General features: G+C 72.3%; 51 protein-coding genes and 2 pseudogenes (2 of these 53 cut by a window edge). 36 read left to right on the top strand and 17 right to left on the bottom strand.

Features of this window, described 5'->3' with window-relative positions:
• The 4 genes from AB0F82_RS03370 to AB0F82_RS03355 all read right to left on the bottom strand — a co-directional run.
• Positions 1–259, bottom strand: partial view of an acyl-ACP desaturase gene (locus AB0F82_RS03370; RefSeq protein WP_362623323.1) — the 5' portion only. The gene continues 713 nt to the left of window position 1, outside the view; the window shows 259 of its 972 coding nt (coding positions 1–259); it begins with the start codon at positions 257–259; the stop codon falls past the left edge of the window.
• A gap of 366 nt (positions 260–625) precedes the next feature.
• Positions 626–1,069 (bottom strand): hypothetical protein, encoded by a 444-nt coding sequence (locus tag AB0F82_RS03365; protein WP_362623443.1) that lies wholly within the window; start codon positions 1,067–1,069, stop codon positions 626–628.
• A gap of 231 nt (positions 1,070–1,300) precedes the next feature.
• The gene (locus tag AB0F82_RS03360) at positions 1,301–2,941 is read right to left on the bottom strand and encodes an ABC-F family ATP-binding cassette domain-containing protein (protein WP_356811904.1); all 1,641 of its coding nucleotides are present in this window, start codon (positions 2,939–2,941) and stop codon (positions 1,301–1,303) included.
• 240 nt (positions 2,942–3,181) lie between these two features.
• Positions 3,182–3,598, bottom strand: coding sequence for an SsgA family sporulation/cell division regulator (locus AB0F82_RS03355; protein WP_356811905.1), 417 nt, complete (start codon positions 3,596–3,598; stop codon positions 3,182–3,184).
• Positions 3,599–3,928: 330 nt separating this feature from the next.
• On the opposite strand from AB0F82_RS03355, the gene AB0F82_RS03350 reads away from it, so the two are divergent.
• Positions 3,929–5,011 carry a WD40/YVTN/BNR-like repeat-containing protein gene (locus AB0F82_RS03350; protein ID WP_390073871.1) on the top strand — a complete coding sequence of 361 codons (1,083 nt, stop codon included), beginning with the start codon at positions 3,929–3,931 and terminating at the stop codon, positions 5,009–5,011.
• Between the two features lie 110 nt (positions 5,012–5,121).
• Here the strand turns inward: AB0F82_RS03350 and AB0F82_RS03345 are convergent, their stop codons facing one another.
• A complete protein-coding gene (locus AB0F82_RS03345) occupies positions 5,122–5,421 on the bottom strand; it encodes a YciI family protein (protein ID WP_356811947.1) in 300 nt (99 codons plus the stop codon).
• Between the two features lie 25 nt (positions 5,422–5,446).
• Between AB0F82_RS03345 and AB0F82_RS03340 the strand changes: the two genes are divergently transcribed.
• Positions 5,447–6,124, top strand: a complete 678-nt coding sequence (locus AB0F82_RS03340) for an endonuclease V (RefSeq protein WP_356811907.1) — start codon at positions 5,447–5,449, stop codon at positions 6,122–6,124.
• 13 nt (positions 6,125–6,137) lie between these two features.
• On the opposite strand, the gene AB0F82_RS03335 is transcribed toward AB0F82_RS03340, so the two are convergent.
• Together AB0F82_RS03335 and AB0F82_RS03330 are read right to left on the bottom strand one after the other, a co-directional pair.
• The gene (locus AB0F82_RS03335) at positions 6,138–7,337 is read right to left on the bottom strand and encodes a saccharopine dehydrogenase family protein (RefSeq protein ID WP_362623315.1); all 1,200 of its coding nucleotides are present in this window, start codon (positions 7,335–7,337) and stop codon (positions 6,138–6,140) included.
• A 168-nt stretch (positions 7,338–7,505) separates the two neighbouring features.
• Positions 7,506–9,113 (bottom strand): PKD domain-containing protein, encoded by a 1,608-nt coding sequence (locus tag AB0F82_RS03330; RefSeq protein ID WP_356811909.1) that lies wholly within the window; start codon positions 9,111–9,113, stop codon positions 7,506–7,508.
• Positions 9,114–9,457: 344 nt separating this feature from the next.
• Between AB0F82_RS03330 and AB0F82_RS03325 the strand changes: the two genes are divergently transcribed.
• From AB0F82_RS03325 to AB0F82_RS03305, 5 genes are all read left to right on the top strand, one after another.
• Positions 9,458–10,639, top strand: coding sequence for a CaiB/BaiF CoA transferase family protein (locus tag AB0F82_RS03325; protein ID WP_362623311.1), 1,182 nt, complete (start codon positions 9,458–9,460; stop codon positions 10,637–10,639).
• 3 nt (positions 10,640–10,642) lie between these two features.
• A complete protein-coding gene (locus AB0F82_RS03320; RefSeq protein ID WP_356811911.1) occupies positions 10,643–11,668 on the top strand; it encodes an LLM class F420-dependent oxidoreductase in 1,026 nt (341 codons plus the stop codon).
• A gap of 38 nt (positions 11,669–11,706) precedes the next feature.
• Positions 11,707–12,849, top strand: a complete 1,143-nt coding sequence (locus tag AB0F82_RS03315; protein ID WP_362623308.1) for an acyl-CoA dehydrogenase family protein — start codon at positions 11,707–11,709, stop codon at positions 12,847–12,849.
• Positions 12,850–12,965: 116 nt separating this feature from the next.
• Positions 12,966–14,180 (top strand): acetyl-CoA C-acetyltransferase, encoded by a 1,215-nt coding sequence (locus tag AB0F82_RS03310; RefSeq protein ID WP_362623305.1) that lies wholly within the window; start codon positions 12,966–12,968, stop codon positions 14,178–14,180.
• Between the two features lie 44 nt (positions 14,181–14,224).
• A complete protein-coding gene (locus AB0F82_RS03305; protein ID WP_362623303.1) occupies positions 14,225–16,396 on the top strand; it encodes a 3-hydroxyacyl-CoA dehydrogenase NAD-binding domain-containing protein in 2,172 nt (723 codons plus the stop codon).
• Positions 16,397–16,449: 53 nt separating this feature from the next.
• On the opposite strand, the gene AB0F82_RS03300 is transcribed toward AB0F82_RS03305, so the two are convergent.
• Complete coding sequence (locus AB0F82_RS03300; protein WP_362623300.1) at positions 16,450–17,121, bottom strand: maltokinase N-terminal cap-like domain-containing protein; 672 nt, start codon at positions 17,119–17,121, stop codon at positions 16,450–16,452.
• Positions 17,122–17,149: 28 nt separating this feature from the next.
• Complete coding sequence (locus AB0F82_RS03295; RefSeq protein ID WP_356811916.1) at positions 17,150–17,878, bottom strand: MerR family transcriptional regulator; 729 nt, start codon at positions 17,876–17,878, stop codon at positions 17,150–17,152.
• An 85-nt stretch (positions 17,879–17,963) separates the two neighbouring features.
• Here AB0F82_RS03295 and AB0F82_RS03290 point away from each other — a divergent pair, with 85 nt between their 5' ends.
• The 3 genes and pseudogenes from AB0F82_RS03290 to AB0F82_RS03280 all read left to right on the top strand — a co-directional run bounded on the left by AB0F82_RS03290 (position 17,964) and on the right by AB0F82_RS03280 (position 20,533).
• Positions 17,964–19,805 (top strand): AMP-dependent synthetase/ligase, encoded by a 1,842-nt coding sequence (locus AB0F82_RS03290; RefSeq protein WP_362623298.1) that lies wholly within the window; start codon positions 17,964–17,966, stop codon positions 19,803–19,805.
• Positions 19,806–19,946: 141 nt separating this feature from the next.
• A pseudogene (locus AB0F82_RS03285) lies at positions 19,947–20,081 on the top strand (IS5/IS1182 family transposase); the annotation flags it as partial.
• Between the two features lie 212 nt (positions 20,082–20,293).
• Positions 20,294–20,533 (top strand): hypothetical protein, encoded by a 240-nt coding sequence (locus AB0F82_RS03280; protein ID WP_362623295.1) that lies wholly within the window; start codon positions 20,294–20,296, stop codon positions 20,531–20,533.
• 12 nt (positions 20,534–20,545) lie between these two features.
• Here the strand turns inward: AB0F82_RS03280 and AB0F82_RS03275 are convergent, their stop codons facing one another.
• Positions 20,546–20,818: a hypothetical protein gene (locus AB0F82_RS03275; protein ID WP_362623292.1), complete on the bottom strand. Its 273-nt coding sequence runs from the start codon at positions 20,816–20,818 to the stop codon at positions 20,546–20,548.
• A gap of 259 nt (positions 20,819–21,077) precedes the next feature.
• On the opposite strand from AB0F82_RS03275, the gene AB0F82_RS03270 reads away from it, so the two are divergent.
• Positions 21,078–21,905 (top strand): recombinase family protein, encoded by an 828-nt coding sequence (locus AB0F82_RS03270; RefSeq protein ID WP_362623289.1) that lies wholly within the window; start codon positions 21,078–21,080, stop codon positions 21,903–21,905.
• Between the two features lie 361 nt (positions 21,906–22,266).
• Here the strand turns inward: AB0F82_RS03270 and sph are convergent, their stop codons facing one another.
• On the bottom strand, positions 22,267–23,265 hold the full coding sequence (sph, locus tag AB0F82_RS03265; RefSeq protein WP_362623286.1) for a sphingomyelin phosphodiesterase: 999 nt from the start codon (positions 23,263–23,265) through the stop codon (positions 22,267–22,269).
• A 130-nt stretch (positions 23,266–23,395) separates the two neighbouring features.
• Between sph and AB0F82_RS03260 the strand changes: the two genes are divergently transcribed.
• Positions 23,396–24,292, top strand: a complete 897-nt coding sequence (locus AB0F82_RS03260; RefSeq protein WP_362623283.1) for an oxygenase MpaB family protein — start codon at positions 23,396–23,398, stop codon at positions 24,290–24,292.
• A gap of 113 nt (positions 24,293–24,405) precedes the next feature.
• Here the strand turns inward: AB0F82_RS03260 and AB0F82_RS03255 are convergent, their stop codons facing one another.
• A complete protein-coding gene (locus AB0F82_RS03255) occupies positions 24,406–25,923 on the bottom strand; it encodes a M1 family metallopeptidase (protein ID WP_362623280.1) in 1,518 nt (505 codons plus the stop codon).
• A gap of 554 nt (positions 25,924–26,477) precedes the next feature.
• Here AB0F82_RS03255 and AB0F82_RS03250 point away from each other — a divergent pair.
• The 5 genes from AB0F82_RS03250 (at position 26,478) to AB0F82_RS03230 (ending at position 32,615) form a co-directional block, all read left to right on the top strand.
• Positions 26,478–27,341, top strand: a complete 864-nt coding sequence (locus AB0F82_RS03250) for an SCO6745 family protein (protein WP_362623278.1) — start codon at positions 26,478–26,480, stop codon at positions 27,339–27,341.
• Between the two features lie 84 nt (positions 27,342–27,425).
• Complete coding sequence (locus tag AB0F82_RS03245) at positions 27,426–29,858, top strand: Tex family protein (RefSeq protein WP_362623275.1); 2,433 nt, start codon at positions 27,426–27,428, stop codon at positions 29,856–29,858.
• 303 nt (positions 29,859–30,161) lie between these two features.
• On the top strand, positions 30,162–30,662 hold the full coding sequence (locus AB0F82_RS03240) for a hypothetical protein (RefSeq protein WP_356811927.1): 501 nt from the start codon (positions 30,162–30,164) through the stop codon (positions 30,660–30,662).
• Positions 30,652–31,839 (top strand): MAB_1171c family putative transporter, encoded by a 1,188-nt coding sequence (locus AB0F82_RS03235; protein WP_362623272.1) that lies wholly within the window; start codon positions 30,652–30,654, stop codon positions 31,837–31,839. The genes AB0F82_RS03240 and AB0F82_RS03235 overlap by 11 nt, the downstream gene beginning before the upstream one ends.
• Positions 31,836–32,615 carry an SDR family NAD(P)-dependent oxidoreductase gene (locus AB0F82_RS03230; protein WP_356811929.1) on the top strand — a complete coding sequence of 260 codons (780 nt, stop codon included), beginning with the start codon at positions 31,836–31,838 and terminating at the stop codon, positions 32,613–32,615. Before AB0F82_RS03235 ends, AB0F82_RS03230 begins: the two co-directional genes overlap by 4 nt.
• A gap of 83 nt (positions 32,616–32,698) precedes the next feature.
• Here AB0F82_RS03230 and AB0F82_RS03225 read toward each other — a convergent pair whose 3' ends face one another.
• Positions 32,699–34,336, bottom strand: a complete 1,638-nt coding sequence (locus AB0F82_RS03225; RefSeq protein ID WP_356811930.1) for an ABC-F family ATP-binding cassette domain-containing protein — start codon at positions 34,334–34,336, stop codon at positions 32,699–32,701.
• Between the two features lie 150 nt (positions 34,337–34,486).
• On the opposite strand from AB0F82_RS03225, the gene AB0F82_RS03220 reads away from it, so the two are divergent.
• Complete coding sequence (locus AB0F82_RS03220) at positions 34,487–35,116, top strand: DJ-1/PfpI family protein (protein WP_362623269.1); 630 nt, start codon at positions 34,487–34,489, stop codon at positions 35,114–35,116.
• Positions 35,117–35,204: 88 nt separating this feature from the next.
• Here AB0F82_RS03220 and AB0F82_RS03215 read toward each other — a convergent pair whose 3' ends face one another.
• The gene (locus AB0F82_RS03215) at positions 35,205–35,945 is read right to left on the bottom strand and encodes an enoyl-CoA hydratase/isomerase family protein (protein ID WP_362623441.1); all 741 of its coding nucleotides are present in this window, start codon (positions 35,943–35,945) and stop codon (positions 35,205–35,207) included.
• A 187-nt stretch (positions 35,946–36,132) separates the two neighbouring features.
• Between AB0F82_RS03215 and AB0F82_RS03210 the strand changes: the two are divergent.
• A pseudogene (locus tag AB0F82_RS03210) lies at positions 36,133–36,486 on the top strand (HdeD family acid-resistance protein); the annotation flags it as partial.
• A gap of 94 nt (positions 36,487–36,580) precedes the next feature.
• On the top strand, positions 36,581–37,111 hold the full coding sequence (locus AB0F82_RS03205; RefSeq protein WP_356811932.1) for an ATP-binding protein: 531 nt from the start codon (positions 36,581–36,583) through the stop codon (positions 37,109–37,111).
• Positions 37,112–37,162: 51 nt separating this feature from the next.
• On the opposite strand, the gene idi is transcribed toward AB0F82_RS03205, so the two are convergent.
• The 3 genes from idi to AB0F82_RS03190 all read right to left on the bottom strand — a co-directional run bounded on the left by idi (position 37,163) and on the right by AB0F82_RS03190 (position 39,787).
• The gene (gene idi, locus AB0F82_RS03200; RefSeq protein WP_030649398.1) at positions 37,163–37,762 is read right to left on the bottom strand and encodes an isopentenyl-diphosphate Delta-isomerase; all 600 of its coding nucleotides are present in this window, start codon (positions 37,760–37,762) and stop codon (positions 37,163–37,165) included.
• Positions 37,763–37,910: 148 nt separating this feature from the next.
• Positions 37,911–39,221: a bifunctional class I SAM-dependent methyltransferase/N-acetyltransferase gene (locus tag AB0F82_RS03195; RefSeq protein ID WP_362623265.1), complete on the bottom strand. Its 1,311-nt coding sequence runs from the start codon at positions 39,219–39,221 to the stop codon at positions 37,911–37,913.
• A 428-nt stretch (positions 39,222–39,649) separates the two neighbouring features.
• Positions 39,650–39,787 (bottom strand): hypothetical protein, encoded by a 138-nt coding sequence (locus tag AB0F82_RS03190; protein WP_356811934.1) that lies wholly within the window; start codon positions 39,785–39,787, stop codon positions 39,650–39,652.
• On the opposite strand from AB0F82_RS03190, the gene AB0F82_RS03185 reads away from it, so the two are divergent.
• The 16 genes from AB0F82_RS03185 to AB0F82_RS03110 form a co-directional block, all read left to right on the top strand.
• Positions 39,764–41,398 (top strand): DUF5941 domain-containing protein, encoded by a 1,635-nt coding sequence (locus AB0F82_RS03185; RefSeq protein ID WP_362623262.1) that lies wholly within the window; start codon positions 39,764–39,766, stop codon positions 41,396–41,398. The genes AB0F82_RS03190 and AB0F82_RS03185 overlap by 24 nt on opposite strands.
• Complete coding sequence (locus AB0F82_RS03180) at positions 41,395–42,147, top strand: phosphocholine cytidylyltransferase family protein (RefSeq protein ID WP_356811936.1); 753 nt, start codon at positions 41,395–41,397, stop codon at positions 42,145–42,147. The genes AB0F82_RS03185 and AB0F82_RS03180 overlap by 4 nt, the downstream gene beginning before the upstream one ends.
• Positions 42,135–43,196, top strand: a complete 1,062-nt coding sequence (locus AB0F82_RS03175; RefSeq protein ID WP_030649386.1) for an iron-containing alcohol dehydrogenase family protein — start codon at positions 42,135–42,137, stop codon at positions 43,194–43,196. The genes AB0F82_RS03180 and AB0F82_RS03175 overlap by 13 nt, the downstream gene beginning before the upstream one ends.
• Positions 43,174–43,953, top strand: a complete 780-nt coding sequence (locus tag AB0F82_RS03170; RefSeq protein ID WP_362623259.1) for a CDP-alcohol phosphatidyltransferase family protein — start codon at positions 43,174–43,176, stop codon at positions 43,951–43,953. Before AB0F82_RS03175 ends, AB0F82_RS03170 begins: the two co-directional genes overlap by 23 nt.
• Positions 43,954–43,961: 8 nt before the next feature.
• Entirely contained in the window at positions 43,962–44,843 is an 882-nt protein-coding gene (locus tag AB0F82_RS03165) for a glycosyltransferase family 2 protein (RefSeq protein ID WP_390074655.1), read from the top strand.
• A 94-nt stretch (positions 44,844–44,937) separates the two neighbouring features.
• Positions 44,938–45,867 carry an ABC transporter permease gene (locus AB0F82_RS03160; protein WP_356811939.1) on the top strand — a complete coding sequence of 310 codons (930 nt, stop codon included), beginning with the start codon at positions 44,938–44,940 and terminating at the stop codon, positions 45,865–45,867.
• Complete coding sequence (locus tag AB0F82_RS03155; protein ID WP_356811940.1) at positions 45,860–46,642, top strand: ABC transporter ATP-binding protein; 783 nt, start codon at positions 45,860–45,862, stop codon at positions 46,640–46,642. The genes AB0F82_RS03160 and AB0F82_RS03155 overlap by 8 nt, the downstream gene beginning before the upstream one ends.
• 431 nt (positions 46,643–47,073) lie before the next feature.
• Complete coding sequence (gene hpnC, locus AB0F82_RS03150) at positions 47,074–47,958, top strand: squalene synthase HpnC (protein WP_362623254.1); 885 nt, start codon at positions 47,074–47,076, stop codon at positions 47,956–47,958.
• On the top strand, positions 47,955–48,935 hold the full coding sequence (gene hpnD / locus AB0F82_RS03145) for a presqualene diphosphate synthase HpnD (RefSeq protein WP_436842016.1): 981 nt from the start codon (positions 47,955–47,957) through the stop codon (positions 48,933–48,935). The genes hpnC and hpnD overlap by 4 nt, the downstream gene beginning before the upstream one ends.
• Positions 48,932–49,399, top strand: a complete 468-nt coding sequence (locus AB0F82_RS03140) for a hypothetical protein (protein WP_362623248.1) — start codon at positions 48,932–48,934, stop codon at positions 49,397–49,399. Before hpnD ends, AB0F82_RS03140 begins: the two co-directional genes overlap by 4 nt.
• Positions 49,396–50,775, top strand: a complete 1,380-nt coding sequence (gene hpnE, locus AB0F82_RS03135) for a hydroxysqualene dehydroxylase HpnE (protein WP_362623246.1) — start codon at positions 49,396–49,398, stop codon at positions 50,773–50,775. Before AB0F82_RS03140 ends, hpnE begins: the two co-directional genes overlap by 4 nt.
• The gene (locus AB0F82_RS03130) at positions 50,772–51,959 is read left to right on the top strand and encodes a polyprenyl synthetase family protein (RefSeq protein WP_436840753.1); all 1,188 of its coding nucleotides are present in this window, start codon (positions 50,772–50,774) and stop codon (positions 51,957–51,959) included. Before hpnE ends, AB0F82_RS03130 begins: the two co-directional genes overlap by 4 nt.
• 119 nt (positions 51,960–52,078) lie before the next feature.
• Positions 52,079–54,304 carry a squalene--hopene cyclase gene (gene shc, locus AB0F82_RS03125; RefSeq protein WP_362623244.1) on the top strand — a complete coding sequence of 742 codons (2,226 nt, stop codon included), beginning with the start codon at positions 52,079–52,081 and terminating at the stop codon, positions 54,302–54,304.
• A complete protein-coding gene (locus tag AB0F82_RS03120) occupies positions 54,304–54,981 on the top strand; it encodes a phosphorylase family protein (protein ID WP_356815719.1) in 678 nt (225 codons plus the stop codon). The genes shc and AB0F82_RS03120 overlap by 1 nt, the downstream gene beginning before the upstream one ends.
• A gap of 5 nt (positions 54,982–54,986) precedes the next feature.
• Entirely contained in the window at positions 54,987–56,018 is a 1,032-nt protein-coding gene (hpnH, locus tag AB0F82_RS03115; RefSeq protein WP_362623240.1) for an adenosyl-hopene transferase HpnH, read from the top strand.
• Positions 56,015–57,023 carry the 5' portion of an aspartate aminotransferase family protein gene (locus AB0F82_RS03110; protein ID WP_362623237.1) on the top strand. It continues 398 nt past the right edge of the window, so the window shows 1,009 of its 1,407 coding nt (coding positions 1–1,009); its start codon is at positions 56,015–56,017; its stop codon lies beyond the right edge, outside the window. Before hpnH ends, AB0F82_RS03110 begins: the two co-directional genes overlap by 4 nt.

The raw sequence follows: 57,023 nt of genomic DNA, 5'->3' as shown, positions 1-57,023 counted from the left end.
CGGTCAGCAGGTTCACGACGAGCGCGATCTTGCCGATCTCGGTGACCTTGGACTGCTCGGGGTCCCAGGCTTCGCCGTCCTCGAAGAAGCCGGGGAAGTTCCGCCCGTCGCTCCACGGCACGTACTCGTGGGGCATCCAGTCCTTGGTGACCGCCAGGTGGCGGTTCAGTTCCTTTTCGACCACCTCTTCCAGCGCGAACAGCAACTTGGCGTCGGTCCACGCCTCCGAGCTGCCGAGGTGGGGAGAGGTGATCGTCACGGGTACTCCTGGGTGCAAAGCGAATTACCTACGGTTCCGTAGCCTACGGAGTCGTAGGTTAAGCGCGACATCAAGCCCAGCCAAGCCCCCGGTGGGCGTATGTCTGGTTACATCCCGTTATCTATACAGTTTGGGAGGGCTCAGGAGGGGCAGCGAAAGGGCAAATTCACGCCAGCAGGTGGTCCGCCGCTCCCGCCTTGACGGCCGCGACCGGCCGCGGAGGGCGTCGGCTGAGTCGCATGCGCACGCGGCGGACCCCGTCGTTCCGATGTGCGCCCGCCCGCCGGCGTCCCGGTCGAAGCGGAAGCAGTCCGCGCCCTCGCTGCCGAACGGCACCGCCCGGGCGATGTCCGACCGGCAGTGGCGTCAGGGCGGCCTCGGGGCGGCCTCGGGGATGCTCACGGCGTTCTCCGGTCTGCGCGAGAGGTCGCAGGTCCCGCACGGCGGTGCGGATGCATCGCGCGAGGCGGCCTCCGGCAGCGCCAGGGCGCGCAGCCGCTTCAGCAGCCCCCGGACCCCGGGAAGCCCCCGGCGCTGAACGGGATGGCCAGGATCGTCCGGTGCCCCCGCTCCGACTGCGCGAGCACGTGCTCCAGCTGCTCCCGGACACCCCCGGCCCGCCGAACCGCATCCGCAGCGCCGCCTCGTGCACCACTGCCTCGTGCGCCTCGTGCAGCGGCGGCCGCTCCCGCGCGCGAACACCTGCCGGCGTGCCGTCCGCAGCGCGAGGCGGGCCCGGAGCTCGGGCGGTGCCGGCGGCGGGTCGGCGACACCGAAGTCGGCCCGCGCGTGCGCCCCGGTCCGGAGCAGCCCCGGTATGTGCGCGGCGCGGGCGGCAGTCCCCCCGGTGCTGCGCCCACCACCCCGTGCCCCGCTCCCGCGCCATCGCCGCGAGCAGGTCCACGAGCTCGGCGTCCGGACAGCCGTAGTGGCCGACGAGGGCCCGGACGCGCTCCGCGCTGATGCCGATCAGGCCCGATTCGATGTCCGGGATCCGGGTGCGGTCCCCCCGGCGGGCCGGTGGCGTGCCCCGTCAGGCGGTTATCCGTGCCACAGCGCCTCCCGGACCTCCTCGGCCGTGGTGGGCCGGAGCTCGCCGTCCAGCAGCAGCCAGCGCGTGACGCCGATCGACTCCAGGAACGGCACGTCGTGGCTGGCCACCAGCAGCGCGCCCTGGTAGGACTCCAGGGCGTCCGTCAACTGCCGCACGCTCGACAGGTCGAGATTGTTCGTCGGCTCGTCCAGCATGAGGAGCTGCGGGGCGGGCTCCGCCAGCAGCAGCGCCGCCAGCGCCGCCCGGAACCGCTCGCCGCCCGACAGGGTGCCGGCCGGCCGGTCCGCCCGCCCGCCCCGGAAGAGGAAGTGCGCGAGGCGGGCCCGGATCACGTTGTTCGTGGCCTGCGGGGCGAACCGCGCCACGTTCTCCACGACCGAGCTGTCCTCGTCCAGCACGTCCAGCCGCTGCGGCAGGAACCGCGTGGTCACATGGGTCACCGCGGTCCCCGACTCGGGTGCGAGCTGCCCCGCGATCGTGCGCAGCAGGGTGGTCTTCCCCGAGCCGTTGCGGCCCACGAGGGCGATCCGCTCCGGGCCCCGCAGCTCCCACTCGCCCGGTACGGCGGCCCCGTGGGGCAGGCGCAGATCGCTGAGGGTCAGGACGCGCCGCCCGGGCGGTACCAGGGTGGCGGGCAGTTGGATGCGGATCTCGGCGTCGTCGCGGACCGCCTCCACCGCCTGGTCCAGCCGCTCCTTCGCCTGGGCCAACTTCTCGGTGTGCATGATCCGGTGCTTGCCGGCCGATTCCTGCGCCGCACGCTTGCGCGCGCCCATCACGATCTTCGGCTCGCGCTTGTTCTCGAACATCTTCTGGCCGTACCGCTTGCGCCGCGCCAATTTGACCTGCGCGTCGGCCAGTTCGCGCTTCTGTCGCTGTACGTCGGCCTCCGCGACCCGGACCATCCGCTCGGCCGCCTCCTGTTCGGCGGCGAGCATGTCCTCGTAGTCGCTGAAGTTCCCCCCGTACCAGCGGACTTCGCCGTCGCGCAGATCGGCGATCTGGTCGACCCGTTCCAGCAGCTCTCGGTCGTGGCTCACCAGGAGCATCACCCCGGACCAGGACTCGACGGCCGCGTAGAGGCGGCGCCGGGCGCGCAGGTCGAGGTTGTTGGTGGGCTCGTCCAGCAGCAGGACGTCGGGCCGCGCGAGCAGCAGTGCGGCCAGGCGCAGCAGGACGGACTCGCCGCCCGAGAGCTCACCGACGGTGCGGTCCAGGCCGATCCGGGCGAGACCCAGCTGGTCGAGCGTGGCCAGGGCCCGCTCCTCCACGTCCCAGTCGTCGCCCACGGCGGCGAAGTTCGCCTCGGTGGCCTCGCCCGCCTCGATGGCGTGGAGTGCGGCGCGGGTGGTGCGGATGCCCAGTGCCTCGTCCACGCGCAGTGCAGTGTCGAGGGTGACGGTCTGGGGGAGGTGGCCGACCGTGCCGGCGACGGACGACTGGCCCTCGGAAGGCTTCAGTTCACCGGCGATCAGTTTCAACAGGGTGGACTTGCCACTCCCGTTGAGTCCGATCAGACCGGTGCGGCCGGGGCCGACGGCCAGCTGGAACCCGTCGAACACGGGAGTGCCGTCGGGCCAGTCGAAGGAGAGGGCGGAGCAGGTGATGAAAGCAGGGGCGTGACTCATGGAGGCCTCCAGGTTGCGTGAGTGGTGCGTGCAACGCGGGGAGACAGCCGACGCTCGGATCAGCGACCGTGACGGTGATACGGGATCACGGTGGTGTTGACGGTCGCGGGTTTCGCGATGGTCGCGGTGGTCGGTGTCTCGGACCTCAGAAGAGCAACGTCCTGCTCCGTTCGACGGGGATGGGGCGTCTTCGAAGCTACGGGCGGCGCCGACCGCCCGCAAACGATTTACGGCGGGCGATCAGCAGGTGTCGCGCATCAGCTCGGCGAGGCTGTGGTCCATGTCGAGGTAGAGGTGCTCCAGACCGGGCGGGACGACGGCCGCCGCCCGCTCCAGGAACCGGTGCAGCTCGGCCGTCAGCATCAGCACGATCGCGACCCCCTCCACCGCGTGGAACTCGATCGTGGTCCGGTCCCCGTCGTAGGGCCGTACGCGTACGTCACCGCAGCCCGACGGGCGGTCAAGGCCGGACTCCAGCAGCTCGCGGGAGAAGGTCCACGAGACCTCGACGCCCTCCAGCGTGGCCGGGGCGGGGAAGGCCATGCGCACAGCGAAGGGATCCGCCCGGTCGTAACAGAGTGTGACGGGAACGCTCTCGACCTTCGGCGCGGTGGCGACCAGACGGGCCTGCGCGGCCTGCTCGATGACAGTGATCAAGGCTCACTCCCTTGCGGCGGATCTGCTGCCGGACTGTGGGCTGGGGCCCGGCAACCCGATAGACGCCGGAATCGGCAAATCCGTGCATGGGCATGTGAGTGAGCTGTGTCACCGACTGGCCGGAAGCCGCCTGTGTGATCGCACAGAGTGACCGGGTGGGCGGAAGTGGCCGAAGGTAGGCCGGTGCGCCGCGCAGGGGCGGGAGGTGCCGCAGAAGGGCCGGTTGTCGCTCACTCCACCGGCGCAACGCCCGGTCGGACGCCCTCTGGACGGCGGATCCGGTGTGCGTTAGCTTCCGGCGCCATGAGACTTCTGGATGCTGGAATTGGCATGTCCGCGGCAATCCTGGCCGTGGGGGTTCTCACCGGACCCGCCCACGCCGCCGCGGACCCCGACGCGGAGCCGGCGGCCGGCCGGGGGCAGGACCTGCGGGCCGCCGGCTGGGCCCTCAAGGAGACCGGGAAGACCGCCCGCTTCCGGGGACTCTCCGCCGTCAGCCGGAGCACGGCCTGGGTGGCCGGCTCCAAAGGCACCGTGCTGCGCACGCTCGACGGCGGCCGCAGCTGGCAGGACGTCTCGCCGCCCGGCGCCGTCGCGGAGGGACTGGAACTGCGCGACATCGAGGCGTTCGACGCGCGACGCGCGGTGGCCCTGTCCATCGGCGAGGGCGAGGCCTCCAGGGTGCTGCGCACCGAAGACGGCGGCGCCACCTGGACCGAGACCTTCCGCAACCCCGACCCGCGTGCCTTCTACGACTGCCTCACGTTCTTCGACGCCCGGCACGGGCTGGCCATGAGCGACCCGGTGGACGGGAAGTTCCGCATCCTGTCCACGGACGACGGCGGGCGGCACTGGCGGGTGCTGCCCGGCGACGGCATGCCCGAGGCGCTCCCGGGCGAGGCGGGCTTCGCGGCGAGCGGCCAGTGCCTGGTCAGCGCCGGCCCGCGCGACGTCTGGCTGGCCACCGGGGGCGGGGCGAGCGCGCGGGTCCTGCACTCCGCGGACCGTGGCCGGACCTGGCGGGTGGCCGAATCCACCGTTCCGGCGGGCGACCCGGCGCGAGGGGTCTTCGCCCTCGCCTTCCGGGACCGTACGAGGGGCCTCGCCGTGGGCGGCGACTACCGCACCGGGCAGGCCTCCCCGCAGGCCGCCGCCGTGTCCTCGGACGGAGGACGCAGCTGGCGCCAGGCGACGACACCGCCGCCGGCCTACCGGTCCGGCGCCGCCTGGTACCCGTACAGCGGCGGGACGGCCCTCGCGGTCGGGCCCACGGGTACGGACGTGACGACGGACGGGGGCCGCACCTGGCGGCCGCTGGACGAGGGATCCTTCGACACGGTCGACTGCGCGGCCGACACGGGATGCTGGGCGGCGGGGGAGAAGGGCAGGGTGGCGCGGCTCGAACGCCGCTGACCGGCGGCCCTGACGGTCCGGTGACGCCCCGCGGACTTCCTGGGTCGTGTCGTCAAAGTCCCGCCTGGCCGGCGCCCTTCGGGCGGCCGACGCCACTTCGACGACACTCCCTAGACGACCGGGTTCTCCCGCACCGCCGCCAGGTCCGCCGACGTCTTCGTGGCGATGAACTCGGTGATGCGGTATTCGCACACGCCCGCGACCGTGAAGGGGTCCTCGGCCGCGATCCTCTCGATCTCTGCCCGGGACACCCCTCCCGCGAGGATGAGGCCCCCGTCGCGCGGGACCTTGCGCCCCGACGCCAGGAAGACGCCGGAGGCGTAGTAGCCGTCCAGCCAGGCGAGGTGGGCGTCCAGCTCGTCCTCGACGGCTTCGATGGGCGCGGTGTAGTTGAGCTCCATGACGAACATGATCGCCAGGCTACTCTCGCTCCTCATGACGAGTGTGAAGACCCCCGCCGACGAGGCCGAGGCCCGGGCGATACAGGACGAACTGCGCCATCGCGTCGTGCTCACCGAGCCCGGACCCCCACCCGGGCACGGGCTCGTGACCGGAGTGGACGTCGCCTACGACGACACCCGCGACCTGGTCGCCGCCGCGGCCGTGGTGCTCGACGCCGCCACCCTGGAAGTCGTCCAGGAGGCCACCGCCGTCGGGCACGTCAGCTTCCCCTACGTGCCCGGGCTGCTCGCCTTCCGCGAGCTGCCGACCGTACTGGCCGCCCTCGACGCCCTGACCGTCGAGCCGGGCCTCGTGGTCTGCGACGGCTACGGCCTCGCCCACCCCCGCGGCTTCGGCCTCGCCTGCCACCTCGGAGTGGTCACCGGGCTCCCGTCCATCGGCGTCGCGAAGAACCCGTTCACCTTCACCTACGAGGAACCGGGTACCCGGCGGGGCGACGCCGCCGCGCTGCGCGCCGCCGACGGGGCCGAGGTCGGACGGGCCCTGCGGACGCAGGACGGGACCAAGCCGGTGTACGTATCCGTCGGACACAAGGTGTCGCTCGACAACGCCTGCGCGCACGCCCTGGCCCTGAGCCCCCGCTTCCGCATCCCGGAGACCACCCGCCACGCCGACTCCCTGTGCCGCAGGGCGCTGCGCGAGGCCTCCTGAGCCGGCCGGTCCGTCAGCGGGCGTCAGCCACCCGGAAGGTGATCCCCGCCTTCTGGAGGCGGTGGATCAGGGCGTCGCCCATCGCCACGGCCGTCGTCACCTGGCCGGCGGACTCCGGCAGGGCGTCGTGGGCCAGGCACAGGGCCGACTCCGCCAGCATCTTCGCGGTCTCCCCGTAGCCCGGGTCGCCGCCCGACACCTCGGTGAGCACGCGCCGGCCGCCGCCCTCGCCCACGAACCGCACGGTGAACCAGCTGCGCGCGCGCCGCTCCGCGTCCGGCCCCCGGCCCGGCTCCCAGCGGTTCATCAGCCAGCGCCGGACCGGCGGCACCTGGGCCAGGGCCGCCGTCGCGCCCACCGCCGCCGTACCGCCCACCGCGACGGGCAGGTGCTTGACGGAGGCGTAGTGCCGGTAGCGGAAGTCCGGGCCGTAGCGCTCCAGCGCGGCCGCCGACCGCGTCACGATCCGCGGGTCCAGCGACGGCAGCGGCAGTGCCCACGTGCCGGTCTCTCGGCTGAACCGGGGCGCGCCCAGCGGCCCGCGGGCCCGCCGCCCCAGCAGCCGCGGCTCGTGCAGGCGGCGGACGTGCCCGGCCGCCAGGGTCTGGGCGCCGCGGCCCAGCGCGGTCAGCGCGGAGGCCAGGGTCCCGCCGGAGAAGAACGCGTTGGACCGCATGAACCCGTCGACCGTCAGCGGGACCCCCTCCGGCAGCTGCCGGACCGTGAAGTACGCGCCGAGGTCGGCCGGGATCGAGTCGAAGCCGCAGGCGTGCACCAGCCGGGCCCCGCTCTCGCGGGCCCGCGCGTCGTGCTCCACGTACATCCGGTCCACGAACTCCGGCTCGCCGGTGAGGTCCACGTAGTCGGTGCCGGCCTCGGCGCAGGCGGCCACGAGCTCGGCCCCGTACCAGATGTACGGGCCCACGGTCGTGGCCAGTACCCGGGTGGACGCGGCCAGTTCGCGTACGGCCGCGGCGTCCCGGGCGTCGGCCCGCAGCAGCGGCAGCGTCGCGCACCCGGGGTCGATCGCGGCCAGCCGCTCGCGCAGCCGCTCCAGCTTCGCGAGGTCACGGCCGGCGAGGGCCCACCGGCAGCCGGCGGGCGCGTGCTCGGCGAGGTATTCGGCGGTCAGTGCGCCGACGAACCCGGTGGCGCCGAAGAGGACGACGTCGTAGGCACGTTGCGGTCGGTCCTGCGGGACCCCTGCGTTCATGAGCGCTCCTGGCGAGTGGGTGTCGGTGGCCGAGGCTAGTGCGGTACCCGGCCGTTCGCGCGGGCAGGTGGTCGGCACGTGCCGAGAACCGGCCCCGCCACGACGGCGGCGCCCCGGGAGCGGCCGTGCGGCCGCGCCCGGGGCGCCGTGGGGTCCACCTGCGGTGGATCAGCCCTGCTGGTAGAGGCCGAAGAGGTCGACGATCAGGTCGACGTCGTCCCAGCCCCGGTTCCAGAGGTCGATGATGCCGTTGCTGCCGGTGCTCGCCTGGACCAGGTTCGGGACGGTGTCGCCCTTCTTCCAGTTCAGGTTGGAGGAGTTCGGCGGCGTCGGCCAGGCGGCCGTCTCGTTGATGTAGTCGTCGATCGAGTTCGGGTCCGGGGTGACCGTGAGGTACCCGTCGCCCTCCGGGTTGGTGACCGTGGAGTTCAGCACGAAGCCCGTGATGCTCGGGTCGTCGTAGGACATCGGCATGTAGATGTAGCTCTGGCCCCACAGCTTCCCGTAGACCGGGTCCTGGGGGTCACGGGTGTCGACCAGGCGCTCCGGCGAGAGCGGCAGGAAGGCGCTCGTGCTGTCGGTGCTGTAGTAGCCGACGACGTCCACGACGACGTCGGCGCCCGCCCAGGCGCCGTTGAAGACGCTGATCTTGCCGTCCTGGCCGACGGGGACGATCACCGAGTTGGCGATGGTCTGGCCCGCGGTGAAGTTCAGGTTCGACGCGGTCGGGGTGGCGCCGCCGCCCGGGAAGACCGACAGGTGGCCGGCTTCCTTCGGGTTGGTGACCGTCACGTTCAGCGCGACGGCGCTGATGCCCTGGGGCACGCCGCGCAGGCCGCTGATCTGGGTGGAGAAGGTCTTGCGGCCGCCGAGCTGGCCCTTCACCGTGCCGAGGCCGTCGCGGGTGTCGACGAAACGGGCCGGGGTGACCGGGGTGTAACCGCTGGAGGCGGTCTTGGAGAAGAAGCCCGTGACGTCGGCGATCAGGTCGACCGGCATGCCGCCGCGGTTGGCGATCTCGACGTAGCCGTTCTTGCCGACCGGCACGATGACCAGGTTCGGGACGGTCTGACGGGCCTTGTAGTTGACGTTCGACGTGGTCGGACGCTCGGTGCCCTCGGGGAAGGCCGTGATGTGGCCGTCGGCGGAGGTGTTGGTGACCGTGACGTTGAGGACCACGGCCGTGACGCCGGCCGGGATCCCGCCGTTGCCGCCGACCTTCACGCGGGTCGAGCTGTACGGCTGGACCATGCCCATCGGCGCGCCGGTGCCGTTGCGGGTGTCCAGCAGACGGGTCGGGGCGTACGGGGTGAAGTCCGAGCCGTCGGTGACGAACGTGACCTGGTTGACGGCCGAGACGTTGTTCGCGGCGTCGGTCACGGTGACCTTGACCGTGTAGGAGCCGACCTCGGCGTAGGTGTGGGTCGTGGACCGGATGTCGGAGCCGAAGGCGTCGAAGACGTCCGACTTCCCGTCGCCCCAGGCGATGGTGACCTTGAGCGCGGTGTCCGCGCTCGTGACGGTGGTTTCCACCTCGGTCCCGTGCGCCGACGTGCCGTAGGCCGTCACGCCGACCGCGAGGTCCGCGTTGGCGGCGACAGACTGGGCCTGCGGGGCGGCGGCCGCACCCGTCTTGGCAGTCGGCAGGGCCGTGCGGACCGAGCGGTCCGCGGGGCTGCTGAAGGCGTGGCCCTTGGCCTTGGCGTCCTTGCCCAGCTCCAGGTCCGGCTTCGTGGTGCCGCGCGCGTCCGGCTTGACCGGGTCCGCCTGGGCCACGCCCGGGATGAGGCCAACGCCCGCCGCGATGGCGGCAGCGGAGATTACAAGACGGCGACGACGCACCGGTCCCCCATTTATCTGATTGAACGCTTGATCAGCTCGAAAGCGTGTTCAGAGTACAGAGTCCCGGGACGATCCATCAGGGGGGCCGCCCCTGGATCTCACCGCCGTTCCGAGGGGCCGGATCCGCCAAAGCCGGCCGATCCCGGCGGAGCCCGGCCAGGGGGCTTGTGCTCGGTGGAACACGTTCCTAGCATCACCGGTGTTACATCAGTTGTGTCACACAGTCGCACACCAGGCACACGAGGCAGACCAAGCACACCGCAGACGCTGGGGGCTCGATGGCAGTGACAGGGAACGGGACCGGGAGCGCGGCCGGAGCGGGAGCCGGCACCGGGACGGCCCGCGGCCGCGGCCCGCTCGCCGGAGTGCGCGTCGTCGAGCTGGCCGGCATCGGCCCCGGACCCTTCGCCGCCATGCTCCTCGCCGACCTGGGAGCGGACGTCGTACGGGTGGACCGGCCCGGCGGGGGCGCACTCGCGGTCGATCCCGCCTACGACATCACCAACCGCGGCAAGCGCTCCGTCCTGGTCGACCTCAAGTCCGCCGACGGGCCCGCCCGCGTCCTGGACCTGGTCGAGCGCGCCGACGTCCTCGTCGAGGGCTTCCGCCCCGGGGTCGCCGAGCGGCTCGGCGTGGGCCCGGCCGAGTGCCACGCCCGCAACCCCCGCCTCGTCTACGGGCGGATGACCGGTTGGGGACAGGAGGGCCCGCTCGCGCACACCGCCGGCCACGACATCGCCTACATCGCCGTCACCGGGGCCCTCGGCATGATCGGCAACCCGGGAGAGCCCCCGGCGGTCCCGGCCAACCTGGTGGGGGACTACGCGGGAGGTTCGCTCTACCTGGTGATCGGCGTCCTCGCCGCCCTCCAGCACGCCCGGACCACCGGCACCGGCCAGGTCGTCGACGCGGCCATCGTCGACGGCACCGCCCACCTCACCGCCATGATCCACGGCATGATGGCGGCGGGCGGCTGGCAGGACCGCCGCGGCGCCAACCTCCTCGACGGCGGTTGCCCCTTCTACGGCACCTACGAGACCTCCGACGGCGGGTACATGGCGGTCGGCGCGCTGGAGCAGCAGTTCTACGACACCTTCACGCAGCTCCTGGGCATCGGGGACGGGGCGCCGGCCCGCAAGGACCCCGCCCGCTGGGGCGAGCTGCGCGAGGCCGTCGCCGCACGCTTCCGGACCCGTACGCGCGCGCAGTGGACGGCGGTGTTCGAGGGCACCGACGCCTGCGTGGCGCCCGTGCTCTCCCTGCGCGAGGCCCCCGGCCACCCCCACCTCGCCGCCCGGGGGACCTTCACCGACTTCGGCGGGATCGTGCAGCCCGCCCCCGCCCCGCGGTTCTCCGCGACCCCGGTGTCCGTCACGGGCGGCCCCGCCCGACCCGGAGCGCACACCGAGTCGGTGGCCGCCGACTGGGACGTACCGGCCCTGCTCGGAAAGGACGGCTGACCGATGGAACTGTCGATGATGCTCGACTACGCGGGGGACCCGCGCCGGGCCGCCGACGAGGCCGCCGCGCTGGAGTCCGCCGGACTCGACGCCGTGTGGGTGGCCGAGGCCTGGGGCTTCGACTCCCCGACGATCATGGGCTACCTCGCCGCCCGCACCGAGCGGCTGAAGATCGGCTCGGCGATCATGAACGTCTACTCGCGCACCCCCGGCCTCATCGCGCAGACGGCCGCCGGACTGGACGCCCTCTCGGGCGGCCGGGCGCTCCTCGGCCTCGGCGCCTCCGGCCCGCAGGTCGTCGAGGGCTGGCACGGGAAGCCGTACGACAAGCCGCTCGGCCGCACCCGCGAGACCGTCGAGCTGTGCCGGCGCATCTGGCGCCGGGAGACGATCGACCACCACGGCATCACGGACATGCCGCTGCCGCCCGACAAGGGCGGCCGGCACGGCAAGCCGTTGAAGATCCTCACCCGGCCGGTGCGCGACGCCATCCCCGTCTACATCGCCTCCCTCGGCCCGGCGAACGTCACGCTGACCGCCGAGATCGCGGACGGCTGGCTGCCCACGCTCTTCCTCCCCGAGAAGGCCGCCGCCGTGTGGGGCGGCCCGCTCGCCGAGGGCGCGGCGAAGCGCGCGCCGGAACTCGGCCCGCTCCAGACCGTCGCGGGCGGCCTGCTCGCCATCGGCGAGGACGCGGCCGCCGTACGCGAACGCGCCCGCCCGCAGATCGCGCTGTACGTCGGCGGCATGGGCGCGGTCGGCAAGAACTTCTACAACGACCTCGCCGTCGCCTACGGCTACGGGGACGCTGCCCGCCGGATCCAGGAGCTCTACCTCGCCGGACGCACGCGCGACGCCGCGGCGGCCGTGCCGGAGGAGTTCTGCGAGCTGATGACCCTGTGCGGGCCCGAGGGCTACGTACGCGAGCGTGTCGAGGCCTTCCGCGAGGCGGGCGTCACCATGCTCAACGTCACACCTGTCGGCCCCGAGCCCGCCCGGCTGGTCGAAACCGTCAAGAACTGGCTTTAACCGGCCCTAAGGAGCCTTCCGATGCAGCGAGCCGTCCGATGAAGCGCCGGATCTTCGACGCCGACCACGAGGCGTTCCGCGAGACCGTCCGCACCTTCCTCGCCAAGGAGGTGCTGCCGCACTACGAGCAGTGGGAGAAGGACGGCATTGTCAGCCGCGAGGCGTGGCGGGCCGCCGGCCGCCAGGGGCTGCTCGGGCTCGCCGTCCCGGAGGAGTACGGCGGCGGCGGGAACACCGACTTCCGCTACGCCGCCGTCATCGCCGAGGAGTTCACCAGGGCGGGCGCCCCCGGACTCGCCATCGGCCTGCACAACGACATCATCGGGCCGTACCTGACCTCGCTCGCCACCGAGGAGCAGAAGCGCCGCTGGCTGCCCGGCTTCTGCTCCGGCGAGACCATCACCGCCATAGCGATGACCGAGCCGGGGGCGGGCTCCGACCTCCAGGGGATCCGGACCACCGCCGAGGACCGCGGCGACCACTGGGTGCTGAACGGCTCCAAGACCTTCATCTCCAACGGCATCCTCGCCGACCTGGTGATCGTGGTCGCCAAGACCACCCCCGAGGGCGGGGCGCACGGCCTGTCGCTGCTGGTCGTCGAGCGCGGCGCGGAGGGCTTCGAGCGCGGCCGCAACCTCGACAAGATCGGCCAGAAGGCACAGGACACCGCCGAGCTGTTCTTCCACGACGTGCGCGTCCCGAAGGAGAACCTGCTCGGCGAACTGAACGGCGCCTTCGTCCACCTGATGACCAATCTGGCGCAGGAGCGGATGGGCATCGCGATGGCCGGGATCGCCGCCGCCGAGTACCTGCTGGAGATCACCACCCAGTACGTGAAGGAGCGCGAGGCCTTCGGGCGTCCGCTGTCCAAGCTCCAGCACATCCGGTTCGAGATCGCGGAGATGGCCACCGAGGTCGCCGTCACCCGGACCTTCCTCGACCGGTGCATCACCGACCACGCGAACGGCGAGCTGGACCACGTGCACGCCTCGATGGCCAAGTGGTGGGCCACCGAACTGCAAAAGCGCGTGGCGGACCGCTGTCTGCAGCTCCACGGCGGCTACGGATACATGACCGAGTACCGGGTGGCGAGGGCCTTCACCGACGGCCGGATCCAGACCATCTACGGCGGTACGACCGAGATCATGAAGGAGATCATCGGCCGGTCCCTCCTCAGCTGACCCCGTCGGCCGGAGCCCCGGCCGCCCCCCCCGGCCGCCCCCCGGCCGAACCTTTCCCCGCGGCCCCCCCCCGAGGACCTTCCCAGGACCTTCCAGCACACCGAAAGGCTTGACCAGTGAGCACCGAAGCTTACGTATACGACGCGATCCGCACCCCGCGCGGCCGCGGCAAGGCCAATGGCGCCCTGCACGGCACCAAGCCGATCGACCTCGTCGTCGGACTCATCGACGCCCTGCGCGAGCGCAACCCCGGTCTGGACCCCGCCACCATCGACGACATCGTGCTCGGCGTCGTCGGCCCGGTCGGCGACCAGGGCTCCGACATCGCCCGTATCGCGGCCATCGCGGCCGGGCTCCCGGACACGGTGGCCGGCGTACAGGAGAACCGGTTCTGCGCCTCCGGCCTGGAAGCCGTCAACCTGGCCGCCGCGAAGGTCCGTTCCGGCTGGGAGGACCTGGTCCTGGCGGGCGGCGTGGAGTCCATGTCCCGGGTACCGATGGCCTCGGACGGCGGCGCCTGGTTCGCCGACCCGATGACCAACTGGGACACCGGCTTCGTCCCGCAGGGCATCGGCGCCGACCTGATCGCCACCATCGAGGGCTTCTCCCGGCGCGACGTCGACGAGTACGCGGCCCTCTCCCAGGAGCGCGCCGCCGCCGCGATCAAGGACGGCCGCTTCGCGAAGTCCGTCGTCCCGGTCACCGACCGCAACGGCCTGGTCGTCCTGGACCACGACGAGTTCGTCCGTCCGGGGACCACCGCCGACACCCTCGCCAAGCTCAAGCCGTCCTTCGCGGACATCGGCGAGCTCGGCGGCTTCGACGCCGTCGCCCTCCAGAAGTACCACTGGATCGAGAAGATCGACCACGTCCACCACGCGGGCAACTCCTCCGGCATCGTCGACGGCGCCTCGCTCGTCGCCATCGGCTCCCGCGAGGCGGGGGAGCGGGGCGGCCTCACCCCGCGCGCCCGCATCGTCTCGGCGGCCGTCTCCGGCTCCGAGCCCACCATCATGCTCACCGGGCCCGCCCCGGCCACCCACAAGGCCCTCGCCAAGGCCGGCCTGACCATCGACGACATCGACCTGGTCGAGATCAACGAGGCCTTCGCCGGAGTCGTGCTGCGCTTCGTCAAGGACATGGGCCTCTCCCTCGACAAGGTCAACGTCAACGGCGGCGCCATCGCGCTGGGCCACCCGCTCGGCGCCACCGGCGCGATGATCCTCGGCACGATCGTCGACGAGCTGGAGCGCCAGGACAAGCGCTACGGCCTCGTCACCCTCTGCGTCGGCGGCGGCATGGGCGTCGCCACCATCGTCGAACGCCTCTGAACCGTCCTGTCTCCCCCGACCCCTCCGACACGGAAGTAGCGAACATGAGCGAGTCCACCACGATCCGCTGGGAACAGGACGAGACCGGCGTCGTCACCCTGATCCTCGACGACCCGGGCCAGTCCGCCAACACGATGAACCAGGCCTTCAAGGACTCCATCGCCGCGGTCGCCGACCGCGCCGAGGCCGAGAAGGACTCCATCCGCGGCATCATCTACACCTCCGCGAAGAAGACCTTCTTCGCCGGCGGCGACCTCAAGGACATGATCAGGCTGCGCCCCGAGCACGCGCAGCTCGCCTTCGACACCGGCACCGAGATCAAGCGGTCCCTTCGCCGCATCGAGACCCTCGGCAAGCCCGTCGTCGCCGCCATCAACGGAGCGGCCCTGGGCGGCGGCTACGAGATCGCCCTCGCCTCCCACCACCGCGTCGCCCTGGACGCGCCAGGCTCCAAGATCGGCCTGCCCGAGGTCACCCTCGGCCTCCTCCCGGCGGGCGGCGGCGTCACCCGTACCGTGCGCCTGATGGGCATCGCCGACGCGCTGCTCAAGGTGCTGCTCCAGGGCACCCAGTACACCCCCCAGCGCGCACTGGACAACGGCCTCGTGCACGAACTGGCCGCCACGTCCGAGGAGATGCTGGCCAAGGCCCGCGCGTTCATCGACGCCCACCCCGAGTCGCAGCAGCCCTGGGACGTACCCGGCTACAAGATCCCCGGCGGCACGCCGTCCAACCCGCGCTTCGCCGCGAACCTCCCGGCCTTCCCGGCCAACCTGAAGAAGCAGTTGAACGGGGCCCCGTACCCGGCGCCGCGCAACATCCTGGCCTGCGCCGTCGAGGGCTCCCAGGTGGACTTCGAGACGGCGCTGACCATCGAGGCCCGCTACTTCACCGAGCTGGTCACCGGACAGACCGCCAAGAACATGATCCAGGCGTTCTTCTTCGACCTCCAGGCCGTCAACGCCGGCCGCAGCCGCCCGCAGGGCGTCGAGCCGCGGCAGGTCCGCAAGGTCGCCGTCCTCGGCGCCGGCATGATGGGCGCCGGCATCGCCTACTCCTGCGCCCGCGCCGGCATCGAGGTGGTCCTCAAGGACGTCACCGCCGAGGCCGCCGCGAAGGGCAAGGCGTACTCCGAGAAGCTGCTCGACAAGGCGCTGTCCCGCGGCCGGACCACCGAGGCGGGGCGCGCCGAGCTGCTCGCCCGGATCACCCCGACCGCCGACGCGGCCGACCTGGCGGGCTGCGACGCCGTCATCGAGGCCGTCTTCGAGGACACCGCCCTCAAGCACAAGGTGTTCCAGGAGGTCCAGGACGTCATCGCGCCCGACGCGCTCCTGTGCTCCAACACCTCGACCCTGCCCATCACCGGGCTCGCCGAGGGCGTGGAGCGGCCCGCCGACTTCATCGGACTGCATTTCTTCTCGCCCGTCGACAAGATGCCGCTCGTCGAGATCATCAAGGGGGCGCAGACCGGCGACGAGGCCATCGCCCGCGCCTTCGACCTGGTCCGCCAGATCAACAAGACCCCGATCGTGGTCAACGACTCGCGCGGCTTCTTCACCTCGCGCGTCATCGGCCAGTTCATCAACGAAGGCGTGGCGATGGTCGGCGAGGGCGTCGAGCCCGCGTCGATCGAGCAGGCCGCCGCCCAGGCCGGCTACCCGGCCAAGGTGCTCTCCCTGATGGACGAGCTCACCCTGACGCTGCCGCGCAAGATCCGCAACGAAAGCCGCAAGGCCTTCGAGGCGGAGGGCCGGGCGTGGACCGAGCACCCCGCCGACACCGTCATCGACCGGATGGTCGACGAGTTCGGCCGCCCCGGCCGCAGCGGCGGCGCAGGCTTCTACGAGTACGACGAGTCGGGCAGGCGCACCCGCATCTGGCCCGGCCTGCGCGAGCACTTCGCCAAGCCGGGCCACGAGGTCCCCTTCGAGGACATGAAGGAGCGGATGCTCTTCTCCGAGGCCCTGGACACCGTCCGCTGCCTCGACGAGGGCGTCCTCACCTCGATCGCCGACGCCAACATCGGCTCCATCATGGGCATCGGCTTCCCGGCCTGGACCGGCGGCGTGATCCAGTACATCAACGGCTACGAGGGCGGCCTCGCCGGCTTCGTAGCACGCGCCCGTGAGCTCGCCGGAACGTACGGCGAGCGGTTCACCCCGCCGGCCTCCCTCGTGGAGAAGGCCGAGCGCGGCGAGACCTACCGCGACTGAGCACGGACGGCCGTCCCGGTCCCGCCCCGAGCGGGCCCGGGCGGCCGTCGGCGTCAGCGGTCGGAGGCGGCCAGGTGGGCGAACGGCCCGTGCTGCCGGGCGCCGTCCGGGGCGGACCAGCCGGCCAGCACCCGTCCCGCTGAGCCGTCGCCCTCGGGTGCGCGACCAGGACGGAGCACCCGGCACACGGTCAGGGTCGACACCGGGCCCTCGTCCATCACCGGGCCCACCGTGACCAGGCTCGCGTCGGCGGTGTCCGTCACGGTCCCGGGGCCGGTCAGGTCCTGCGCCATCCCCGCCGCCCCGGTACGGACCTCGACCGTCGGGTCGGGGGCGTCGCTCGCGTTCTGGTCCTGGGCGGTGGTACGGCCCGCCAGCAGGGCGAGCAACTGCTCGACCAGGACCACGTCGTGGGTCCCGTCGTAGATCCATCGACGTCCCAGCACACCGTGCTCGGACGTGCCGATCAGGCCGTCCGCGGCGGATGCCAGCGGCATCCCGCGGTAGGTCATCGGGACCTGGTAGGTGACGGGGGAGGCCCCCGAGGTGTCGGTGACGACCATGAACTCGATGCCGACCTCGCCGTCCGGGTCGTCGAGCCGGAAACCGCCGGCCTTGGCGAGCAGCGGTGCGTCTCCGCCCCGGTACCAGGGCTTCGACGGCAACCAGGAGGCGATCAGTTCGAGCTTGCCGGGGGACATGGTGGTGCGGTGAATGACTGCCATGCGCCGTGAAGTTACCCGATGGCGCCGATCACTCGTCACCGGACGTGAACGCCGTCCGCAGTTCCTCCCGCAGCGACCGCTGGAAGGCCGTCACCAGCGCCTGCACCACCATCGGCTGCATGTGCGCCGACAGCGCCTTCATCGACTCCACCCGCTCCGGATCGCTCTCTCCCTCCGTGAACGGACCCCACACCTCGTCCCGGAACAGCGCCGTCAGCTCGTGCGCCGCCGACCGGGTGTGCTCCACCAGCACCTTGCGCGCCGCCAGGATCGTCTCGTGCGCGATCGGCACGTCGAGCAGGGCGACCCCGAGCCGCAGCAGCCCCACGTCCACCCGGAACCCGTCCCCCGAGGCGGCCAGCACGTTCATCGCCGTCAGCCGCCGCACGTCGGTCTCCGACAGGCTCCGCCCCGCCCGCTTCTCCAGCTCCTCCCGCGAGACCTCCTGGGCCGCGTCCGGGGCCCAACTGGCCACCATCGCCCGGTGGATCGCGAGATCGTGCGCGCTCAGGTCGTCCGGCAGCGCGTCCAGGTAGCGCTCGATGGCGGACAAGGTCATCCCCTGGTGCTGGAGTTCCTCGATCAGGGCCAGCCGCGACAGGTGCTCCGGCCCGTAGTGCCCCACCCGACGCGGACCGATCACGGGAGGGGGCAAAAGCCCGCGGGTGCTGTAGAACCGTACCGTGCGCACGGTGACGCCCGCCCTGGCCGCCAGCTCGTCGACGGTGAGCATCGGCTCGGGTGCCTGGTCGGCCATCGTCTGCGCCTCGCTCTCTGCTCCACAGCTTGGGTTCAACAGTATTGCTGTCGCACCAACGATGTGAAACGGCCAGGAGCTGCCCATGACCACGAACCTGCGACTGCCCGGACGCCCCGAAGAGATCACCTTCCCCGCCCTGCTGGCCCGCAACGCCGCCGAGCACGGGGACCTCCCCGCCCTCTCCTGGCGGGCCGGCACCGACGCGGCCGGGTGGACGACGCTCACCTGGAGCGAGGTCCGCCACAAGGTCGCCGTCCTCGCCGCCGGCTACGCGGCCCTCGGCGTCGGGCGCGGCGAGCACGTCCTGCTGATGATGGGCAACCGCCCCGAGCACTGGCTCAGCGACCTCGCCCTCTTCCACCTCGGCGCCGTGCCCGTCACCGTGTACGGGACCTCCGCGCCCGAGCAGATCGCGCACATCGCCCGCCACAGCCGGGCCCGGGTCGCCGTCGTCGAGGGGGCCCGCGAACTCGTCCGGTGGGAACCGCTGCTGGCCGCCGCGGACGTCCCCCTGGAGCGCCTCGTCGTCGCCGAGGCCGCCGAGGCCGGCCGGCACGGCACGTACGCCTCCCTGTACGCGAGCGGCGCCCGGACCCACCGCGCCGACGCATTCGAGAAGGCCTGGCAGGAGACCCGCCCCGAGGACCCGCTCACCGTCGTCTACACCTCGGGCACCACCGGCGACCCCAAGGGCGTACGCCTGACCCACCGCAACCTGATCCTCCAGGCGGTCCGCCTCGACCGGCGCGTGGACCTGCCCGAGCACGCCGAGCACATCTGCTACCTGCCCTTCGCGCACATCGCCGAGCGGGTCCTCGGCATCTACCTGCCCCTGCTGAGGGCCTCGCACGTCATGCTGTGCTCCGATCCCGCCTCCGTGTCGGCGGCCGTCCGCGAACTGCGCCCGGTGCAGTTCTTCGGGGTGCCCCGGGTGTGGGAGAAGCTCGCCGCCTCCGTCCGCGCGGTCCTCGCGCAGCTCCCCGAGGACCGGCGCAGCGCCATCGAGGCCGCCAACGACCTCGCCCGCGCCCGGGCCGGCCACCACGAGCGGGGCGAGGAGGTGCCCGCCGCGCTCGAAGCCTCGTACGCCTCGGCGAAGGAACGGACGCTGGACCCGCTGCTGCAGTTCGCGGGCATGGACCGGCTCGCCTGGACGGCCAGCGCCACCGCGCCGATGCCCATCGACGTGGTCCGCTTCTGGGCCGGCTGGGGCATCACGATCATGGATGCCTGGGGGCTCACCGAGACGGCCGGGGTGTGCACGCTCAACAGCGCGGACGGCTTCCGGCTGGGTTCGGTGGGCCGGCCGATCGAGGGGGTGGAGCTGCGGATCGCCGAGGACGGGGAGGTCCTCACCCGCGGGGCGACCGTCTTCGGCGGCTACCTGCGGCCGGACGGCTCGGTGGAGAGCGCCTGTGACGCGGAGGGCTGGTTCCCCACGGGCGACGTCGGACGGATCGACGACGACGGCTTCCTCTGGATCACCGACCGCAAGAAGGAACTGATCATCACGTCCAACGGGAAGAACGTCTCGCCCGCGCTGGTGGAGAACACGGTCAAGGAGCACCCCCTCATCGGCCAGGCGCTGGTGCACGGCGACGGCCGCTCCTACCTCGTCGCCCTGCTCGTCCTGGACGCCGAGCTGGCCCCGGTCTGGGCGGCCGCCCGGGGCATCGAGGCCGCCTCCCCCAGCGCGCTGGCCGAGCACCCCGCCGTCCGGGAGGAGATCGCCCGTGCGGTCGAGGCGGCCAACGCGCGGCTCAACCGGACCGAGCAGATCAAGCGCTACCGGCTGCTGACCGGGGAGTGGGGCCCCGAGACCGGGGAGCTCACGCCCTCCCTCAAGCTGCGCCGCCGGGTCGTCCGCGACAAGTACGGCGCGCTGATCGACGGCCTGTACGAGGAGCCGCACGACGCCGTGTGACCCCGGAGGCCGCCGGCCGGCGGGCGCCTTCGCGCCCACCACCGGCCGGCGGCGCGGGAGTCAGCGACCGATCAGCGGGTAGTGGTCGGATAGAGACCATTCAAAAACAGGTAGATGCCCCTCTGATCACAGCGACGCCTGAGATCGATCGCGTGGCTCTTCGGATACCGCCGCCTGACCATCCGCTATGAACGAAAGGGCGGTCACTTCCTCGCCTTCCTCGGCCTTGCGGCAGCCATGACCTGCTACAAGAAGCTTGCCAAGATCACCACATGAGACACGGTCTTAAGGTCCCGAACGCCCCTGAACAAGACGGTCACCGCGCCGAAGTGCGCCGGGCACGGCCGTGACGCAGGCACCCCGCGAGCGGTGAGGTTGAGGGCGGCCGAGGTCCAGGCGGTGCAGCTAGCGGCGACCGGCTCGACGTGGTGGATCCAGGTCTCAGCGCTCGGGATGCCGTGCCGCCCGGCGCGCCGCAGGCTAGGGGCATGGACCGTGCGCCGATCCTCGTGCACCGGATCTCCCCGTCGGGTGGTCGGCGGGTCGTGATCCGGGTTCGTGGCGTCGACACGGTCCTCGGCGTCGCCTACAACGACACGGACCTGATCGAGTTCCTGCGGCGCATCGACATCGACGACCTCGACGAGTTGGTCCGCGGCGACTCCGAGGTCATCGCGTGGCAGGGCGGGCAGTCGCACGTATATGCGGTCGGCGTCGGCGAGGCGTGACCGGCCTCCGGTCTACATGGCCGCTCGTTCCTCGCGGATGTCGCTGACGCTGGCGAGGAGGGTGCCTTCCGACTGTTCGTAGTGGGACAGGGCCAGGCCGAGCCCGAAGAAGGTGGGGGCCCATTCGCCCACGAAGATTCCCCACCGGTCGGCGCGAGCGATGCCGGCGCCCGGTTCGGCGTTGAGGGACATCGCCCATGTGGCGATGGATAGACCGATCGAGGCGAACGCTGCCGTGTACGCGTGCTCGCTTCGCATGCCCATCTCGTGCAGCTTCTTGATCATGGCTATCCCTTGTGTGTGAGGGGTGAGGATCTCCTTCAGGTTCACCCAACTGGCGCGTGTGCGCATCCCGGCGGTGTGGCGGCCGGGCGACGACGGCGCGGACAGGCGGGCGAGGAACTCTGGACATGGATCGACCTGCGCCCAAGCGGTTGTGGTACTCGTCGCAGTTCCGGCAGCCGGGCGGGCCGTCGAGGCGGCAGACGTCGGGGCACGGCCAGCGGACGAGGCAGCCTGAACACCGGCCGTCGGCGGTCTCCAGGTGCGCGGCTCGTACGCGGGCGATGGCGGCCTCGGCCTGCTCGGCGCGCTGCTCGGCCTGCTGCCGGGCCTGGTGCGGGGTGAGTTTGCCGACGCGCTGGAGGATGAAGGCGAATCGCTCGGGCGCCTCGGCGACCTTAACGACCATCTCGATGAGCGCTACGAAGTCCACCCCGACCTGGCCGAGCTGTCTGTCGAGGGCCTCCAGGGCTACATCGCCGGGCGCACCGGGTACGGCAAGATCGCCACCCGGTGGAACGAGCTCGGGGTCCTGAATACCCGCGGCCGCCCGTGGCAGGACCAGACCGTCCGCTGGTACTACGACAGCGGCTTCGGCGCCGGCCTGCTCGTCACCCACCGCCGGGACGTCCAATGCGGCGACCCCGGCCGCTGCCAAAAGCCCCCGCACTACTCCCACCTGCCCGCAGAGCACGAGGCGATCTGGACGGGGGAGGAGTGGGACGGCTACCGCGAGCGTCGCGAGGCCCGCCGTGCCATGTCACCCCGTAGCCACGATCCCGCTTACCCGCTGACCGGGCTCATCCGCTGCGGCGAGTGCGGCGGCTACCCGCTCAACGACAACGCACACGGCCAGTCCTGCTACGCCTACCACTGCGGCGCCAGGGCCCGGCACGCGGTCGTGCACGACACGGTGTGGATCCGGCGCGCAGTCGTCGAGGCGCGTGTGTACGACTGGCTCATCGAGGTCCGGGAGGAGATCGACGCGATCGCGGCCGGCACGGTGGTCGTGCCCGCCCCCCCCGCACGGCGCCGGATGTGGGCGGGCAGCGGGCCGCTCTGGAGGCGCAGCTCTCCAAGGTGTCGGTAGCGCTCGACCGGGCGACGAAGGGCCACGTCCTCGGTGACATCCCCAGAGAGACGTACCTGCGGACGCGGGATGGTCTTGCCGCGGAGGCCGCGGAGGCCGCCGAGGTGCAGCGGAAGCTGGACGCGCTCCCGAAGGCTGAGGCCGCGCCTCTGAGTCCGGCCCCGTTCCGGGGGACGTGGTGCAGGGCCTCTTGGAGGAATGGTCGTTGATCAGCGTGCAGTCGAAGCGGACGATCCTTGCGAACCTGATCAGACGTGTTGAGATCTGCGCGGGGAAGGTCGTGCGGGTGGTGCCGGTGTGGGCTCCGGCCGACGTTGTGTCTGCTGAGGAGCCCACGACCAGCTGAGTAGGCCTCGGTCACCTACGAGGCCACATACCCCACAACAGGATAATGGTCGGAGAGGTTGGTGTAGGTGTAGGAGGTGCCCCAGCTGGAGACCGTCCAGGGCGCCGACTCCTCCTTGACCACGTTGTTCTCCCAACCCGCCGGACGGGCGTTGCCCTTGCGGTAGAGGACGTAGTCCAGGTCCTCGCGCGGGTCCGTCGGGTAGCGGTAGTTCGCTATGGAGTTCATCGCGGTGTCGAAGGAGTACGGGTGGCCCGTGCGCGAATCGGCGTCGGCCAGGTCGGCGTCGGCGAGCAGGCTCGCGTACTCGGGGGTGCGCGAATCGACGTTGAGGTCGCCCGCCAGGATGACCTGCTCGTTCGCCGGGATGTTCTTGGCGTCCAGGAAGGCGTCGACGGCCCGGAACTGACGGGCCCGCATCTGCGCCGCCTCACCCGCGCCGCAGCCCGGGTCGGTGGACTGCGCGTGGGTGCCGACCACGTGCACCTTGGCGCCGTTCACGTTCAGCACGACGTAGGCGAAGCCCTTGTTGGACCACCAGTCGGCGCCGCAGGCGTCCTTGTAGACGAACTGCTCCTTGCGGACGATCGGCCACTTGCTGAGGATCGTCACGCCGCCGTCCTCCGGGGTGGTGGAGGAGTAGGCGCCGCCCGTGGCGTCCCAGCCGTTCTTGCTGCGGCCGACGATCGGGGTCTGGTACGGGTACTGCGCGGCGGAATTCGCCTTCAGCGCGTCCGAGGAGCTGTTGTCGAAGGCCTCCTGGAGCACGACCACGTCGTGGCCCTTGTAGAAGGACGTCCTGGGGATCTCCGCGGCCCGGTGGTCCTGGCCCCAGTTCGGGTAGAGGCTCTTGCTCATCAGGAACACGTTGTACGACAGGACGCTGAGCCGCGGGGCGGCGGCGTTCTCCGCGGCCGTGGCGGCGGGCGCGGCGGTGGCGGCCAGTGCGCCTGCGGCGACCGCGGCGACGGCCGTGGCGGCGGCGCGGCGCGAGCGGGTCGTGGGAAGCAGCATGAAGGTCTCCGTCATTCCTGCGGGGGAAGATCGACGCCGTCATACAAGCAGCAGCAGTTACCTCTGGGTAACACCCGTGCAGCGACTTTCTGTCCGTAAGACGGCCGTCCGGTGCTCGCATACTTGTCATATGACGGAGACGGACTCGGCAGACCCCGCCGGACCTGCGGCCACGCGCCGCACCGACCCCGCGCCGCCCCCGCCGGGCGGCGTGCTGTGGACCATCGCCGGCGACGTCCGCGCGCTGCTGATGCTGCCCGCCGCCTTCACCCTGCAGGTCGCGCACCCGGCCATCGCGGCAGGCGTCGACCAGTACTCCGTCTTCCGCACCGACCCCTGGGGCCGCGGCGAGCGCTCCCTGCGCTCGGTCCAGCTGTGGGTGTACGGCGGTGAGGCCGCCGCCGAGGAGGGCCGCAGGGTACGCCGCCTGCACAAGGACATCCAGGGCACCGACACCCGCGGCCGCCGCTACCACTCCCTCGACCCCGCCTGCTACGCGTGGGTGCACGCCACCGGCTTCCCGGTCTACCTGTACGCCGGGCGCTACCTGCTGCGCCGCTTCACCCCCGCCCAGGAGCAGCGGCTCTACCGGGAATGGCTCCAGGTCGGCCGGATCCTCGGCCTGCGCGACCGTGACATGCCGCAGACCATCGAGGAGTACTGGACCTACTGGGCGCGGATGCTGGCCGAGGAGATCGAGCCGACCGCGGTCGCCCGCGAGCTGGTCGCCACCGACGTGCCGCTGCCCCGGCCGGAGGGCGGCCCGCTCCTCGTACGGCTGCTGCTCCGGCTGACATGGCCCGCCGTGCGGGCGGCCTTCCTGCGCCTGCGGGCCTTCGTCACCGCCGGGTACATGCCGCCGGAGGCGCGCGCCGCGATCGGGCTGGAGTGGAGCCCGGCGCAGGAACGCCGGCTGCGGCGCTTCAGCACGGCCGTCCGCCTGATCGTCCCTCTGCTTCCGGAGCGGCTGCGCTACCTGCCGATCGCCTACCGGGCGCGCGCGGAGTGGCACGCGGGACGCCGCTGACGGCCCCCGGGTACGGCACGCGGCCCCCGCGGGATGCGGGGGCCGCGTACTGGGAGCCGCGTACCGGGGGCCGCGTACCGGGAGCCGGCGGCGCTGCCCACCGGTCGCTCCCGTCAGTGGTTGTGGATCGTGTTCGTCTCCGCGATCTTCTTCCAGGACTTCGGCTCCGCGTCGGGCTTCGCCGGGGCGGACCGCTGCGCCGAGCGGGCCTCGGCCGTGGCCGCCGCCGGGTTCAGTGCCGACGCGTCGGGCTTGCCCGGGGTGTAGAGCCAGGTCTCGAACAGCTGGGCCAGCGGCTTGCGGGAGACCTTCTCCGCGTACCGGACGAAGTCCCCGACCTTGGCGTTGCCGTAGGCCCGCTCGGTCGGCCAGCCCTTGAGGATCTGGAAGAACTTCTCGTCGCCGATCTCGTTGCGCAGCGCCTGCAGGGCGATCGCGCCGCGGTCGTAGACGGCCCCGTGGAACTGGTTCTCCGGACCGGGGTCACCCGGCTTGACCTGCCAGAAGGCGTCCTGCGCCGGGCGCAGGGAGTAGGCCCAGTCGGCGAGCTCCTGAGCGGTGCCCTCACCCTCCTTCTCCGACCACAGCCACTGGCTGTAGCGGGCGAAGCCCTCGTTGATCCAGATGTCCTTCCAGCCCTCCACCGAGACGCTGTCGCCGTACCACTGGTGGGCCAGCTCGTGCACGACCACCGAGACGTTCGCGCCGTTCTGGAACTGCCGCGGACCGTAGAACGGCCGTGTCTGGGTCTCCAGGGCGAAGCCGGCGTTCACGTTCGGCACGTAGCCGCCCAGCGCGTTGAAGGGGTACGGCCCGAAGACCCCCTCCAGCCACTCGGTGACCTCGCCCGTCCGCTCCACGCTCGCGCGCGCGGCCCCCGCGTTGTCGCCGAGGTCCTTGCTGTACGCGTTGACGATCGGCAGGCCGCTCGCCGTCCTGTCGGTGGTGATGTCGAACTTGCCGACGGCGAGCGTGGCCAGGTAGGTGGCCTGCGGCTTGTTGGAGCGCCAGTTGTACCGGGTCCAGCCGAGCCGCGAGGTCTGCGACTGGAGGACGCCGTTGCTGATGGCCTGGGTGCCGTCGGGCACGTTGACCGAGACGTCGAAGGTGGCCTTGTCCAGCGGGTGGTCGTTGCTCGGGAACCACCACACCGCCGAGTCGGGTTCCTGCGCCGCCACACCGCCGTCGGGGGTGCGGTGCCACGCCGTCCAGCCGTCGACCTTCAGCTCGGACGGCTTGCCCGCGTACGTGACGACCACGGTCAGCGGGGTGTTGCGGGCCAGCGGCTTCGCCGGGGTCACCTCCAGCTCGTGGGCGCCGGACGTGGCGAACTTCGCCTTGGCGCCGTTCACCCGGATCTCCCTGACCTGCAGGCCGAAGTCGAGGTTGAAGCGCGACAGGTCCTGCTTGGCCGTGGCGATCAGGGTCGCGGTGCCTTCGAGCAGGTCCGTCGTCGGCTGGTACTTCAGGCGCAGGTCGTAGTGCGACACGTCGTATCCGCCGTTGCCGCTGGCCGGGTAGTAGGGATCGCCGATACCCGGGGCGCCCGGACCGGAGCTCGCCGCCGACGCCGGGATCACCAGCAGGAGGGAAGCGGCGAGCACGCTCGGGACGATGACTTTGCGGTGCACGAATGACTCCAAGTGGTAGGGGAGACAGCTCGGTTCAAGGTCGTCGCTCGACCGTATTCACCCCTGGACCCTCAGGTCATGTCCATGACCCCCGCTGTCACACGATCGCCATTCGGCCGTCACGTGTCCGCGGGCGGGACGCCGCTGAGCCGCCCGCGCGGGTGCTGCCCGCACCCGGCCGCACCCGCCCCGGCCTGCGGTCCGACCGCCCGGCCACCCGGACCCGACGCCGCCGCCGACCGCCCCGTCCGCACCCGGCGGATCGTCCGGATCGGCACGACGCCTGCCCGCCGTACACCCGTCCCCGAAGGCGTCCGGTCGCCTTCACGCCCCCTCGGCAGTGTGGGGCAGCGCCCGGTGGGGAACGGAGGGTCGTGAGTGTCGACCGGAGGGGGCGCAATGGAGATCGCGGCGTTGGCGGTGTCGTTGGTGGCACTCGGAATTTCGGGCGCGGTGTCGTGGCGACAGCGGCTGCCCAGCCGCTGACAGACCGCTGCGCGACGAGGCTCCCGGCAGGCTGTCAGGGATACCGAACAGTCGGTATCGTGCCGCGCATGACCCTTCACCCGCTCGCCGCGCGACGCTGCTGGCATGCTGCCGTCAACCCGCTGCACGCCACCGTGTACTTCTCGCCGGAGATCGCCGAGGAGTTCGCCGCCCTCGGGACAACCGACCCCGTCGCGGTCAACCTGGCGCACCGCTCAGCCGCGATGGGGGCCGTCGGGGCCGGCGCGGTCACCGCCACCTTCTACAACTACCGCCACGACCTCGTCGCCCGGCACCTGCCCGCCGTCTGGAACACCGTCACCCCGGACCAGGCCCTCGCCGCCCGGCTGCGCGCCGCGGACGCCGCCCTGACCCGCCTGCTCGGCGCCGACACCGTGAAGTCCCCCGAGGTGGCCGAGGCCGCCGACCTGGCGATGCGCGCCACCGAAGGCTGCACCCGGCACGGCCGCACGCTGTACGCGGCCCACGCCGACCTGCCCGTACCCGAAGAGCCGCACCTGCGGCTGTGGCACGCCACCACCCTGCTGCGCGAGCACCGCGGCGACGGCCACCTCGCCGCCCTCCTCCTCGCGGGCCTGGACCCGGTCGAGGCACTGGTCAGCCACACCGCCACGGGCAAGGGCATGACCCCGAAGTGGCTCAAGAGCATGCGCGGCTGGACGCAGGACGACCTCGACGCCGCGGCCGGCCGCCTGCGCGAGCGCGGCGTGCTCGACGCCGCCGGCGAGCTGACCGAGGACGGCGCGGCCCTGCGCGAGCAGCTGGAGAGCGACACCGACCGCCTCGACGCGGCACCCTACGAGCACCTGGGCGCGGACGGACTGGCCCGCCTCACCGAGCTCGGCGGCGCCCTCGTCGTCAAGGCCGTGACCGCAGGAGCCTTCCCGAGGGACCTCATGGGCAGGGCCTGACGGGCAGGGCTCCCGCGGTCCGTCACGACCACCTGTCACAATTGGCAGCCTTCCAGTGCAAACGAAGGCAGGCGGGACCCGATCGTGACGATGTCCATCGAAGGCAGGATCGCCGAGGAGCTCGGCGTACGGGAGCGGCAGGTCAAGGCCGCCGTCGAGCTGCTCGACGGCGGCTCCACCGTGCCGTTCATCGCGCGCTACCGCAAGGAAGCGACCGAGATGCTCGACGACGCCCAGCTGCGCACCCTCGAGGAGCGGCTGAGGTATCTGCGCGAGCTGGAGGACCGGCGCGCGGCGATCCTGGACTCCGTACGGGAGCAGGGCAAGCTCGACGCCGAGCTGGAGGCCCGGATCAACGCGGCCGACACCAAGGCGCGCCTGGAGGACATCTACCTGCCCTTCAAGCCCAAGCGCCGGACCAAGGCGCAGATCGCCCGCGAGGCCGGCCTGGAACCCCTCGCGGACGGCCTGCTGGCCGACCCGTCGGTGGAACCGGCCGCCGCGGCGGCCGCGTTCGTCGACGCCGACAAGGGCGTCGCCGACCCGGCTGCCGCCCTGGAGGGCGCCCGCGCCATCCTCACCGAGCGGTTCGCCGAGGACGCCGACCTCATCGGCGAGCTCCGCGAGCGCATGTGGGGCCGCGGCCGGCTCGCCGCGAAGGTCCGCGAGGGCAAGGAGGAGGCCGGCGCCAAGTTCGCCGACTACTTCGACTTCGCCGAGCCGTTCACCGCGCTGCCCTCGCACCGCGTCCTCGCCATGCTGCGCGGCGAGAAGGAGGAGGTCCTCGACCTCAACCTGGAGCCGGAGGCCCCCGAGGACGCCGACACCCCCGGCCCCTCCACCTACGAGGGCATGATCGCGCGCCGCTTCGGCGTCGCCGACCGCGGCCGCCCCGGTGACAAGTGGCTCGCCGACACGGTCCGCTGGTGCTGGCGCACCAAAATCCAGGTGCACCTCGGCATCGACCTGCGGATGCGGCTGCGCCAGGCCGCCGAGGACGAGGCCGTGCGCGTCTTCGCGTCGAACCTGCGCGACCTGCTGCTCGCGGCGCCCGCCGGCACCCGGGCCACCCTCGGCCTCGACCCGGGCTTCCGCACCGGTGTGAAGGTCGCCGTCGTGGACGCCACCGGCAAGGTCGTGGCCACCGACGTGATCTACCCGCACGTGCCCGCCAACAAGTGGGACGAGTCGATCGCCAAGCTGGCCCGCCTCGCGAAGGAGCACGCGGTCGAGCTGGTCGCCATCGGCAACGGCACCGCGTCCCGGGAGACCGACAAGCTGGCCGGGGACCTGATCTCCCGCCACCCCGACCTCGGGCTCACCAAGGTGATGGTCTCGGAGGCGGGCGCCTCCGTGTACTCCGCCTCCGCCTTCGCCTCGCAGGAACTGCCCGGCATGGACGTGTCGCTGCGCGGCGCCGTCTCCATCGCCCGCCGCCTCCAGGACCCGCTGGCCGAACTGGTCAAGATCGACCCGAAGTCCATCGGCGTCGGCCAGTACCAGCACGACCTGTCCGAGGTGAAGCTGTCCCGCTCCCTCGACGCGGTGGTCGAGGACTGTGTGAACGGCGTCGGCGTCGACGTCAACACCGCCTCCGCGCCCCTGCTCTCGCGGGTCTCCGGCATCAGCGGGACCCTCGCCGAGAACATCGTCGCCCACCGCGACGCCAACGGCCCCTTCAGCAACCGCAAGGGCCTCAAGGACGTGGCCCGCCTCGGCCCCAAGGCGTACGAGCAGTGCGCGGGCTTCCTGCGGATCCGCGGCGGGGACGACCCGCTGGACGCCTCCGCCGTGCACCCCGAGGCCTATCCGGTGGTCCGGGCGATGGGGAAGACGGCGGGCGGCGAGGTGGCCGCGCTCATCGGCAACACCGGCGTCCTGCGCTCCCTGCGGCCCGAGCAGTTCGTCACCGAGGCCTTCGGTCTGCCCACGGTGACCGACATCCTGCGCGAGCTGGAGAAGCCGGGCCGCGACCCGCGCCCCGCCTTCAAGACGGCGACCTTCAAGGAGGGTGTCGAGAAGATCGGCGACCTGGCCCCGGGGATGATCCTGGAGGGCGTCGTCACCAACGTGGCCGCCTTCGGCGCCTTCATCGACATCGGCGTCCACCAGGACGGTCTGGCGCACGTCTCGGCGCTGTCGAAGACCTTCGTCAAGGACCCCCGGGACGTGGTCAAGCCTGGCGACATCGTCCGCGTCAAGGTCATGGACGTCGACATCCCGCGCAAGCGGATCTCGCTGACCCTGCGGCTGGAGGACGAGGCCGGGGCGGAACGCGGCGCCGGCGCCCCGCGCCAGCGCGACGAGCGGCGCGGCGGCGGCCGTCCCCCGCAGCAGCGCGGCGGTGCGGCCGGCCAGGGCGGCGGCCGCAACCAGGGCGAACGCGGCCAGTCCCAGGGCGGCGGCCAGGGCCGGCAGCGGCAGGGCGGCGGCGCACCCGCCCCCGCGAACAGCGCGATGGCCGACGCCCTGCGCCGGGCCGGCCTCACCGCTCCCGAGGAGCGCCGCAAGCGGTGACCCGGGCGTCGCGGGGGTGCGGGAGGACTTCCGCACCCCAAGGGGCGGCCCCCGGCCACCCGGCGCGTGAGGATCTTCGTTCGTGATGGCCGAATAGGTTCCCCACCTGGGGACTTTCCTTGCCAACTCGCGTACAAGATCTGTAGGCATGGTGGAACGCCCGTTCGTCACCGGCGGACGGGCTTCCGTGTTTCCTCCCTCAGGACTGCATTCCCCGAGGCCGCCTTGAAGGCACAGGACGTCATGCCCATGCCCACACACGCCTACCGACGCTGCCCCGGAAAGGGTCCGAAGAGGGATCACATGCCCCACCGGCAACTCAGCCTTCGCAAAAGGTGCGAGAACATTCTCGGCCATCTGGATCTGACCCACCCGTTCTCCCTCGACGTCCTGTGCGCACGGATGGCCGAGCAGCGCGGCCGCCCCATCCGGCTCCACCCGCTCCCCAAGGAGGCGGCTGAATCCGGGGTCTGCGGCCTGTGGGTGGGCACGGCCAGCGTCGACTACGTCTTCTACGAGGCGCAGACCACCCCGCTGCACCGCGAGCACATCGTCCTCCACGAGCTCGGCCACATCCTCTTCGGACACAACTCGCTGGAGGGCGAGGACACCGACGACGGCGCCCCCGTCGTGCTCGGACGCACCAACTACACCACCCGCCAGGAACAGGAGGCGGAGATGCTCGCCAGCATGATCCGCATCCGCACCGCGAACGCCGGCCCGCGCACCCCCGCCCGGGAACGGGGCACCCTGGCCCGGCTGGAGTCCGCCATGGGGTACGAGCGGGGCACCGATGGCGAATGACCTGACCGACTTCGGCAACTGGCTCGCCGTCCCCGGCGTGGTGTGCCTGTGGGCCGCCGTGCTGCTGCGCGCCCCGGGCGCCCTGCGCTCGCCCCAGCAGCGCGGGCTGTGGCTGGCCGTCGCGACCGCCGCCGCCGCGATGACCCTGAACCTGCCCGAGGTCGTCGCCTACGCCATGGACCGGGGCGTGGCCTACGCCCACACCATCGGCCTCGTCCGCAACCTCATCGGGGTGCTGTCGGCGGGCGCCGTGCTCTACTTCGTCGCCGCCGCCACCCGCGGCCGCCGCCTCCAACTCGCCTCCTGCGCCGCCACCACGGCCTGGCTGGCCGTCCTCGTGGCCCTGGACGCCGCCGCGCCCGGCCACGGCACGCACACCATGCCCCCGGTCGGCGACCCGGTGCCGTCCCTCGCGTACTGGCTCGTGCTGATCTCGGCCCACGTCATCGCCAACACCCTCTGCGTGGCGCTGTGCTGGCGCTACAGCCGGCGCACCCGGAGCCGCGGGCTGGCGGCCGGCCTGCGCCTCTTCGGCCTCGGTACCGCGCTCGCCGGACTGTTCTGGCTGGCCTACCTGGCCAAGGCGCTGTTCGCCAGCACCTGGGCGATGCCCGCCCTCCCGCTGCTGATGAACCTGCACGGCCTGCTGCGCGCGGCCGCGATCCTCGTGCCCACCCTGTTCACCTTCCGCCGCACCTTCGCCGACATCGCCACCGCCTGGCGCCTGTGGCCGCTGTGGCGGGACCTGGTCGAGGCGGTCCCGCACGTCGCCCTCAACAAGCCGAGGAGCTCCCGGGTGGCGGAACTGCTGTGGCCACCGGTCCAGCGCGACCTGCTGGTCTACCGCAAGGTCATCGAGACGCGCGACGCCATCCTGATCCTGGGGGAGTACGCCCGTCCGGGCGCCCTGGAGCAGGCGCGCGGCCACGTCGCCGGCCACGGGATCCCCGAGCAGCGGCGCACCGCGGCCGCGCTGGCCCGCGTACTGAAGGACGCACGGCGGGCCAAGCTCGCCGGACTGCCCGGGCAGGCGGGCGAGGCGGCCGCGCTGGAACTGCCCGCGGCCATCCAGAGTTCGAACGAAGGCGGGGACCTGGCGGACGAGGCCCGGTTCCTCGTCGACGTCGCCGAGGCCTACACCTCGCCGGCCACCACCGAGGAAGTGAACGCGTCGTGACCACCGTACTGATCACCGGAGCCAGCGCCGGACTGGGCGCGGCCTTCGCCCGAGGATTCGCCGCCAAGGGCTGCGACCTGGTCCTCGTCGCCCGCGACAAGGACCGGCTCGACGCCGTCGCGGACGCACTGGCCCGCGAGTACGGCACCGCCTCCGAGGTACTGCCCGCCGACCTGCTGGACCCGGCGGACCTGACAGCGGTCGCCGAACGGCTCGCCGACCGCGCCCGGCCCGTGGACATCCTGGTCAACAACGCGGGCTTCGGGCTCCCCGCGCCCTTCCCGTACAGCCCGGTCGAGGACGAGGAGCGGATGCTCGACCTGCTCGTCAAGGTCCCGCTGCGGCTCACCCACGCCGCGCTGCCCGGCCTGCGCGCGCGCCGCCGCGGGGCCGTCGTCAACGTCTCCTCGGTGGCCGGACTGCTGCCCACGGGCACCTACGGGGCCGCCAAAGCCTGGATCACCGCGTTCAGCGAGTCCCTCCGGGTGGACATGGAGCCCTACAACGTCAGGGTCCTGGCCGTCGTCCCCGGTTTCACCCGCACCGAGTTCCAGGAACGCGCCGGGATGGACGTCAGCGCGCTGCGCGACGCGGTCTGGCTGGAGCCGGAGGCCGTGGTCGAGCAGGCGCTCAAGGACCTGGCCCTGCGCCGCCCGGTCAGCATCACCGGCCGCCGCTACCAGGCCTACGCCCTCGCCGTCCGCCACCTCCCGCGCACCTTCGTCGCCCGGAAGATGGCCCGCAAGCGCCGCCCCCCGACCGACGCGGAGGCGTGACGGGCCCGGACGTGTGACGGGCCCGGACGTGTGACGGGCCCGTACGGGTCACCGGCCCGGACGCGCGACGGGCCCGGCCGCCGCTACAGCTCGGTGACCTTGCCGGCCGAGACCTCCAGGCGGCGGGTCACGTGGACCGCGTCGAGCATCCGGCGGTCGTGCGTGACCAGCAGCAGGGTGCCCTCGTAAGCCTCCAGGGCGGACTCCAGCTGCTCGATCGCCGCCAGGTCGAGGTGATTGGTCGGCTCGTCCAGGACCAGCAGGTTCACCCCGCGGCCCTGCAGCAGGGCCAGGGCCGCGCGGGTGCGCTCGCCGGGGGAGAGGGTCGCCGCCGGGCGCAGGACGTGAGTTGCCTTCAGCCCGAACTTGGCCAGCAGTGTGCGCACTTCGGCGGGCTCGGTGTCGGGGACCGCCGCGCAGAACGCCTCCAGCAGGGGCTCGCCGCCGAGGAACAGGCCGCGTGCCTGGTCCACCTCGCCGACCAGGACGCCCGAACCGAGGGCGGCGGAGCCGGAGTCCGGGGCCAGCCGGCCCAGGAGCACGGCGAGGAGGGTGGACTTGCCGGCGCCGTTGGCCCCGGTGATCGCCACCCGGTCCGCCCAGTCGATCTGCAGGCTGGCCGGACCGAAGGCGAAGTCCCCGCGCTTGACGGCCGCCTCGCGCAGAGTGGCCACCACGGAGCCCGAGCGCGGGGCGGCCGCGATCTCCATGCGCAGCTCCCACTCCTTGCGGGGCTCCTCGACGACCTCCAGCCGCTCGATGGCACGCTGCGTCTGGCGGGCCTTGGCGGCCTGCTTCTCGCTGGACTCGCCGCGCAGCGCCTTGCCGATCTTGTCGTTGTCGGTGGTCTTGCGGCGGGCATTGCGCACGCCCTTGTCCATCCAGTTGCGCTGCATCTGGGCCCGCCCCTCGAGCGAGGCCCTCTTGTCCGCGTACTCCTCGAACTCCTCGCGCGCGTGGCTGCGGGCCCGCGCGCGTTCTTCGAGGTAGGAGTCGTAGCCGCCGCCGTAGAGGTTGATCTGCTGCTGCGCCAGGTCGAGTTCGAGCACCTTGGTGACGGTCCGCGCCAGGAACTCGCGGTCGTGGCTGATCACGACGGTGCCGGCGCGCAACCCCTTGACGAACCGCTCCAGCCGTTCCAGACCGTCCAGGTCCAGGTCGTTGGTCGGCTCGTCGAGCAGGAAGACGTCGTAGCGGGAGAGCAGGAGCGAGGCCAGGCCCGCACGGGCCGCCTGGCCGCCGGAGAGCGCCGTCATCGGCAGGTCCAGGCCGACCGCGAGACCCAGCTCGTCGGCCACCTCCTGGGCGCGCTCGTCCAGGTCTGCGCCGCCGAGGTCCAGCCACCGGTCGAGCGCGGTCGCGTACGCGTCGTCCGCGCCGGGCGTGCCGTCCACCAGGCCCTGCGTCGCCGCGTCGAGCTCCGCCTGAGCGGTGGCCACGCCCGTACGCCGGGCCAGGAAGTCCCGGACCGACTCCTCGGGCCGGCGCTCCGGCTCCTGCGGGAGGTGGCCGACGGCGGCGGTGGGCGGCGAGAGCCGCAGCTCCCCGGTCTCGGGGGCGTCCAGCCCGGCGAGCAGGCGCAGCAGGGTCGACTTCCCGGCGCCGTTCACGCCGACGAGACCGATGACGTCACCGGGCGCGACGACGAGGTCGAGATCGGCGAACAGTGTGCGCTCGCCGTGCGCGGCGGTGAGCTTCTTGGCGACGAGGGTTGCAGTCATGATGAGGCCGATCCTATCGGCGCGCCGACCCGGCCCCGGTTGACGGCAGGTCCGCGGTCACGAGGTGAGGTTGTCCGAACACGATACGTTGCCACGGGCCAGGTGCGGGGGGTGCAGGGGCCGCAGCCGTTCGACCGCTCCGGAGGAGCCATGCAGATCGCCGTACTGCTCTACGACCGCTTCACCGCCCTCGACGCCATCGGCCCCTTCGACACCCTCGGCCGGCTGACCGGCGCCGAGGTCGTCTTCGTCTCCGAGCGGCCCGGGCCCGTGCGCACCGACAACGGGGCGCTCGCGCTCGTCGCCGACAAGGGGCTCGACGAGGTCACCCGCCCCGACGTCGTCCTCGTGCCCGGCGGGCCGCACCCCGAAGTGGAGATGGCCGATCCCGTGGTCATGGACTGGCTGCGCACGGTCGACGCCAGCACCACCTGGACCACCTCGGTGTGCACCGGCTCCCTGCTGCTGGCCTCCGCCGGGCTCCTGGAGGGACGGCGGGCCACCAGCCACTGGCTGTACCTGGACCAGCTGGCGAAGTTCGGTGCCGAGCCCACCGGCGAGCGCGTGGTGTTCGACGGGAAGTACGTGACCGCCGCCGGGGTGTCCTCCGGAATCGACATGGGACTCACCCTGCTCGGCCGCATCGCCGGAGACGACTTCGCCCGGGCCGTCCAGCTGATGACCGAGTACGACCCCCAGCCGCCCTACGACGCCGGCTCGCCCGACAAGGCCCCGGCCGCCCTCGTCGCGCGGCTGCGCGGCCACGGGATGCCGGGCTAGCGAGTGTCCGCAGAGCAGCGTCGGCCGCCCGCGGCCCGCCGCGCGGGCGGGACTCTGCGGACACGGCCTCAGAGCGTGTCCTCCGTCGTCACGGCGTCCACGTGAAGTGCGGAGCCCGGCGGTCCAGGAACGCGGCGACCCCCTCGGCGGTGTCGTCGCTCCCGGCCGCCTGCGCCTCCCAGTGGCCGTCCCGGTCGGTGCGGCCGTCCGCGAACTCCTTGGCCGCCGCCTGGGTCAGCTGCGAGCGGGAGGCCAGGATCCGGGTGAACTCGGCCACGCGCTTGTCCAGCTGACCGGTCGGCAGCAGCTCGTTCAGGAACCCGGCGCGCAGCGCCTGCTCCGCCCCGATCAGCTCCGCGGAGAAGAGGAGGTACTTGGCCCAGGCCGGACCCACCAGGGAGGCGAGCCGGCGCGTGGAGGACGCCGGGTAGACGATGCCCAGCTTCGCCGGGGTCACCCCGAAGGAGGCCCCCTCCTCGGCGAAGCGCAGGTCGCACGCGGCCGCCAGCTGGCTGCCGCCGCCCACGCAGAACCCGCGGATCGCCGCCAGCGTCGGCTTCGGGAAGGCCGCCAGGGTCTCCTCCGCCGCGACGGCCAGGGCCCGCGGGTCGTCGTCCCCGTTGAGGGAGGAGATGTCGGCGCCCGCGCAGAACGTCGGCCCGGCCCCGGTCAGGACGAGCACCCGTACGGCCGGGTCGCCCGCCAGGACGTCCAGCAGCCCGGGGAGCGCCCGCCACATCGCGGCGGTCATGGCGTTGCGCTTGGCGGGGTGCGAGACGACGACGGTGGCGACCCCGTCGGAGACCCTGTGCAGGAGGGTTGCGTCCATGGCTGCGTCCATGCGCCGGATGCTATCCCGGGCGGTGAATCCTATGATCAGAGAGTCCGTCGGGGGTGCATCGGGGGTGCGAGGAGGTGGCACGCCCACGGGCGCAGACCGTGCGCGGCGCACCGCGGCCGGGAACGGGGAACCGCAGCGGGAGAAGGCGAAGGCCAGCCGCAGCTTCGGGCTGATGGCCCTGCTCTTCCTCACCGGGGGACTGTTCCGGCTGGTCGGCGCACTGGTGGTACGCGGGGCCGACTTCGGGCTCGCGCTCGTCCAGGGAGCCTTCGGCGTGCTGCTCGGCTTCCTGATCCTCTCCAACTGGCCCGGCAACAGTCTGTACGTGATCGGAACCTTCTTCTCGCTCGCCCTGCTGTTCGACGGCCTGAGCCTCATCGCCATGGGCATGGGGGCGCGGCGCATTCTGGGGTTGGTCAGGGAAGACGAGGCGGGGACGGCGGCGGGGCCGGAGACCGGCGCCGAGCAGGGGGCGGGCGATGCGGCCGAGAAGCGTCCGGCAGAAGATCAGGAACAGACCAACAACTGACGCTGTCATAAGCCAGTGGTCAGAAAGTGTCCGATTGCCGCTGACTTCTGGTCAGCAGTACGGCCCCGACCCGCCGCTTCCCCACTCTTGTCGCGTGGAGACGATCGAGCGTGAAGACGGGGGCCGGAAGATGGACGCCAGCGGGAGCGGCCCGCAAGCCGAGGAGGGGGCGCCGGGGGCTCCGGCCGACCCCCTCGCCTACGAGGGCGTGTGGAGGTTCACCGCTCCCGCAGTAGAAGAATCCGTTCCGCAGGCCCGCCGGGCCGTCCGGGACCTGCTCGGGCGCCAGGGGGTGCCGGCCGATCAGGACCTCGTGTACTCCCTGCTCCTGATCGTCTCAGAACTCGTGACGAACTCGGTCCGGCACGCGGCTTTGCTCTCGCCCGAGGTCGCGGTCGAAGTCGCGATCGGCCGCGAGTGGATCCGGGTGGCCGTCGAGGACAACCACCCCTACCGCCCCAAGGCGCTGGAGGCCGACTTCGGCCAGACCGGCGGCCGCGGCCTGCTGCTCGTCCGGGAGATCACCCTGGAGGCCGGCGGGGCCTGCGACGTCGAGCACACCTCGACCGGCGGCAAGGTCATCTGGGCGGCCCTCCCGCTCGCCACCCCGCCGACCGTCCGCTGAGCGTCGGACGGCCGACGGCGAGCGGCGGGGGAGACGGGGACGGCGTACGGGCTACCAGCCCGCCGCGTCGCCGGTCAGCTCGCGGATCGCGGGCCGCGCCGCGTCCAGCACGGTCATGAACCAGGCCGAGAACGGCACTTCGGCGTGCCGCTTCGCCAGCTCCTCGGCGGTGACGAAGGCGGTGTCCTCGACCTCTTCCGGATCCGGCCGCACGGCAGCCTGCGCAAGTCCCACGAACAGGTGATTGAACTCCTGCTCCACGAGCCCCGACGCGGGGTCCGGGTGGTTGTAGCGCACCGTTCCCGCCTGCGCGAGCAGCGACGGCGACAGCCCCAGCTCTTCGTGGGTCCGCCGGGCCGCAGCCGCGAACGGGGACTCCCCGGGGTACGGGTGGCCGCAACAGGTGTTCGACCAGACGCCCGGCGAGTGGTACTTCCCGAGGGCCCGCTGCTGGAGCAGCAGACGGCCCTGCTCGTCGAACAGGAACACGGAGAACGCCCGGTGCAGCTGCCCGGGCGCCTGATGGGCGGAGAGCTTCTCCGCCGTGCCGATGGTGTTGCCGGACTCGTCGACCAGTTCGAGCATGATCGGTTCTTGAGTACCGGTGCCGTTGGACGCGCTGTTCGCGGCGGTGGCTGGTGTGGTCGGCATACCCATCCTTCGCTTCGGACTTCGGCCTTCAGTCTGCCGTACAAAAGAGGCTTGTCCCCACTTCGGAGATCCGTGCATGTCCGCCCCCCGTCGCGTGCTAGGACCTCGGCGACGGGGGGCGGATCGCGTCACGTACCGCTCACGCGCGTCAGACTCCGAACGGGGCCGGATACGTGATCGTGCCCGCCGGGACCGGGACGGAACCGTCCAGCACCAGCGCCATCAAGGCCCCGTCCGGGACCTCGAAGGGCGCCCGGATCCCGAACCGCGACGCGGCCGTGAAACCGAAGCGCGGGTAGTAGGACGGGTGCCCCAGGACCAGCACCAGCGACTCGCCCCGCTCCCGGGCCGCCGCCAGCAGGGCCCGGACGACCGCACTGCCCGCCCCCGAGCGCTGGTGCGCCGGATCGACGGCCACCGGGGCCAGCGCCAGCGCCGGGGCGCCGCCGACCTCGCACCGGGTGAGCAGGGCGTGCGCCGCGACCGACCCGTCGGGGGCCTCGGCCACGTACGACAGCCCCGGCAGCCAGGAGCCGTCCGCGCGCAGGGCGTCCACGAGATCCGCTTCCAGAGGGGTCTGGAAGGCCGCCAGATTGACCGCCCGTACGGCGGCCGTGTCCGCCGCGGTCTCCGGCCGGGTCGGCCAGGCGGCGCCGTCACCGGCCTCCACCGGGCGCAGGACGTAGCCCGTGTACCCGTACTCGTGGCCGTGACGGGCCCGTACGCCCAGCTCCTCGCGGGTGGCGGCCAGTGCCCGCGCCATCGCGGGGGAGTGCTCGCCACCGAGGTCGCGGACCCGCTCGGCGAGCGGGCCGTAGTACTCGTCCCAGTCGGAGCCGGGCAGCGGGTGCACTCCGAGTACCCGGTAGCCGGCGGCCCGGGCGGCCGCGAGGTTGCCGGCGGTCGAGCGCAGCGGGTACTGGGCGTCCCAGAAGGCGCGTGCTCCGGCGGACGGCTGCGCGGCCGTCCACTCGCACTCGGTCAGCACGAGCGTGCCGCCCGGGGCGAGCAGCCGCTTCCACCGCGCGAGCGCGGTGTCGAAGCCCAGGATGTATGCGGAGCCCTCCGCCCAGACGAGGTCGTAGGAGCCGTCCTCGACCTCCTCGGCGGGGAGCGCGTTCATGTCCGCCTCGACGGTGCGGACCCGGTCGGCGAGCCCGCGGGCGGCGGCGGCCGTGCGGAGCTCGTCGAGGAAGGGGGCGTGCAGGTCGACGGCGGTCACCTCGGCGCCGCCGCCGGCGGACCCGCCCGCCTCGGCTGCGAGCAGCAGCGCGCTGCGGCCCGGACCGCAGCCCAGGTCGAGGACGCGGGGCCGCTCGGGCAGGGGTCCGCACAGGGCCAGCAGGCGGCGGGTGCTCGCGTCGGAGCCCGGAGCCTGCCGGGGCAGTGCGTGATGAAGGGTGAAGAACGCCTCGACGGCGTCGTCGAAGGTGCCGGTGAAATCGGTGTCGTCGGTCAACGTGAACCCTTGAAAAGGGGCTCCGGCCGATCTGGGGCTCCCTCGGCGCACGCTGGGGGAGCGGTGGATCAGGCCCGGCCGGTCGCCCGGGGGGAAGTGGGGATGCACCGGAGTTCGCAGCGCTCGGCCGCGACCACTGCGACGGTCATCAACCCACCTCTTTCCACCGACACCTTCAGGGGCGTGTCCACCGTAACATCCACGCCGTTTGTGGTACCGCGTCGTGATCACCGATGATGATCGCGACCCGTCCCGGAGCCCGGATATTCGGCTTGTCGGGGCGTGAACGGGTGATGAACCCCTGCTTCCATTCATCCGATAGCCTCTGCCGACGTGCCGCCGCCCCACGGGCGCGCCCGTTCGGAATCCGTTACAAGGAGTGAGTTCGTCTGCCGACCGTCATCCTCACCGGCCTGCCGGTCCCCGGATCACCGCTCGCGGACGAGCTCCGCTCCCTCGGCTTCGAGGTCCGCCCGGCCGCCGGCCCCCAGGACGCCGCCGCCGCACTGGCCGGCGTACCCGCCGATCAGCGGGTGGCCGTCGTGGACACCGCCTTCGTCGGGCACGTCCACGCGCTGCGGCTCGCGCTGACCGACCCGCGGTTCGACGCCTGCGCCGTCACCGGCGCGCTCTGCGTGCAGGCGGGTGCCCGCGAGGCCCTCGACAAGGCCGTCGCCACCGAGGGCGCCGACGGCTCCCGCCCCTACGCCGACCGGCTCGCCGCCGCCGTCGAAGCCACCGGTACCGCCGTCCAGAGGCCCGAGCTCGGCAGCCTGGTCGCCGCCGTCCCCGCCGACGCGGACGAGCGCGCCGCGGCCTCGGCCGCCGTCGCCGCCGTGGACGAGGAGGCCGTACGCCTGCGCTCCGCCGTGAAGTCCCGCGACGGGTTCTTCACCACCTTCTGCATCAGCCCGTACTCGCGCTACATCGCCCGCTGGTGCGCGCGCCGCGGCCTGACCCCCAACCAGGTCACCACCGCCTCGCTGATCACCGCGCTGATCGCGGCCGGCTGCGCCGCCACGGGCGAGCGCTGGGGCTACGTCGCGGCCGGTGTGCTGCTCATCGTCTCCTTCGTCCTGGACTGCACCGACGGGCAGCTCGCCCGCTACTCCCTGCAGTACTCGACGATGGGCGCCTGGCTCGACGCCACCTTCGACCGGGCGAAGGAGTACTCCTTCTACGCGGGCCTCGCGCTCGGCGCGGCCCGGAACGGCGACGACGTCTGGGGCCTCGCCCTCGGCGCGATGATCCTGATGACCTGCCGGCACGTCGTGGACTTCTCCTTCAACGAGGCCAATCACGACGCCACCGCCAACACCAGCCCCACGGCCGCCCTCTCGGACCGGCTCGACAGCGTGGGCTGGACGGTCTGGGTCCGGCGGATGATCATCCTGCCGATCGGCGAGCGCTGGGCGATGATCGCGCTCCTGACCGCCTTCACCACCCCCCGGATCGTCTTCTACGCCCTGATCGTCGGCTGCGCCTTCGGTGCGCTCTACACCACCGCAGGCCGGGTGCTCCGCTCCCTGACCCGCAAGGCCCGGCGCACCGACCGCGCCGCCCAGGCGCTCGCCGACCTCGCCGACTCCGGTCCCCTCGCCGAGCTGCAGGCCCGCCTGCTGCGCGGCCGTGCCGGATCCTTCGGCTCCGTGTACGTCGCAGCCCTCGGCACCGTGCTGATGGCCGGGGCCGCCCTCTACCTCCCCTTCGGCGACCCGCGGCTGATCGCCGTGGCCGTGATCTACGCCATGACCGCCGGTCTCGCCGTCGCCGCCCCGCTGGGGGGTGCGCTCGACTGGCTGATCCCGCCGCTGTTCCGCGCGGCCGAATACGTGACGGTCCTCGCGCTCGCCGCCAAGGCGGGCGTGCCCGGGGCCCTTCCCGCGGCATTCGGCCTGATCGCGGCGGTCGCCTACCATCACTACGACACGGTGTACCGCATTCGCGGCGGCACCGGCGCGCCCCCGCACTGGCTGGTGCGGACGGTCGGCGGCCACGAGGGCCGGGTCCTGCTGGCCACGGTCCTCGCCGCCGTCCTCGTGGACCGCGCATCGGACTTCCCCGTCGCGCTCACGGTCGTGGCCGTGTTCGTGGCACTCGTGGTGCTCGTGGAGAGCATCCGCTTCTGGGTCTCCTCCGGGGCACCCGCCGTACATGACGAAGGAGAACCAGCATGATCGGCCTTGTACTCGCTGCCGGTGCGGGACGCCGCCTGCGTCCCTACACCGACACCCTGCCCAAGGCCCTCGTGCCCGTCGGCCCCGAGGGCGACGAGGAGAGCCTGACGGTCCTCGACCTGACCCTCGGCAACTTCGCCGCGGTCGGTCTCACCGAGGTCGCGATCGTCGTCGGCTACCGCAAGGAGGCCGTCTACGCGCGCCAGGCCGCGCTGGAGGCCAAGTACGGCCTGAAGATCACGCTGATCGACAACGACAAGGCCGAGGAGTGGAACAACGCCTACTCCCTGTGGTGCGCGCGTGAGGTCCTGCGGCGCGGTGTGATCCTCGCCAACGGCGACACCGTCCACCCGGTCTCCGTCGAGGAGACCCTCCTCGCCGCCCGCGGCAACGGCCAGAAGATCATCCTGGCCCTCGACACGGTCAAGAGCCTGGCCGACGAAGAGATGAAGGTCGTCACCGCCGACGGCAAGGGCGTTCAGAAGATCACCAAGCTGATGGACCCCGCCGACGCCACCGGCGAGTACATCGGTGTCACGCTGATCGAGGCCGAGGCCGCCGAGGCCCTCGCCGAGGCGCTGAAGACCACCTTCGAGCGCGACCCGGACCTGTACTACGAGGACGGCTACCAGCAGCTCGTCAACGACGGCTTCACCGTCGACGTGGCCCCCATCGGCGACGTCAAGTGGGTCGAGATCGACAACCACGACGACCTCGCCAAGGGCCGGACCATCGCATGCCAGTACTGACGAGGCTCATCCCCTCGCCCGTCGTCGTCGACATCAGTCGCGGGGCGATGGACGACCTGGCCGGTCTCCTGGCCGACCAGCGGATCTCCGCCTCCGGCAAGCTGGCCATCGCGATCAGCGGGGGCTCCGGCGTGGCGCTGCGCGCCAAGCTGGAGCCCGTGCTGCCGCACGCCGACTGGTACGCGGTCGTCGACGGCACCATCGACTCCGCGGTCAAGCTGGCCGACGACATAAAGGGCCGCCGCTACGACGCCGTCGTGGGCCTGGGCGGCGGCAAGATCATCGACGTGGCCAAGTACGCCGCGGCGCGGGTCGGGCTGCCCATGGTGGCCGTCGCCACCAACCTCTCGCACGACGGCATCTGCTCGCCGGTGTCCATCCTGGACAACGACAACGGCCGCGGCTCCTACGGCGTCCCCACCCCGATCGCCATGGTGATCGACCTCGACGTGATCAAGGAAGCCCCGGTGCGGTTCATCCGCGCCGGCATCGGCGACGCGATCTCCAACATCTCGGCGATCGCCGACTGGGAGCTCTCGCACCGGACCACCGGCGAGCCCGTGGACGGCCTGGCCGCCGCCATGGCCCGTACCGCGGGCGAGTCCGTGCTGCGCCACCCCGGCGGCTGCGGCGACGACGAGTTCCTCACCGTGCTCTCCGAGGCGCTGGTGCTCTCCGGCATCGCCATGTCGATCAGCGGGGACTCCCGCCCCTCGTCCGGCGCCTGCCACGAGATCAGCCACGCCTTCGACCTGCTCTACCCGGGGCGCTCCGCGCTCCACGGCGAGCAGGTCGGCATCGGGGCGGCCTTCGCGATGCACCTGCGCGGAGCCGCGGACGCGGCCGGCCACTTCGTCGAGGTGCTGCGCCGGCACGGCCTGCCGGTGGCGCCCGAGGAGATCGGCTTCAGCATCGACGAGTTCGTCGCGGCCGTCGAGTACGCCCCCCAGACCCGCCCGGGACGCTTCACCATCCTGGAGCACCTCAACCTGTCCGCCGCCGAGATCAGGGACGCTTACGCCGACTATGCCAAGACCATCCGTAGCTGAACTCCGGCCCGTCGTTCACCCCGCGGGCGTGAAGGACCGGGTCAGCGGCGAGCACTGGGGCGGGCGCCTCTACATGCGCGAGATCTCCCTGCGCATCACCCGTTTCCTGGTCACCACCAAGGTCACGCCCAACCAGCTGACCTACCTGATGACCCTTGCCGGCGTCCTCGCCCTGCCCGCCCTGCTGGTGCCGGGCATCTGGGGCGCCGTCCTCGGCGTGGTCGCGGTCCAGATGTACCTGCTGCTCGACTGCGTCGACGGCGAGGTCGCCCGCTGGAAGAAGCAGTACTCGCTCTCCGGGGTCTACCTGGACCGGGTCGGCGCCTACCTGTGCGACGCGGCGGTCCTGGTCGGCTTCGGCCTGCGCGCCGCCGACCTGTGGGGCACCGGCGGTGCCGACTGGCTGTGGGCCTTCCTGGGCACCCTCGCGGGGCTCGGCGCCATCCTGATCAAGGCGGAGACCGACCTGGTCGGCGTCGCCCGCCACCAGGCCGGCAAGCCCGTGGTCAAGGACGCCGCGGCCGAGCCGCGCGCCAAGGGCATGGCCCTTGCGCGCCGGGCCGCCGCCGCGCTCAAGTTCCACCGCCTGATCCTCGGCATCGAGGCCTCGCTGCTGATCCTGGGGCTGGCCGTCCTGGACCAGATGCGCGGCGACCTGTACTGGTCCCGGGTCGGCGTCGCAGTCCTCGCGGGCATCGCGATGCTCCAGACCGTGCTGCACCTGGTGTCGATCCTCGCGTCCAGCAGGCTCAAGTGAGCGCCCCGATGCGGCTGGGCGCCGTGATCATCACCATGGGCAACCGGCCCGACGAGCTCAAGGCGCTCCTCGACTCGGTGGCCCGCCAGGACGGCGACCCGATCGAGGTCGTCGTCGTGGGCCAGGGCGTGAAGGTCGCCGAGGTGGCGGACCTGCCTTCGGGCGTCCGCTGCGTCGACCTGCCCGAGAACCTCGGCATCCCGGGCGGCCGCAACGTCGGCATCGAGGCCTTCGGCCCCGGCGGCCGCGACGTGGACGTGCTGCTCTTCCTGGACGACGACGGGCTGCTGGAGCGCACCGACACCGCCGAGCTGTGCCGCCAGGCCTTCGCCGAGGACCCCGCGCTCGGGATCATCAGCTTCCGGATCGCCGACCCGGACACCGGGCGGACGCAGCGCCGCCACGTGCCGCGGCTGCGGGCCTCGGACCCGATGCGGTCCTCTCGCGTGACCACCTTCCTGGGCGGCGCCAACGCCGTCCGCACGACGGTGTTCGAGCAGGTCGGAGCCCTGCCGGGTGAGTTCTTCTACGCTCACGAGGAGACCGATCTGGCCTGGCGCGCACTCGACGCGGGGTGGCTGATCGACTACCGGGCGGACATGGTGCTGCTCCACCCGACCACTGCCCCCTCCCGGCACGCGGTCTACCACCGTATGGTTGCCCGTAACCGGGTGTGGCTCGCCCGCCGCAACCTGCCCGCCCCGCTGGTCCCGGTCTACCTGGGCGTCTGGCTCCTGCTGACGCTCGTACGGAAGCCCTCGGGACCCGCGCTCAAAGCCTGGTTCGGCGGATTCCGAGAGGGATGGACCACTCCCTGCGGACCCCGCCGCCCGATGAGATGGCGTACGGTCTGGCGGTTGACCCGTCTGGGCAGACCTCCCGTCATCTGACAAGCCCGCGTCTGGGAACATGGCGCGATCACGGGCCTCGAGCCACCAGCCTGATGCCCACCTGGCCGCATCTTGAAGACGAAAGTTTCAACTTGTGAGTGACACAACCCACGACGGCGCCCTCGCCACGAGCAGGCCGCCGTCCGCAGACGCGGGGCTCAGCGCCGCCGAGCTCGCCAGGAAGTACGGCCTCTCGGTCAGCGGTGCCCGGCCGGGTCTGAGCGAGTACGTGCGGCAGCTCTGGGGCAGGCGCCACTTCATCCTGGCCTTCTCCCGGGCCAAGCTGGTCGCGCAGTACAGCCAGGCGAAGCTCGGCCAGGTCTGGCAGGTGGCGACCCCGCTGCTGAACGCGCTGGTCTACTGGCTGATCTTCGGCCTGATCCTCGGCGCGGGCCGGGAGATGCCGAAGGACGTCTACGTCCCGTTCCTCGTGATGGGCATCTTCGTCTTCACCTTCACGCAGAGCTCGGTGATGGCGGGCGTCCGGGCGATCTCGGGCAACCTCGGGCTGGTGCGCGCGCTGCACTTCCCGCGCGCCTCCCTGCCGGTGTCGTTCTCGCTGCAGCAGCTCCAGCAGCTGATGTACTCGATGATCGTCGTCTTCGTGATCGCCGTCTCCTTCGGGAACTACCCGCAGCTCTCCTGGCTGCTGGTCATCCCGACGCTGGCGCTGCAGTTCGTCTTCAACACCGGCCTCGCCATGATCTTCGCGCGGATGGGCTCGAAGACCCCCGACCTGGCGCAGCTGATGCCGTTCGTGATGCGTACGTGGATGTACGCCTCCGGCGTCATGTTCCCGATCGGGATCTACCTCAAGGACCACCCGCAGTGGATCAGCGACGTCCTGCTGTGGAACCCGGTCGCGATCTACATGGACCTCATCCGGTTCGCGCTGATCGACGACTACGGTTCGAGCAACCTGCCCCCGCACGTGTGGCTCTTCGCCGTGGGCTGGGCCGTGGTGATCGGCCTCGGCGGCTTCGTGTACTTCTGGAAGTCTGAGGAGCGTTACGGCCGTGGCTGACAACACCCAGGGGCGCGTCCCCACCGTGATCGCGGACGGCGTCCACATTGTCTACCGCGTCAACACCGGCAGCAGCGGCAGGGGCGCGGCCACGGCGGCGCTCAGCAAGATAGTGCGCCGGAAGAAGGGCGACGCGCCGGGCGTCCGCCGGGTCCACGCCGTGCGCGGCGTCTCCTTCACCGCCTACCGCGGCGAGGCCATCGGCCTCATCGGCTCCAACGGCTCCGGCAAGTCCACCCTGCTGCGCGCCATCGCCGGCCTGCTGCCCTGCGAGGAGGGCAAGGTCTACACCGACGGCCAGCCCTCGCTGCTGGGCGTGAACGCCGCGCTGATGAACGACCTCACCGGTGAGCGCAACATCGTCCTCGGCGGTCTCGCCATGGGAATGAGCCGCGAGCAGATCAGGCAGCGTTACCAGAGCATCGTCGACTTCTCTGGCATCAACGAGAAGGGCGATTTCGTCTCCCTGCCGATGCGCACCTACTCCTCCGGCATGGCGGCGCGACTGCGGTTCTCCATCGCGGCGGCCAAGGACCACGACGTGCTGATGATCGACGAGGCACTGGCCACCGGTGACCGCTCCTTCCAGGTGCGTTCGGAGAACCGCATCAAGGAACTCCGGGAGAAGGCCGGCACGGTCTTCCTGGTCAGCCACAACAACAAGTCGATCAGGGACACCTGCGACCGGGTGCTGTGGCTGGAGAAGGGCGAGCTCCTGATGGACGGACCCACGGAGGAAGTCGTCTCTGCCTATGAGAAGGCCACCAACGGCTGACCTCCGGGTCGCGAGGCGCCCCGCGAGCGCCTCTCCGCTTCACCGAAGGCCCCCGCCGCGCAGCGCGGCGGGGGCCTTTAAGCGTGCTCTCGCAATACGTCGCATGCGCGTTCTCGTATTGCGCGACGACATTCGGTGGCGCAGCGAATACCCGAGCGGCCTCCGCGACGTTCTACAGCGTAAGCTGATGCGGTCCTGAATCGCGGCAAGAGGGGACGATTCCCCGCAGGTGAACGGCCCTGGGGCGGCCCCGGTAAAACCCCGGCGGCGTGTCCGAAATGGGATGTATTGGGTCGGCAGTGTAGAACGGGAGATGTGACGGCAATGGCTACGGGAATTCTCCGGCCCCCAGGGACGGCGGCCGTCCCCGCCCCGGGCGGCGGGCGGTGAACCCGGGGCACGGCACCCGACCCCTGTCCGACACGGTCCACGTGAGCGCCACCCTCGACAAGGCGACGGCGGAGAACTTCCCCGTCGCCCCCGCCTTCCTGCCCCGCGCCTGGCGCGACGGGCTGATGGCCGTCTACGGCTACGCCCGCCTCGTCGACGACATCGGCGACGGCGACCTCGCCCCCGGCGGACGCGACGCCGTGCTCCTCGGCCTCGACCCGGCCGCGGTGGACGACCGGCTCGCCCTGCTCGACGCCTTCGAGACCGACCTGCTGCGCGTGTTCGGTTCCGCGGACGGCCTCCCGCGCCACCCCCTGCTGCTCGCCCTGCAGCCCGTGGTGCGCGCCCACGGCCTGACCCCCGAGCCCTTCCTCGCACTGATCGAGGCCAACCGCCAGGACCAGCGGGTCACGCGCTACGAGACCTACGGCGACCTCGTCGCGTACTGCGAGCTGTCCGCCAACCCGGTCGGCCGCCTCGTGCTGTCCCTCACCGGCACCGGCACGCCCGAACGCATCCGCCTCTCCGACGCCGTCTGCACCGCCCTCCAGATCGTCGAGCACGTCCAGGACGTGGCAGAGGACCTGGGCCGCGACCGGATCTACCTGCCCGCCGAGGACATGCGGCGCTTCCACGTGTCCGAGGCCGATCTGGCGGCTCCGTCCGCCGGCGCCTCCGTACGCGCCCTGGTCGCGTTCGAAGCCGAGCGTGCCACCGCGCTGCTGGACGAGGGGCTCCCGCTCGTGGGCAGCGTGCACGGCAGGCTCCGACTGCTGCTCGCGGGCTTCGTGGGAGGGGGGCGCGCTGCCCTGCGGGCCGTCACCGCCGCCGGCTTCGACGTACTCCCCGGCCCGCCCAAACCGACCAAGAGCGGCCTGCTCCGCGAGGTTGCCGCCGTCCTGCGCACAGCGCCGAGAAAGAGGTGAGCCCGACCGTGGAGGGCCCCACACACGCGTCCGCACAGACTGCGATGTCCGCACCGGTCTCGGCGGCCTACAGCTACTGCGAAGCCGTCACCGGTTCACAGGCGCGCAATTTCGCGTACGGAATCCGGCTGCTGCCCACCGACAAGCGCCAGGCGATGTCCGCGCTCTACGCCTTCTCGCGGCGGGTCGACGACATCGGCGACGGCACGCTGCCCGCCGAGGCGAAGTTCGCCCGCCTGGAGGAGACCCGATCCGTTCTGGGGCGGATCCGGGCCGGGGAGGTCGACGAGGACGACACCGACCCGGTCGCGGTCGCGCTGGCGCACGCCGCCCGCCGCTTCCCGATCCCGCTCGGCGGCCTCGACGAGCTCATCGACGGCGTGCTGATGGACGTCCGCGGCGAGACCTACGAGACCTGGGACGGCCTCAAGACCTACTGCCGCTGCGTGGCCGGAGCCATCGGACGGCTCTCCCTGGGCGTCTTCGGCACGGTGAACGCACCGGGCCCGGGCAGGCCCGACGCCGAGCGCGCCGCCGAGTACGCCGACACCCTCGGCCTCGCCCTGCAGCTCACCAACATCCTCCGCGACGTCCGCGAGGACGCCGCCAACGGACGCACGTACCTCCCCGCCGAGGACCTCGATAAGTTCGGCTGCTCGGAAGGCTTCCGGGCCGGCCGGCTCCCCGCCGGAGCCGACTTCGCCGGCCTGGTCCACCACGAGGTGCGGCGCGCCCGCTCACTGTTCGCCGAGGGCTACCGGCTGCTGCCGATGCTCGACCGGCGCAGCGGCGCCTGCGTGGCCGCCATGGCCGGCATCTACCGGCGCCTCCTCGACCGCATCGAGCGCGAGCCGGAGGCGGTCCTGCGCGGCCGTGTCTCGCTGCCGCCGCACGAAAAGGCGTACGTCGCCGTGCGCGGCCTGTCCGGCCTCGACGCCCGCACCGTCTCCCGCCAGGCCGTCCGGAGGCGGATGTGACGCTCCCGACGAAGACGGCCCCGCCGCGCTCCGCCACCGCCCGACGGCGGCCCGCCGCCGGCCGCCGGGCGGTGGCGGGCCTGTCGACCCTGTTCCCGGCCGGCCCGTCGACCCTGTTCCCGGCCGGCCCGGCCGCCGCCGCGGCCCGGGCAACCGCCCGGGCGGCAGCCGTGTCCCGTCCCGCCGGCGCCGTCCGGGACCTCCCGGCCGGCCCGGAGGGCGCACGTACGCGTGCGGGCACCGCCCCGCACGTCACGGGTGGGACCACCGGCCCGTCCGGCGCGCCGGGGACGCCCCCGAGCACCCACCCGGCGTGCGCCGGCGGCGCCCGGCGTACGGGCGCGGCGTGCCGTCCCGGCCGCGCGCCGGCCGGGGCAACCACGCCGGCGGCGGACGCGTCCCTTCCTGCGGACCGGGGCCTGCCCACCGGACCGGGCGACCGCACCACGGGGGAGGGCGCGTGACCGGCACCGACCAGCACGCCGTCGTCGTGGGCGGCGGACTCGCAGGGGTCACGACCGCCCTCGAACTCGCCGACGCCGGGCTGCGCGTCACCCTGCTCGAAGGCCGCCCCCGGCTCGGCGGGCTCGCCTTCTCCTTCAAGCGCGGCGACCTCAACGTCGACAACGGCCAGCACGTCTACCTGCGGTGCTGCACGGCCTACCGGTGGTTCCTCGACCGCGTCGACGGCGCCGCCCTCGCCCCGCTGCAGGACCGGCTCGACGTACCCGTCCTCGACGTCGCCCGCCCCGGCGGGCCGCGCCTGGGACGGCTGCGCCGCGGCGGTCTGCCCGTGCCCCTGCACCTCGCCGGAGCACTGGCCCGCTACCCGCACCTGTCCCTCGCCGAACGCGCGAGCGTGGGCCGCGCCGCCCTGGCGCTGCGCCGCCTCGACCCGGCGGACCCGGCGCTGGACGGACTGGACTTCGCCACCTGGCTCGGCCGCTACGGCCAGTCCCCCCGCACCATCGAGGCCCTGTGGGACCTCGTCGGCATCGCCACCCTGAACGCCACCGCCGCGCACTCCTCGCTGGGCCTGGCCGCCATGGTCTTCAAGACCGGCCTGCTCTCCGAGAAGGGCGCCGCCGACATCGGCTGGGCCCGCGTCCCGCTCGGCGACCTGCACGACACCCTCGCCCGCAAACAGCTCGACGCGGCCGGGGTGCGGACCGAGCTGCGCACCCGCGTCACCGCCCTGTCCCGCACCGCCGAGGGCGCCTGGCGCGTCGACACCGAGGAGGAGTCCCTCGAAGCGGGCACCGTCGTCCTCGCCGTACCGCAGCGCGAGGCGCACGGGCTGCTGCCCGCCGGCGCCCTCGCCGACCCCGACAAGCTCCTCGACATCGGCACCGCGCCGATCCTGAACGTCCACGTCGTCTACGACCGCAAGGTGCTCAAGCAGCCCTTCTTCGCCGCACTCGGCTCCCCGGTGCAGTGGGTCTTCGACCGCACCGACTCCTCCGGACTCCCCGACGGCGGCCAGTACCTGGCGCTGTCCCAGTCCGCCGCCCAGGACGACATCGACGAGCCCGTCTCGGTGCTGCGCGCCAAGTACCTGCCCGAGCTGGAACGGCTGCTGCCCGCCGCGCGAGGGGCCAAGGTACGGGACTTCTTCGTCACGCGGGAGCGGACGGCGACCTTCGCACCCACGCCCGGCGTCGGCCGGCTGCGCCCCGGGACGCGGACCGACACGCCGGGGCTCTACCTGGCCGGTGCGTGGACTGCCACGGGTTGGCCCGCGACCATGGAGGGCGCCGTCCGGAGCGGGCTGAGCGCGGCGCAGGCCGCACTCGCCGCGCTCGGCCGCCACCGCGAACACCCTTTGCAGGAGGCGGCATGAGGACCACCACCACCGGCACGGCCGGCACCACGAGCACCACGAGCACCACGAGCACAGCACGTACAGGAACAAGAGGAGAGCCAGTGAACCCGGGGAACCCGGCTGTCGAGAACACGGATGCCAGTGTGGGCGCAGCCGGAAGGGGCGTGGAGAAGGCGGACACCGTCGCACTCCTCGAACGCGGCCGTACGATGTCGACCCCCGCGCTCCGCGACGCAGTGGACCGGCTCGCCGCGCCCATGGACACCGTCGCCGCCTACCACTTCGGCTGGATCGACGCCCAGGGCCACCCGGCCGACGGCGACGGCGGCAAGGCCGTGCGCCCCGCCCTCGCCCTGCTCTCCGCGGAGGCCGCGGGCGCCGCACCCGAGGTCGGCATCCCCGGTGCCGTCGCGGTCGAGCTCGTGCACAACTTCTCGCTGCTCCACGACGACCTGATGGACGGCGACGAGCAGCGCCGCCACCGCGACACCGTGTGGAAGGTGCACGGACCGGCGCAGGCCATCCTGGTCGGCGACGCCCTCTTCGCCCTCGCCAACGAGGTCCTGCTGGAGCTCGGCACCGTCGAGGCGGGCCGCGCGACCCGCCGGCTGACCACCGCCAGCCGCAAGCTCATCGACGGCCAGGCCCAGGACATCTCCTACGAGCACCGCGAGCGCGTCAGCGTCGAGGAGTGCCTGGAGATGGAGGGCAACAAGACCGGCGCCCTGCTCGCCTGCGCGGTCTCCATCGGTGCCGTGCTCGGCGGCGCGGACGACCGTACGGCCGACAAGCTGGAGGAGTACGGCTACCACCTCGGCCTCGCCTTCCAGGCCGTCGACGACCTCCTCGGCATCTGGGGCGACCCGGAGTCCACCGGCAAGCAGACCTGGAGCGACCTGCGCCAGCGCAAGAAGTCCCTGCCGGTCGTCGCCGCCCTCGCCGCGGGCGGGCCGGCCTCCGAGCAGCTCGCCGAGCTGCTCGCCGCCGACGCCAAGAGCAGCGACTTCGAGAACTTCTCGGAGGAGGAGTTCGCGGCCCGGGCGGCGCTCATCGAGGAGGCCGGCGGCCGTCAGTGGACCGCGGACGAGGCGCGCCGCCAGCACGCCGTCGCCATCCGCGCCCTGGACGACGTCGACATGCCGCAGCGGGTGCGCGAACAGCTCGTGGACCTCGCCGACTTCGTCGTCGTACGCAAGAGGTGACCGCCACCCGACAGCGGATATGAATCGCGAGTCGCCGGCCGGCGCCCCCACCTGATCGTGGCGGCTCCGGCCGACGGCGGACCCCAGCACAGCACAGGACACTGTTCTAAGGGGAAGCCATGACAGCGACGACCGACGGCAGCGCGGAGAGCGCCGGCGCCGGCAGCGAATCCACGCCGGGCGCCCCGCCGCCCGGCCCCGCCGGGGCGGCCGCCCCGCGGACCGAGTACGGGCTTTCGGGCCTGCCCGACCCGGCCGTCCAGGCCGGCCCCCGGCACGGCGCCGTGCCCTCCGTGCCGGTCGCGCTGAGCGAGCGGATCGCCGCCCCGCCCGACCCGGGCCGGCGAACCGGCCCGCCGGCCGCCTACCGGCCGCCGGGGAAGCCCGGCCCCGGCCGGACGGCGACGGCGGCGGACCTGCCCCGGCCGCCCGACGGCTGCCCCCGCGAGGTGTACGAGGCCACCGCGCGCGCCACCCTGCACCTCCTGGACCGCCAGGACCCCGCGGGCTGGTGGAAGGGCGACCTGGAGACCAACGTCACCATGGACGCCGAGGACCTCCTGCTGCGGCAGTTCCTCGGCATCCGGGACGAGGCCACCACCTACGCCGCCGCCCTGTTCATCCGCGGCGAGCAGCGCGAGGACGGCACCTGGGCCACCTTCCACGGCGGACCGCCCGAACTCTCCGCCACCATCGAGGCCTACGTCGCGCTGCGCCTCGCCGGGGACCGGCCCGACGCCCCGCACATGAGCCGCGCCTCCGCCTGGATCCGGGCCAACGGCGGTATCGCCGCCGCCCGCGTCTTCACCCGGATCTGGCTCGCGCTCTTCGGCTGGTGGAGCTGGGACCACCTGCCCGAACTCCCGCCCGAGCTGGTGTTCCTGCCGCCCTGGGTCCCCCTGAACATCTACGACTTCGGCTGCTGGGCCCGCCAGACGATCGTCCCGCTCACCGTCGTCTCCGCGCTGCGCCCGGTCCGCCCGGCCCCCTTCGCCCTCGACGAGCTCCACACCGACGCGCGGACCCCGTACCCCGCCACCCGCATGGCACCGCTGACCAGTTGGGACGGCGCCTTCCAGCGGATGGACAGGGCCCTGCACGTCTACCGGCGGTTCGCGCCGCGCCGGCTGCGCAAGGCGGCCATGGACACCGCCGCCCGCTGGATCGTCGAACGCCAGGAGAACGACGGCTGCTGGGGCGGGATCCAGCCGCCCGCCGTGTACTCCGTCATCGCGCTGCACCTGCTCGGCTACGACCTCGGGCACCCGGTGATGCGCGCGGGACTGGAATCCCTGGACCGCTTCGCGGTGCGGCGCGAGGACGGCGCCCGGATGATCGAAGCATGCCAGTCCCCGGTGTGGGACACCTGCCTCGCCGCGATCGCACTGGCCGACGCGGGCGTGCGCCCCGACCATCCGGCGCTGGTCAAGGCCGCCGACTGGATGCTCGGCGAGGAGATCACCCGCACCGGCGACTGGGCGGTGCGCCGGCCCGGCCTCGCCCCGGGCGGCTGGGCGTTCGAGTTCCACAACGACACCTACCCCGACATCGACGACACCGCCGAGGTCGTCCTCGCCCTGCGCCGCATCAGGCACCCGGACCCGGTCCGGCTCGACGCGGCCATCGCCCGCGGAGTGTCCTGGAACCTCGGCATGCAGTCGAAGGACGGCGCGTGGGGCGCCTTCGACGCCGACAACACCAGCCCCTTCCCGAACCGTCTGCCCTTCTGCGACTTCGGCGAGGTCATCGACCCGCCGTCGGCCGACGTCACCGCCCACGTGGTGGAGATGCTCGCGTTCGAGGGCCGGGCGGGCGACGCCCGGACCCGGCGCGGCATCGCCTGGCTGCTCGACGCGCAGGAGCCGGACGGCAGCTGGTTCGGCCGGTGGGGCACCAACTACGTCTACGGCACCGGGGCGGTGGTGCCCGCCCTCACCGCGGCCGGCATCGCCCCGAGGCATCCCGCGGTCCGCCGCGCCGTGCGCTGGCTGGAATCCGTACAGAACGATGACGGCGGCTGGGGAGAGGACCAGCGCTCCTACAAGGACCGGTCGTGGGCCGGGAAGGGCGCCTCCACCCCCTCACAGACCGCCTGGGCGCTCATGGCCCTGCTGGCGGCCGGCGAGCGGGACGGCAAGGCCGTCGAACGGGGCATCGCGCACCTGGTCGGCACCCAGCGGGAGGACGGCTCCTGGGACGAGCCGTACTTCACCGGCACCGGCTTCCCCTGGGACTTCTCCATCAACTACCACCTCTACCGGCAGGTGTTCCCGCTGACGGCGCTCGGCCGCTACCTGTACGGGGAACCGTCCGCCCCGGCAGGCTCGGCCCCCGGGCGGCCCTGATGCCCGCCGCCGGAGGGGACCGCGCCGGGCAGGCCGGCCCGCTGCTGGTCGCGTGCGCGCTGCGCATCGAGCAGGTGGCGCTGCGCAGCACCGGGCGCGGCCTTTTACGCGCGACCCGCGGGGCTCCGGCCGGGGCGTACACCCTGCTGCGCACCGGGATGGGCCCGCGCGCGGCCGAACGCGCCGTCCGCCGGACCCTGGACCGGCCCGGCATGGACCGGGCCGCCGTCCTCGCCACCGGGTTCTGTGCCGGTCTCGTCCCCGGGATGAGCCCCGGCGACCTCGTCGTCGCGGAGGAGACCCGCGACCCGCGGGGGACCGTCCCCTGTGCCGGGACCGCGCTGCTCGCCGAGGCGCTCGCCCGGGCCGCCCCCGGCCGGACCGTGCACACCGGCCCGCTGACCGGCTCCGACCACGTCGTCCGCGGCCAGGAGCGCGCACAGCTGCGCGCCACGGGCGCCGTGGCGGTCGACATGGAGTCCGCGGCGACCCTCTGGGCCGCCGTCCGGGGTGCCGACCGCCCTGTTGCGGCCGTCCGGGTGATCGTGGACGCTCCGGAGCATGAGCTCGTCCGAATCGGCACGGTGCGCGGGGGAATATCGGCCTTCCGTGTCCTGCGTGCCGTACTGCCCGCGTTTTACGAATGGCACCGTTCTTCGCTGCTCCCCAGGAGGTGAGCCAGATGGCCATGCCGCTGCGCCAGACCATCAGGGTCGGGACCTATCTGCTCGAACAGAAGCTTCGCAAGCGTGAGAAGTTCCCGCTGATCGTCGAGCTGGAGCCCCTCTACGCGTGCAACCTGGCCTGTGAGGGGTGCGGGAAGATCCAGCATCCGGCCGGAGTGCTCAAGCAGCGCATGCCGGTGGCCCAGGCGGTCGGCGCCGTGCTGGAATCCGGTGCGCCCATGGTGTCCATCGCGGGCGGAGAGCCCTTGATGCACCCGCAGATCCACGAGATCGTGCGGCAATTGGTGGCGCGGCGGAAGTACGTGTTCCTCTGCACCAACGCCATGCTGCTGCGCAAGAAGATCGAGAAGTTCACCCCTTCCCCGTACTTCGCGTTCGCGGTGCACATCGACGGCCTGCGCGAGCGCCACGACGAATCGGTGGCGAAGGAGGGCGTCTTCGACGAGGCGGTCGAAGCCATCAAGGAGGCGAAGAAGCGCGGATTCCGGGTGACCACGAACTCCACCTTCTTCAACACCGACACCCCGCAGACGATCATCGAGGTGCTCAACTTCCTCAATGACGACCTCCAGGTCGACGAAATGATGATCTCGCCCGCCTATGCCTACCAAAAGGCGCCGGACCAGGAGCACTTCCTGGGCGTCGACCAGACCCGCGACCTCTTCAGGAAGGCCTTCGCGGGCGGCAACCGGCGGCGCTGGCGGCTCAACCACTCCCCGCTCTTCCTGGACTTCCTCGAAGGAAAGGTCGATTTCCCCTGCACGGCCTGGGCCATTCCGAACTATTCCCTCTTCGGCTGGCAGCGCCCCTGTTACCTGATGAGCGACGGCTACGTGCCCACGTACCGGGAACTCGTCGAGGAGACCGACTGGAACAAGTACGGCCGCGGTAAGGACCCGCGCTGCGCGAACTGCATGGCGCACTGCGGCTACGAGCCCACCGCCGTCCTCGCCACCATGGGCTCCCTCAAGGAATCCCTGCGGGCCGCCCGGGAGACGCTCGGAGGCAACCGGGACAGGTCGGCATGAGCCCGGCGGAAGAGGGGCGGGGCGCCGGTTTCGACCTCGGCGCCCTGCTGGCCGCGCGCGGGGCGGAGCGGTACGAGCTGCACGCCCGCCACCTCAACCACCAACTGCCCCGGATGCTGCACACCATCGGCTTCGACAAGGTCTACGAGCGGGCCGAGGGCGCCCACTTCTGGGACGCGGACGGCAACGACTACCTCGACATGCTGGCCGGTTTCGGGGTGATGGGCCTGGGCCGCCACCACCCCGTCGTCCGCCGGGCCCTGCACGACGTCCTGGACGCCCAGCTCGCCGACCTCACCCGCTTCGACTGCCAGCCGCTGCCCGGGCTGCTGGCCGAGAAGCTCCTCTCGTACAGCCCGCACCTGGACCGGGTCTTCTTCGGCAACAGCGGTACCGAAGCGGTCGAAACCGCCCTGAAGTTCGCCCGGTACGCCACCGGGCGGCCCAGGATCCTCTACTGCGACCACGCCTTCCACGGGCTGACGACCGGCTCGCTCTCGGTCAACGGCGAGGGCGGGTTCCGGGACGGCTTCGCACCGCTGCTGCCCGACACCAAGGTCGCGCTGGGCGACCTGGCCGCCCTGGAGCGGGAGCTGAGGCGCGGCGACGTCGCCGCCTTCGTCGTCGAGCCGATCCAGGGCAAGGGGGTCCTCGCCGCCCCGCCCGGCTTCCTGCTCGCCGCGCAGGAGCTGCTGCACCGGCGGGGGGCGCTGCTGATCGCGGACGAGGTGCAGACCGGACTGGGACGCACCGGGGACTTCTACGCGTACCAGCACGAGCCGGGTGTGGAGCCCGACCTGGTGTGCGTGGCCAAGGCGCTGTCCGGCGGCTACGTGCCGGTCGGCGCGACCCTGGGCAAGGACTGGATCTTCAAAAAGGTCTACTCGTCCATGGACCGGGTGCTCGTGCACTCCGCGAGCTTCGGGTCCAACGCGCAGGCGATGGCGGCCGGGCTGGCGGTGCTGGCCGTGATGGAGGACGAGCACCTCGTGGACCGCGCCCGGA

The organism is Streptomyces virginiae (genome assembly GCF_040638905.1).
Taxonomy (GTDB): Bacteria; Actinomycetota; Actinomycetes; order Streptomycetales; family Streptomycetaceae; genus Streptomyces; species Streptomyces virginiae_B.
This window is presented reverse-complemented; position numbering and strand designations above follow the sequence as displayed.

Bases quoted from the DNA above. Each gene is read 5' to 3' on its own strand.
- AB0F82_RS03360 (WP_356811904.1), bottom strand. From the start codon at position 2,941: ATGAGTCACGCCCCTGCTTTCATCACCTGCTCCGCCCTCTCCTTCGAC.
- AB0F82_RS03350 (WP_390073871.1), top strand. From the start codon at position 3,929: ATGTCCGCGGCAATCCTGGCCGTGGGGGTTCTCACCGGACCCGCCCAC.
- AB0F82_RS03345 (WP_356811947.1), bottom strand. From the start codon at position 5,421: ATGTTCGTCATGGAGCTCAACTACACCGCGCCCATCGAAGCCGTCGAG.
- AB0F82_RS03340 (WP_356811907.1), top strand. From the start codon at position 5,447: ATGACGAGTGTGAAGACCCCCGCCGACGAGGCCGAGGCCCGGGCGATA.
- AB0F82_RS03335 (WP_362623315.1), bottom strand. From the start codon at position 7,337: ATGAACGCAGGGGTCCCGCAGGACCGACCGCAACGTGCCTACGACGTC.
- AB0F82_RS03325 (WP_362623311.1), top strand. From the start codon at position 9,458: ATGGCAGTGACAGGGAACGGGACCGGGAGCGCGGCCGGAGCGGGAGCC.
- AB0F82_RS03320 (WP_356811911.1), top strand. From the start codon at position 10,643: ATGGAACTGTCGATGATGCTCGACTACGCGGGGGACCCGCGCCGGGCC.
- AB0F82_RS03315 (WP_362623308.1), top strand. From the start codon at position 11,707: ATGAAGCGCCGGATCTTCGACGCCGACCACGAGGCGTTCCGCGAGACC.
- AB0F82_RS03305 (WP_362623303.1), top strand. From the start codon at position 14,225: ATGAGCGAGTCCACCACGATCCGCTGGGAACAGGACGAGACCGGCGTC.
- AB0F82_RS03300 (WP_362623300.1), bottom strand. From the start codon at position 17,121: ATGGCAGTCATTCACCGCACCACCATGTCCCCCGGCAAGCTCGAACTG.
- AB0F82_RS03295 (WP_356811916.1), bottom strand. From the start codon at position 17,878: ATGGCCGACCAGGCACCCGAGCCGATGCTCACCGTCGACGAGCTGGCG.
- AB0F82_RS03290 (WP_362623298.1), top strand. From the start codon at position 17,964: ATGACCACGAACCTGCGACTGCCCGGACGCCCCGAAGAGATCACCTTC.
- AB0F82_RS03280 (WP_362623295.1), top strand. From the start codon at position 20,294: ATGGACCGTGCGCCGATCCTCGTGCACCGGATCTCCCCGTCGGGTGGT.
- AB0F82_RS03275 (WP_362623292.1), bottom strand. From the start codon at position 20,818: ATGATCAAGAAGCTGCACGAGATGGGCATGCGAAGCGAGCACGCGTAC.
- sph (WP_362623286.1), bottom strand. From the start codon at position 23,265: ATGCTGCTTCCCACGACCCGCTCGCGCCGCGCCGCCGCCACGGCCGTC.
- AB0F82_RS03260 (WP_362623283.1), top strand. From the start codon at position 23,396: ATGACGGAGACGGACTCGGCAGACCCCGCCGGACCTGCGGCCACGCGC.
- AB0F82_RS03250 (WP_362623278.1), top strand. From the start codon at position 26,478: ATGACCCTTCACCCGCTCGCCGCGCGACGCTGCTGGCATGCTGCCGTC.
- AB0F82_RS03240 (WP_356811927.1), top strand. From the start codon at position 30,162: ATGCCCCACCGGCAACTCAGCCTTCGCAAAAGGTGCGAGAACATTCTC.
- AB0F82_RS03235 (WP_362623272.1), top strand. From the start codon at position 30,652: ATGGCGAATGACCTGACCGACTTCGGCAACTGGCTCGCCGTCCCCGGC.
- AB0F82_RS03225 (WP_356811930.1), bottom strand. From the start codon at position 34,336: ATGACTGCAACCCTCGTCGCCAAGAAGCTCACCGCCGCGCACGGCGAG.
- AB0F82_RS03220 (WP_362623269.1), top strand. From the start codon at position 34,487: ATGCAGATCGCCGTACTGCTCTACGACCGCTTCACCGCCCTCGACGCC.
- AB0F82_RS03215 (WP_362623441.1), bottom strand. From the start codon at position 35,945: ATGGACGCAACCCTCCTGCACAGGGTCTCCGACGGGGTCGCCACCGTC.
- idi (WP_030649398.1), bottom strand. From the start codon at position 37,762: ATGCCGACCACACCAGCCACCGCCGCGAACAGCGCGTCCAACGGCACC.
- AB0F82_RS03180 (WP_356811936.1), top strand. From the start codon at position 41,395: ATGATCGGCCTTGTACTCGCTGCCGGTGCGGGACGCCGCCTGCGTCCC.
- AB0F82_RS03175 (WP_030649386.1), top strand. From the start codon at position 42,135: ATGCCAGTACTGACGAGGCTCATCCCCTCGCCCGTCGTCGTCGACATC.
- AB0F82_RS03170 (WP_362623259.1), top strand. From the start codon at position 43,174: ATGCCAAGACCATCCGTAGCTGAACTCCGGCCCGTCGTTCACCCCGCG.
- AB0F82_RS03165 (WP_390074655.1), top strand. From the start codon at position 43,962: ATGCGGCTGGGCGCCGTGATCATCACCATGGGCAACCGGCCCGACGAG.
- AB0F82_RS03130 (WP_436840753.1), top strand. From the start codon at position 50,772: ATGAGGACCACCACCACCGGCACGGCCGGCACCACGAGCACCACGAGC.
- shc (WP_362623244.1), top strand. From the start codon at position 52,079: ATGACAGCGACGACCGACGGCAGCGCGGAGAGCGCCGGCGCCGGCAGC.
- AB0F82_RS03120 (WP_356815719.1), top strand. From the start codon at position 54,304: ATGCCCGCCGCCGGAGGGGACCGCGCCGGGCAGGCCGGCCCGCTGCTG.
- hpnH (WP_362623240.1), top strand. From the start codon at position 54,987: ATGGCCATGCCGCTGCGCCAGACCATCAGGGTCGGGACCTATCTGCTC.